Source organism: Kitasatospora sp. NPDC002551 (assembly GCF_040296005.1).
Taxonomy (GTDB): Bacteria; Actinomycetota; Actinomycetes; order Streptomycetales; family Streptomycetaceae; genus Kitasatospora.
Window position 1 is genome coordinate 57,672 of record NZ_JBEOWI010000023.1, and the last position, 55,804, is coordinate 113,475.

General features: G+C 75.5%; 54 protein-coding genes and 1 pseudogene (2 of these 55 only partly in view). 25 read left to right on the forward strand and 30 right to left on the reverse strand.

Features of this window, described 5'->3' with window-relative positions; genetic code table 11:
- On the reverse strand, window positions 1–264 hold the beginning of the coding sequence (locus ABT093_RS20435) for a serine hydrolase domain-containing protein (protein ID WP_350566166.1). The gene continues 1,215 nt to the left of window position 1, outside the view; only the first 264 of its 1,479 coding nucleotides appear in the window; the start codon lies at window positions 262–264; its stop codon lies off the left edge, out of view.
- 313 nt (window positions 265–577) lie between these two features.
- Between ABT093_RS20435 and ABT093_RS20440 the strand changes: the two genes are divergently transcribed.
- The 5 genes from ABT093_RS20440 to ABT093_RS20460 all read left to right on the forward strand — a co-directional run bounded on the left by ABT093_RS20440 (window position 578) and on the right by ABT093_RS20460 (window position 6,300).
- Window positions 578–1,471 carry an ATP-binding cassette domain-containing protein gene (locus tag ABT093_RS20440; RefSeq protein ID WP_350566286.1) on the forward strand — a complete coding sequence of 298 codons (894 nt, stop codon included), beginning with the start codon at window positions 578–580 and terminating at the stop codon, window positions 1,469–1,471.
- Window positions 1,468–2,124, forward strand: a complete 657-nt coding sequence (locus ABT093_RS20445) for a hypothetical protein (RefSeq protein ID WP_350566168.1) — start codon at window positions 1,468–1,470, stop codon at window positions 2,122–2,124. The genes ABT093_RS20440 and ABT093_RS20445 overlap by 4 nt, the downstream gene beginning before the upstream one ends.
- Before the next feature lie 342 nt (window positions 2,125–2,466).
- The gene (gene tdh, locus ABT093_RS20450) at window positions 2,467–3,495 is read left to right on the forward strand and encodes an L-threonine 3-dehydrogenase (RefSeq protein WP_350566170.1); all 1,029 of its coding nucleotides are present in this window, start codon (window positions 2,467–2,469) and stop codon (window positions 3,493–3,495) included.
- Window positions 3,496–3,539: 44 nt separating this feature from the next.
- Complete coding sequence (locus ABT093_RS20455) at window positions 3,540–4,733, forward strand: glycine C-acetyltransferase (protein WP_350566172.1); 1,194 nt, start codon at window positions 3,540–3,542, stop codon at window positions 4,731–4,733.
- 646 nt (window positions 4,734–5,379) lie between these two features.
- Complete coding sequence (locus ABT093_RS20460; protein WP_350566174.1) at window positions 5,380–6,300, forward strand: LysR family transcriptional regulator; 921 nt, start codon at window positions 5,380–5,382, stop codon at window positions 6,298–6,300.
- A 16-nt stretch (window positions 6,301–6,316) separates the two neighbouring features.
- Here ABT093_RS20460 and ABT093_RS20465 read toward each other — a convergent pair whose 3' ends face one another.
- On the reverse strand, window positions 6,317–6,841 hold the full coding sequence (locus ABT093_RS20465; protein ID WP_350566176.1) for a hypothetical protein: 525 nt from the start codon (window positions 6,839–6,841) through the stop codon (window positions 6,317–6,319).
- Window positions 6,842–7,037: 196 nt separating this feature from the next.
- On the opposite strand from ABT093_RS20465, the gene ABT093_RS20470 reads away from it, so the two are divergent.
- A complete protein-coding gene (locus tag ABT093_RS20470; protein ID WP_350566178.1) occupies window positions 7,038–7,559 on the forward strand; it encodes a helix-turn-helix domain-containing protein in 522 nt (173 codons plus the stop codon).
- A gap of 1 nt (window position 7,560) precedes the next feature.
- On the forward strand, window positions 7,561–7,905 hold the full coding sequence (locus ABT093_RS20475) for a hypothetical protein (RefSeq protein ID WP_350566180.1): 345 nt from the start codon (window positions 7,561–7,563) through the stop codon (window positions 7,903–7,905).
- Between the two features lie 301 nt (window positions 7,906–8,206).
- Here ABT093_RS20475 and ABT093_RS20480 read toward each other — a convergent pair whose 3' ends face one another.
- The 5 genes and pseudogenes from ABT093_RS20480 to ABT093_RS20500 all read right to left on the reverse strand — a co-directional run bounded on the left by ABT093_RS20480 (window position 8,207) and on the right by ABT093_RS20500 (window position 11,976).
- Complete coding sequence (locus ABT093_RS20480; protein WP_350566182.1) at window positions 8,207–8,878, reverse strand: ABC transporter ATP-binding protein; 672 nt, start codon at window positions 8,876–8,878, stop codon at window positions 8,207–8,209.
- A gap of 13 nt (window positions 8,879–8,891) precedes the next feature.
- Window positions 8,892–9,239, reverse strand: a pseudogene (locus tag ABT093_RS20485) (ABC transporter substrate-binding protein); the annotation flags it as partial.
- A gap of 60 nt (window positions 9,240–9,299) precedes the next feature.
- Window positions 9,300–10,340, reverse strand: a complete 1,041-nt coding sequence (locus tag ABT093_RS20490) for an NAD(P)-dependent alcohol dehydrogenase (protein WP_350566184.1) — start codon at window positions 10,338–10,340, stop codon at window positions 9,300–9,302.
- Window positions 10,341–10,426: 86 nt separating this feature from the next.
- A complete protein-coding gene (locus tag ABT093_RS20495; protein WP_350566186.1) occupies window positions 10,427–11,212 on the reverse strand; it encodes an SDR family NAD(P)-dependent oxidoreductase in 786 nt (261 codons plus the stop codon).
- Window positions 11,213–11,268: 56 nt separating this feature from the next.
- Complete coding sequence (locus ABT093_RS20500; RefSeq protein WP_350566187.1) at window positions 11,269–11,976, reverse strand: TetR family transcriptional regulator; 708 nt, start codon at window positions 11,974–11,976, stop codon at window positions 11,269–11,271.
- Between the two features lie 178 nt (window positions 11,977–12,154).
- On the opposite strand from ABT093_RS20500, the gene ABT093_RS20505 reads away from it, so the two are divergent.
- From ABT093_RS20505 to ABT093_RS20515, 3 genes are all read left to right on the forward strand, one after another.
- Window positions 12,155–13,357 (forward strand): MFS transporter, encoded by a 1,203-nt coding sequence (locus tag ABT093_RS20505; protein ID WP_350566189.1) that lies wholly within the window; start codon window positions 12,155–12,157, stop codon window positions 13,355–13,357.
- Window positions 13,358–13,476: 119 nt separating this feature from the next.
- Complete coding sequence (locus tag ABT093_RS20510; RefSeq protein ID WP_350566191.1) at window positions 13,477–14,046, forward strand: hypothetical protein; 570 nt, start codon at window positions 13,477–13,479, stop codon at window positions 14,044–14,046.
- Between the two features lie 106 nt (window positions 14,047–14,152).
- On the forward strand, window positions 14,153–15,100 hold the full coding sequence (locus ABT093_RS20515) for a Gfo/Idh/MocA family protein (protein ID WP_350566193.1): 948 nt from the start codon (window positions 14,153–14,155) through the stop codon (window positions 15,098–15,100).
- An 8-nt stretch (window positions 15,101–15,108) separates the two neighbouring features.
- Here ABT093_RS20515 and ABT093_RS20520 read toward each other — a convergent pair whose 3' ends face one another.
- From ABT093_RS20520 to ABT093_RS20535, 4 genes are all read right to left on the reverse strand, one after another.
- A complete protein-coding gene (locus tag ABT093_RS20520) occupies window positions 15,109–16,047 on the reverse strand; it encodes an NAD-dependent epimerase/dehydratase family protein (protein ID WP_350566195.1) in 939 nt (312 codons plus the stop codon).
- An 80-nt stretch (window positions 16,048–16,127) separates the two neighbouring features.
- Window positions 16,128–16,577: a hypothetical protein gene (locus ABT093_RS20525; RefSeq protein WP_350566197.1), complete on the reverse strand. Its 450-nt coding sequence runs from the start codon at window positions 16,575–16,577 to the stop codon at window positions 16,128–16,130.
- A gap of 256 nt (window positions 16,578–16,833) precedes the next feature.
- Window positions 16,834–18,204 (reverse strand): M14 family metallopeptidase, encoded by a 1,371-nt coding sequence (locus tag ABT093_RS20530; protein WP_350566199.1) that lies wholly within the window; start codon window positions 18,202–18,204, stop codon window positions 16,834–16,836.
- Between the two features lie 128 nt (window positions 18,205–18,332).
- On the reverse strand, window positions 18,333–19,688 hold the full coding sequence (locus ABT093_RS20535) for a BTAD domain-containing putative transcriptional regulator (protein ID WP_350566201.1): 1,356 nt from the start codon (window positions 19,686–19,688) through the stop codon (window positions 18,333–18,335).
- A 130-nt stretch (window positions 19,689–19,818) separates the two neighbouring features.
- Between ABT093_RS20535 and ABT093_RS20540 the strand changes: the two genes are divergently transcribed.
- On the forward strand, window positions 19,819–20,349 hold the full coding sequence (locus ABT093_RS20540; RefSeq protein ID WP_350566203.1) for a hypothetical protein: 531 nt from the start codon (window positions 19,819–19,821) through the stop codon (window positions 20,347–20,349).
- A gap of 104 nt (window positions 20,350–20,453) precedes the next feature.
- On the opposite strand, the gene ABT093_RS20545 is transcribed toward ABT093_RS20540, so the two are convergent.
- Entirely contained in the window at window positions 20,454–21,134 is a 681-nt protein-coding gene (locus ABT093_RS20545) for a Tat pathway signal sequence domain protein (RefSeq protein ID WP_350566204.1), read from the reverse strand.
- 278 nt (window positions 21,135–21,412) lie between these two features.
- Here ABT093_RS20545 and ABT093_RS20550 point away from each other — a divergent pair, with 278 nt between their 5' ends.
- On the forward strand, window positions 21,413–22,690 hold the full coding sequence (locus ABT093_RS20550; RefSeq protein WP_350566206.1) for a YncE family protein: 1,278 nt from the start codon (window positions 21,413–21,415) through the stop codon (window positions 22,688–22,690).
- 23 nt (window positions 22,691–22,713) lie between these two features.
- Here the strand turns inward: ABT093_RS20550 and ABT093_RS20555 are convergent, their stop codons facing one another.
- From ABT093_RS20555 to ddaH, 3 genes are all read right to left on the reverse strand, one after another.
- Window positions 22,714–23,880, reverse strand: coding sequence for an ARPP-2 domain-containing protein (locus ABT093_RS20555; protein WP_350566208.1), 1,167 nt, complete (start codon window positions 23,878–23,880; stop codon window positions 22,714–22,716).
- Window positions 23,877–25,322 carry a hypothetical protein gene (locus tag ABT093_RS20560; protein WP_350566210.1) on the reverse strand — a complete coding sequence of 482 codons (1,446 nt, stop codon included), beginning with the start codon at window positions 25,320–25,322 and terminating at the stop codon, window positions 23,877–23,879. The genes ABT093_RS20555 and ABT093_RS20560 overlap by 4 nt, the downstream gene beginning before the upstream one ends.
- Before the next feature lie 194 nt (window positions 25,323–25,516).
- Window positions 25,517–26,335 (reverse strand): dimethylargininase, encoded by an 819-nt coding sequence (gene ddaH / locus ABT093_RS20565; protein ID WP_350566212.1) that lies wholly within the window; start codon window positions 26,333–26,335, stop codon window positions 25,517–25,519.
- Window positions 26,336–26,574: 239 nt separating this feature from the next.
- Here ddaH and ABT093_RS20570 point away from each other — a divergent pair, with 239 nt between their 5' ends.
- Window positions 26,575–27,222 (forward strand): class I SAM-dependent methyltransferase, encoded by a 648-nt coding sequence (locus ABT093_RS20570; protein WP_350566288.1) that lies wholly within the window; start codon window positions 26,575–26,577, stop codon window positions 27,220–27,222.
- 15 nt (window positions 27,223–27,237) lie between these two features.
- Here the strand turns inward: ABT093_RS20570 and ABT093_RS20575 are convergent, their stop codons facing one another.
- Entirely contained in the window at window positions 27,238–28,239 is a 1,002-nt protein-coding gene (locus ABT093_RS20575) for an aldo/keto reductase (protein ID WP_350566214.1), read from the reverse strand.
- Between the two features lie 201 nt (window positions 28,240–28,440).
- Between ABT093_RS20575 and ABT093_RS20580 the strand changes: the two genes are divergently transcribed.
- On the forward strand, window positions 28,441–28,959 hold the full coding sequence (locus ABT093_RS20580; RefSeq protein WP_350566216.1) for a GNAT family N-acetyltransferase: 519 nt from the start codon (window positions 28,441–28,443) through the stop codon (window positions 28,957–28,959).
- 5 nt (window positions 28,960–28,964) lie between these two features.
- On the opposite strand, the gene ABT093_RS20585 is transcribed toward ABT093_RS20580, so the two are convergent.
- The 5 genes from ABT093_RS20585 to ABT093_RS20605 form a co-directional block, all read right to left on the reverse strand.
- On the reverse strand, window positions 28,965–30,047 hold the full coding sequence (locus ABT093_RS20585) for a hypothetical protein (RefSeq protein ID WP_350566217.1): 1,083 nt from the start codon (window positions 30,045–30,047) through the stop codon (window positions 28,965–28,967).
- Window positions 30,048–30,056: 9 nt separating this feature from the next.
- Entirely contained in the window at window positions 30,057–30,539 is a 483-nt protein-coding gene (locus ABT093_RS20590) for a DUF3291 domain-containing protein (protein WP_350566219.1), read from the reverse strand.
- Window positions 30,540–30,570: 31 nt separating this feature from the next.
- Complete coding sequence (locus ABT093_RS20595) at window positions 30,571–31,236, reverse strand: helix-turn-helix transcriptional regulator (RefSeq protein ID WP_350566221.1); 666 nt, start codon at window positions 31,234–31,236, stop codon at window positions 30,571–30,573.
- 57 nt (window positions 31,237–31,293) lie between these two features.
- A complete protein-coding gene (locus tag ABT093_RS20600) occupies window positions 31,294–32,058 on the reverse strand; it encodes an SOS response-associated peptidase (protein ID WP_350566223.1) in 765 nt (254 codons plus the stop codon).
- A 75-nt stretch (window positions 32,059–32,133) separates the two neighbouring features.
- A complete protein-coding gene (locus tag ABT093_RS20605; RefSeq protein ID WP_350566225.1) occupies window positions 32,134–33,540 on the reverse strand; it encodes an FAD-dependent oxidoreductase in 1,407 nt (468 codons plus the stop codon).
- A 252-nt stretch (window positions 33,541–33,792) separates the two neighbouring features.
- Here ABT093_RS20605 and ABT093_RS20610 point away from each other — a divergent pair, with 252 nt between their 5' ends.
- The 7 genes from ABT093_RS20610 to ABT093_RS20640 all read left to right on the forward strand — a co-directional run bounded on the left by ABT093_RS20610 (window position 33,793) and on the right by ABT093_RS20640 (window position 45,569).
- Window positions 33,793–35,442, forward strand: a complete 1,650-nt coding sequence (locus ABT093_RS20610; RefSeq protein ID WP_502884268.1) for an acyclic terpene utilization AtuA family protein — start codon at window positions 33,793–33,795, stop codon at window positions 35,440–35,442.
- Window positions 35,439–37,037: an acyl-CoA carboxylase subunit beta gene (locus tag ABT093_RS20615; RefSeq protein ID WP_350566228.1), complete on the forward strand. Its 1,599-nt coding sequence runs from the start codon at window positions 35,439–35,441 to the stop codon at window positions 37,035–37,037. Before ABT093_RS20610 ends, ABT093_RS20615 begins: the two co-directional genes overlap by 4 nt.
- 10 nt (window positions 37,038–37,047) lie before the next feature.
- A complete protein-coding gene (locus ABT093_RS20620) occupies window positions 37,048–38,976 on the forward strand; it encodes an ATP-binding protein (protein WP_350566230.1) in 1,929 nt (642 codons plus the stop codon).
- A gap of 112 nt (window positions 38,977–39,088) precedes the next feature.
- A complete protein-coding gene (locus ABT093_RS20625; RefSeq protein WP_350566232.1) occupies window positions 39,089–40,261 on the forward strand; it encodes an acyl-CoA dehydrogenase family protein in 1,173 nt (390 codons plus the stop codon).
- Between the two features lie 324 nt (window positions 40,262–40,585).
- Window positions 40,586–42,172 carry a 4-coumarate--CoA ligase family protein gene (locus tag ABT093_RS20630; RefSeq protein WP_350566290.1) on the forward strand — a complete coding sequence of 529 codons (1,587 nt, stop codon included), beginning with the start codon at window positions 40,586–40,588 and terminating at the stop codon, window positions 42,170–42,172.
- Window positions 42,173–42,339: 167 nt separating this feature from the next.
- Window positions 42,340–42,960: a TetR/AcrR family transcriptional regulator gene (locus ABT093_RS20635; RefSeq protein WP_350566234.1), complete on the forward strand. Its 621-nt coding sequence runs from the start codon at window positions 42,340–42,342 to the stop codon at window positions 42,958–42,960.
- 143 nt (window positions 42,961–43,103) lie between these two features.
- The gene (locus ABT093_RS20640; protein WP_350566236.1) at window positions 43,104–45,569 is read left to right on the forward strand and encodes a SpoIIE family protein phosphatase; all 2,466 of its coding nucleotides are present in this window, start codon (window positions 43,104–43,106) and stop codon (window positions 45,567–45,569) included.
- Window positions 45,570–45,629: 60 nt separating this feature from the next.
- On the opposite strand, the gene ABT093_RS20645 is transcribed toward ABT093_RS20640, so the two are convergent.
- The 9 genes from ABT093_RS20645 to ABT093_RS20685 form a co-directional block, all read right to left on the reverse strand.
- On the reverse strand, window positions 45,630–47,216 hold the full coding sequence (locus ABT093_RS20645; RefSeq protein WP_350566238.1) for an MFS transporter: 1,587 nt from the start codon (window positions 47,214–47,216) through the stop codon (window positions 45,630–45,632).
- 52 nt (window positions 47,217–47,268) lie between these two features.
- A complete protein-coding gene (locus tag ABT093_RS20650) occupies window positions 47,269–47,823 on the reverse strand; it encodes a TetR/AcrR family transcriptional regulator (RefSeq protein WP_350566240.1) in 555 nt (184 codons plus the stop codon).
- A 137-nt stretch (window positions 47,824–47,960) separates the two neighbouring features.
- Entirely contained in the window at window positions 47,961–48,353 is a 393-nt protein-coding gene (locus ABT093_RS20655; RefSeq protein ID WP_350566242.1) for a cell division protein SepF, read from the reverse strand.
- Window positions 48,354–48,708: 355 nt separating this feature from the next.
- Window positions 48,709–49,422: a TVP38/TMEM64 family protein gene (locus tag ABT093_RS20660; protein ID WP_350566244.1), complete on the reverse strand. Its 714-nt coding sequence runs from the start codon at window positions 49,420–49,422 to the stop codon at window positions 48,709–48,711.
- A 117-nt stretch (window positions 49,423–49,539) separates the two neighbouring features.
- Window positions 49,540–49,671, reverse strand: a complete 132-nt coding sequence (locus tag ABT093_RS20665) for a hypothetical protein (RefSeq protein WP_350566246.1) — start codon at window positions 49,669–49,671, stop codon at window positions 49,540–49,542.
- A gap of 15 nt (window positions 49,672–49,686) precedes the next feature.
- The gene (locus ABT093_RS20670; RefSeq protein ID WP_350566248.1) at window positions 49,687–50,205 is read right to left on the reverse strand and encodes an RICIN domain-containing protein; all 519 of its coding nucleotides are present in this window, start codon (window positions 50,203–50,205) and stop codon (window positions 49,687–49,689) included.
- Window positions 50,206–50,276: 71 nt separating this feature from the next.
- Window positions 50,277–50,840, reverse strand: a complete 564-nt coding sequence (locus tag ABT093_RS20675; RefSeq protein WP_350566250.1) for an RICIN domain-containing protein — start codon at window positions 50,838–50,840, stop codon at window positions 50,277–50,279.
- Window positions 50,837–51,634 carry a dienelactone hydrolase family protein gene (locus ABT093_RS20680; RefSeq protein WP_350566252.1) on the reverse strand — a complete coding sequence of 266 codons (798 nt, stop codon included), beginning with the start codon at window positions 51,632–51,634 and terminating at the stop codon, window positions 50,837–50,839. The genes ABT093_RS20675 and ABT093_RS20680 overlap by 4 nt, the downstream gene beginning before the upstream one ends.
- A gap of 94 nt (window positions 51,635–51,728) precedes the next feature.
- The gene (locus ABT093_RS20685; RefSeq protein ID WP_350566254.1) at window positions 51,729–52,988 is read right to left on the reverse strand and encodes an MFS transporter; all 1,260 of its coding nucleotides are present in this window, start codon (window positions 52,986–52,988) and stop codon (window positions 51,729–51,731) included.
- 150 nt (window positions 52,989–53,138) lie between these two features.
- Between ABT093_RS20685 and ABT093_RS20690 the strand changes: the two genes are divergently transcribed.
- From ABT093_RS20690 to ABT093_RS20705, 4 genes are all read left to right on the forward strand, one after another.
- Entirely contained in the window at window positions 53,139–54,347 is a 1,209-nt protein-coding gene (locus ABT093_RS20690) for an ROK family transcriptional regulator (protein ID WP_350566256.1), read from the forward strand.
- Between the two features lie 185 nt (window positions 54,348–54,532).
- Window positions 54,533–54,949 carry a TOBE domain-containing protein gene (locus ABT093_RS20695; protein ID WP_350566258.1) on the forward strand — a complete coding sequence of 139 codons (417 nt, stop codon included), beginning with the start codon at window positions 54,533–54,535 and terminating at the stop codon, window positions 54,947–54,949.
- A gap of 60 nt (window positions 54,950–55,009) precedes the next feature.
- Complete coding sequence (locus tag ABT093_RS20700) at window positions 55,010–55,462, forward strand: hypothetical protein (RefSeq protein ID WP_350566260.1); 453 nt, start codon at window positions 55,010–55,012, stop codon at window positions 55,460–55,462.
- A gap of 47 nt (window positions 55,463–55,509) precedes the next feature.
- Window positions 55,510–55,804, forward strand: the beginning of a protein-coding gene (locus ABT093_RS20705) for a glycerophosphodiester phosphodiesterase (protein WP_350566262.1). Its footprint extends 434 nt past the window's final position; the window shows 295 of its 729 coding nt (coding positions 1–295); its start codon is at window positions 55,510–55,512; the stop codon falls past the right edge of the window.

Consider the following 55,804-nt stretch of genomic DNA (forward strand, 5'->3'; position numbering starts at 1 on the left):
GCTCAGCGGCGTGGCGGTCCCCCCTGGCGAGCGGCTCCCCGTCGGGGAGGGGCTGGGCGACGCGGAGGGGCTCACGGTGGCCGTCGGGCTCAGCGCCGCCGGCTCGGCCGTCACCGCCCCGGCCGCCGCCGGCCCGGACGGCGAACCGCCCGAACAGCCGGCCGAGGCCAGCAGCCCGGCCATCGCCAGCAGCAGCGCCAGGGCCGGCCGGGCCGTCGAAGGCCCGGCGGCGGCGGTGGTTCGGCACATCACACGGTTCGTCATCTTCGGGCGCCTCTCTGGGCCGGACAGGCCCGGAGCAGCGCTCCACGGGCCCGCAAAGGGGGAGCGATCGCCACCGTATGCGCCCCCGCCGGGCCCCGCGCGCCCACCGGCCGCCCGCTGGACCGAACGGACCCACCCGTCAGCCACCCGTCCCAACCCCGCTCGCGCCCCCGCGCCGCACACCCCCGCCCGCCACGGCCCGCCCATTGCCCGCCCCCGCCCCATGACCCGCCCCCGCCCCATGACCCGCCCCCTACCCGCACCCGCGTAAGGTGCGCACCGCCGGGGACGACGGGAGGGGACCACCGAAGTGCTGCACTGCGAAGCCGTCGGCAAACGCTACGGACGAGGACCCTGGATCCTGCGCGAGGTCGACCTGTCCCTCGCCCCCGGCGACGTCCTCGCCGTCCTCGGCGCCAACGGCTCCGGCAAATCCACCCTGCTGCGCATCCTGGCCGGCCTCACCCGCCCCACCACCGGCCGCCTCACCGGCCCCGCCACCACCCGCCGGGCCGCCGTCGGCTACGTCCCCGACCGCTTCACCGCCCACCCGCGCCTCACCGCCGCCGGCTACCTCACCCACCTCGGCCGCATCCGCGGCCTGCCCACCGCCACCGCCCGCCACCGCGCCGGACAACTCCTCGACCGGCTCGCCCTCGTCGGCGGCCCCGACACCGCCCTGCGCACCCTCTCCAAGGGCAACGCCCAGAAGATCGCGCTCGCCCAGGCCCTGCTCGTCCCACCCGACCTGCTGGTGCTCGACGAACCCTGGTCCGGCCTCGACGCCGCCGCGCACGCCGTCCTCGCCGAGCTCATCACCGAGACCGCCGCCGACGGCGGCGCCGTCGTCTTCACCGACCACCGCGAAGCCGTCGCCGGCGCCCACGCCACCACCACCCGCGCGATCGCCGACGGCCGGCTGACCCGGCACGCCGAACCCGCCCCCGGCCCCGGGGCACCACCCGCCGAGATCGTCCTCCGGGAAACCGGCCAAGGTCCCTCATCCGGCCCCGACTGGCAGACCCTGCCCGGCGTCCTCGCCCTCACCCGCCGCGGCCCCGAACTCCACCTGCGCGTCGACCGGACGCACGCCGACGCCGTCCTGCTCACCGCCCTGAACCACCACTGGTCCGTGCACGCCGTCACCCGCCCCGCACCGCCGCCCGCCCCCGCGGCCCCGCCCGCCCCGAGGACCACCAGCCGATGACCGCCCTCGTCCGCTACCAGCTCACCACCCTCCTGCTCTCCCAACGCCACCTCGCCCCGCTGCTCCTGTTCACCGGCCTCGTCACCGTCCTCACCAGCAACGACACCGGCCCGCTCACCGCCGCCCACGGCGCGGCCGCCGCCGCGATGCTGCTCGCCGCCACCTGGCTCACCATGGCCCTCACCGGAATCGAGGACCGGCCCCACCGCGCCCTGCTCACCGCCGCCACCGGAAGCCACCGACGCCTGCTCACCGGCACCGTCCTCACCGCCCTCCTCGCCTGCCTGCCCCTCACCGCCCTCGGCCTCGCCCTGCCGCTGCTCGTCGGCACCCACACCCCCACCACCGCCGACCTGCTCCTCGGCACCGAGACCCAGCTCACCTGCGCCCTCACCGGCACCGCCGTCGGCCTGCTCAGCTCCCGGCCACTGGTCCGCCGCCCGGGCCACGGGCTGCTGCTCGCCCTCGCCCTCCTGCTCGCGCTCACCGTCACCAAGGGCCTGCCCCCGGTCAACCTGCTGCTCACCCGGCTCTCCGCCCACCACCGCGCCGCCGACCTGCTCGCCTCCACCGCCCTGCTGCTCGCACTCGCCGCCGCCCTCCTCGCCGCCGCGACCGCCCTCGCCCACACCGTCGCCGCCCGCCGCGACTGACCCCCGGACGCGGGGCTCGCGCCCACCGGCGCAGCGCCCCGCGCGCCCCGGACACGCCCCGCGCGCTACGCCGTCGGAGTGCCGACCGGCACGCCGCGACGGCCCCCGACGCCCGCTCGGGCACGATCGTTTAGCCGAGCTGTCGCGGCCCTTAAGAATTCCTCGATGGACCGCACCCCCTCCCACCAGGCAGATTTCTGCCTGCCCGGCATGCGGACACCGGAAGCGGTCCCGCAGCCCCCGGCCCCGCCGGGACCCGTCGACCCCCGGGGCCGCCACCCACCGGGCCCCGTCGGCCTGCCCACACCAGGCCGCCCCCACCGTGCGTCAGGAGCCACCGCCGTGAAGGCACTCGTCAAGCAGAACGCCGAACCCGGACTCTGGCTCGTGGACGTCCCCACCCCGGTGATCGGCCCCGGCGAGGTCCTGATCAAGGTGCTGCGCACCGGCATCTGCGGCACCGACCTGCACATCCGCAAGTGGGACGGCTGGGCCCAGCAGACCATCAGGACCCCGCTCGTCCTCGGCCACGAGTTCGTCGGCGAGGTCGCCGAGATCGGCGCCGGCGTCGCCGACATCGCGGTGGGCGACCTGGTCAGCGGCGAGGGCCACCTGGTCTGCGGCAAGTGCCGCAACTGCCTGGCCGGCCGCCGCCACCTGTGCCGCAACACCGTGGGCCTCGGCGTCAACCGCGACGGCGCCTTCGCCGAGTACGTGGCCCTGCCCGCCTCCAACGTCTGGGTCCACCGGGTGCCCGTCGACCTCGACGTCGCCGCGATCTTCGACCCCTTCGGCAACGCCGTGCACACCGCGCTGTCCTTCCCGCTGGTCGGCGAGGACGTCCTGGTCACCGGCGCCGGGCCGATCGGCATCATGGCCGCCGCCGTCGCCAAGCACGCCGGCGCCCGCAACGTGATGATCACCGACGTCTCGCCCTACCGCCTCGACCTCGCCCGCAAGGTCGGCGTCTCGCTGGCGCTCGACGTCTCCGAGCACACCATCGAGGAGGGCCAGCAGAAGCTCGGCCTGCGCGAGGGCTTCGACGTCGGCCTGGAGATGTCCGGCCGCCCCGAGGCGCTCCAGTCGATGATCGCCAACATGACCCACGGCGGCAAGATCGCGATGCTCGGCCTGCCCGCCGAACAGTTCCCGATCGACTGGTCCTCCGTGGTCACCTCCATGCTCACCATCAAGGGCATCTACGGCCGCGAGATGTTCGAGACCTGGTACGCGATGTCCGTGCTGCTGGAGGGCGGCCTCGACCTCAGCCCCGTGATCACCGGCCGCTACCCCGCCGCCGACTTCGAGGCCGCCTTCGACGAGGCGGCGAGCGGCCGCTGCGGCAAGATCATCCTCGACTGGACCGCCTGAGCCCCGCGCTCGCCCGCCCGTTGCCACCCCGCTTAGGAGCAGCTGTGTTCGACACCGTGCGCGACGACCTCGCCGCCACCATCGAGGAGATCCGCGAGGCCGGCCTCTTCAAGCCGGAGCGCGTCATCGGCACCCCGCAGAGCGCCGCCGTCACCGTCACCGCCGGCGGCACCCCCGGCGAGGTGCTCAACTTCTGCGCCAACAACTACCTCGGCCTCGCCGACCACCCCGGGGTGCTCGCCGCCGCCAAGGACGCCCTCGACCGCTGGGGCTACGGCATGGCGTCCGTCCGCTTCATCTGCGGCACCCAGGACGTGCACAAGGAGCTGGAGGAGCGCCTCTCCGCGTTCCTCGGCCAGGAGGACACCATCCTCTACTCCTCGTGCTTCGACGCCAACGGCGGCGTCTTCGAGACCCTGCTCGACGAGCGCGACGCCGTCATCTCCGACGCCCTCAACCACGCGAGCATCATCGACGGCATCCGCCTGTGCAAGGCCCGCCGCCACCGCTACGCCAACCGCGACCTCGCCGACCTCGAGCAGCAGCTCAAGGAGAGCCAGGACGCCCGCCGCCGCCTGATCGTCACCGACGGCGTCTTCTCCATGGACGGCTACGTCGCGCCGCTGCGCGAGATCTGTGACCTCGCCGACCGCTACAACGCCATGGTCATGGTCGACGACTCGCACGCCGTCGGCTTCGTCGGCGCGAACGGGCGCGGCACCCCCGAGCTGCACGGCGTGATGGACCGCGTGGACATCATCACCGGCACGCTGGGCAAGGCGCTCGGCGGCGCCTCCGGCGGCTACGTGGCCGCGCGCCGCGAGATCGTCGCGCTGCTGCGCCAGCGGTCGCGGCCGTACCTGTTCTCGAACTCGCTCGCGCCGGTGATCGCGGCCGCCTCGCTGAAGGTGCTGGACCTGGTCGAGCAGTCGAACGAGCTGCGCGAGCGGCTGGCGGCCAACACGGCGCTGTTCCGCTCGAAGATGACCGAGGCGGGCTTCGAGATCCTGCCCGGCGACCACCCGATCGCCCCGGTGATGATCGGTGACGCCGCCAAGGCCGGCCGCCTCGCCGAGCTGCTGCTGGAGCGCGGCGTCTACGTGATCGGGTTCTCCTACCCGGTCGTGCCGCACGGCAAGGCCCGGATCCGCGTGCAGCTCTCCGCGGCGCACACCACCGAGGACGTCGAGCGCGCGGTGGCGGCCTTCGTCGACGCCCGCGCCGCCCTGGGCGAGTAGCCGCCCGCCCCCCGATCGCCCGTGGCGCGTCCGCTCGGAACCGGACGCGCCACGGGCTCGCCAGCCGCCGTGCGGTGGAGGCCGGACCGGCCCGCCTCCACCGCACGGCACCCAAGACCACCTGCCCCACCCTCCCGCGACGGGTGTGGGAAGTCGGCCCGTCCGACTTCCCACTCCCGTTCGCGGTTTTCCGTGCCCGCTTCTCCTGCCTCACCCGCTGCCCGCCGAGCTCTTTGCAAAGTGCTCGCATACTTTGCAAAGAGCTCTCGGCGGCGCCGTGGAGCCACCTGGCCCCTGCCGCACAGGGGATCTGCCCCCCTCACCTGCTCACTCGCTTTGCAAAGTTCGCACTTTGCAAAGTGCGAGGGCGAACCGGCAGATGCCGGAGTCCGGCCTGCGCGAGAAGCCGCCCGGCCCGCCCGCTGCGGCCCGGCCTGCGCGAGACGCCGCCCGGCCCGCCCGCAGCGGCCCCGGCCGACCGGCCCGCCCTCGACACCCTCGCCCGCCGCGAGGCCCCGCCCCGCCGCCGCGGTCGGCCTCCGGAACAGGAAGTCGGCGGGGCCGACTTCCTACTCCGGTCGCGTCTTCTTCACCGTTTCGTCACCCCCGCCCCGCCGGCCGCACCGGCGCTGGCAGAATTGGGGCTGTGATCGACGCGAGACGGCTGCGGACCCTGCGAGCGGTGGCGGACCACCGGACGGTGACCGCCGCGGCGGCCGCGCTCTACCTCACCCCCTCCGCCGTCTCGCAACAGCTGGCCGCGCTGGAGCAGGAGACCGGCCACCACCTGCTGGCCCGCGAGGGCCGGGGCGTGCGGCTCACCGCCGCCGGGGAGATCCTGCTCGGTCACGCCGACGCCGTGCTCGCCCAGCTCGAACGCGCCGAGGCCGACCTCGCCGCCTACAGCGCGGGCGTGTCGGGCGAGGTCACCGTGGCCTCCTTCGCCACCGGCATCTCGCTGGTCCTCGCCCCCGCGATCGGCCTCCTGGCCGCGCGCGCGCCGGGCGTGCGGCTCAAGGTGCTCGACGCCGAGGGCGACGCCAGCCTGCCGATGGTCCTGGACGGGCGCGCCGACCTCGCGATGGCCGTCGAGTACCGCGGCGCCCCGCGCGCCGACGACGCCCGCCTGACCCGCGTCCCGCTCTACGCGGAACCCTTCGAGGCGGTGCTGCCGCTCGACCACCCGCTGGCCGCCGGCGAGGGCCCGATCGCGGTCGCCGACCTCGCCGACCAGCCGTGGATCGGCCCCTACCCGGGCAACCCCTGCCACGACGTGGTGCTGCTGGCCTGCGAGCACGCCGGCTTCCAGCCGCGCCTGGTGCACTCCTCGGACGACTTCCGCGCCGTCGTCGCCCTCGCCTCCGCCGGGGCGGGCGTGGCGCTGGTGCCGCGCTCGGCGCTGCTCGGCGTCGACCTGGCCCGGGTCGCCGTCCGCCCCGTCGACAGCGCGCTCGCCACCCGCCGCGTCTTCGCCGCCGTCCGGGCCGGTGCCGACGGGCACCCGCTCCTCCGCCCCGTCCTGGACGCGCTGGCCGACGCCGCCCCCGGCACCCCCGCGGGGCCGTGACGGCGGCGGCCGGCCGTCAGACCTCGAAGAGCGGCTCGTAGGGCAGCGAGTCCGGGGTGAAGATCAGCGTGAACGCCTCGCCGGCGCCCGTGACGACCTCGCGCAGCCGCGCCAGGGCCTCGGCCTCGGTGGGCAGTTCCAGGCCGAGTGCGGCGGCCGCCCGGTCCCGCCCGGCCGTCAGGTCGGGCATGTCCTCCAGGTGCCGGGCACGCGCCCGCTCGCTCTCCTCCTCGGAGAACGTGGGGCAGTCCCGCCACCACGGCACGACCAGCAGCAGCCGCAGCAGCTCCGGCAGCCCGACGGCGAGCAGCGCCGCCTGGCCCTCGGAGTCGGCGTACAGGACCGGGCGTTCCTCGCCGCCGTCGCCGCAGAAGTAGAAGCTGCCCCCGGCGCCGTCCCCGGCGAACCCCTCCAGCGCCGCCCCCGACGCGAGGTGGACCTCCTCGACGTGCTCCCCGCAGTCCAGGTCGAAGTCGCCCGGCCACGCCAGGAACCGGGCGGCCTCGTCGTGCTCGGTGATGGCGGTGATCAGTGATGACATGCGGGACACGGTAGCGCCGGGGGCCGACAACGGGCCGGTGCGGTGCGCGTTCTCCGGGCCGCCCGCCCTCTTGCCGGGCTCCGGTGCGGGCGTCAGCATGAGGGCACCGCAGTGATGTGCCGTCGGAGGGGGGATCCTGTCGATGGATGGTGGGGATCCGGTGTGTCCGGCGTGCGGGACGCCCCGTGCGTCAGGGGTGTCGCCGCTGCCGGCGGCGGCCGCGCTGCCGCTGACCGGGGCGCTGACACCGCGCGAACGGGCCGTGCTGCACCTGCTGGGCCTCGGATACGACAACAGGTCGATAGCCTGCGAACTCCATATCAGCGAACGCACCGTCAAACGGTTCGTCACCGCCATTCTGGCGAAACTGGGACTCCGGTCAAGACTGCAGGCCGGACTGCTCGCGCTGATTCTCACGGCGTCCGTCCCCCCGCCGCCGGCCGAGGGCGGTGCCTGGCCCAAGAGTCTCATGGACGGGCCCCCGGGCGGCGGTGATGATGACCGGCTGTCCGAGAAGGAGGGGACCATGACATTCGACGCCCTCGACGCCCTCCGGCAGGCGGGCAATCCGGTCGACCTGCTGACCCTGGAGCAGCGGGACGTGCTGTCCCGGCTCACCGAGGACGAGGTGGCCGTCCTCAATTCCGTCAAACAGCGGCTGGACGCCGTTTCGGACGCCGAGGTGGAAGGGCGTTCCTTCGTCATCAAGTTGGCGTGAGATGACGGTTGGATTCGGGATTCTCGGGCCGCTCCGCGTGCTCGCGAACGGCCGGGAACTCGACGCGGGCCCGCCGGAGGCCGCCGCCGCGACCCGCGTCCTGGCCGCGATGAACCTGCGCTACGGCGCCTTCGACTTCCTGCTCAGCGCGGGCACCCCGGTCTTCCTGGAGGTCAACCCGGACGGCGACTGGCGCTGGGCCGAGCGCCCCACCCACGGCACCCCGGTGACCGCCGCCGTCGCCGCGATGCTCACCACGCTCCACCGCGCGGCGGTCCGCGACCTGCCCGGCGCCGCGCGGTGGCGCCGGTCCGGGCCCGGGCGTGGACGGTGCGGAACGGGGTAGCCGCGTGCGGGAACGCAGCCGTGGACCCGGGAAGGAGCGACCCCGCCGTGGGAACACCGCCGAACGACCCCGTACCGCCCAGCCCCACCCCGCCGCCCGGTCCGGGACCGGCCCCGGGCCCCGGTCCACTGCCCGGTCCGGTGCCCGGCCCCGGCGGGCCGGACCCGGTGCCGCCCGGCCCGCCGCCGCTGCAGCCCGATCCGCCGCCCCCGCCCGCGCCCCGCCCGGAGCCGCGCCCGCACCCGGGACCGCTGCCCGGCCCCGGCCCGGCGCCCGAACCGGTCACCCGCGCCGCGGGTGCTCAGCGCGCCGCCTCGCCGAGATGGGCGGCCCGCACCCGCGGATCGTCCAGCAGCTCGGCCGCCGGGGCGCTCATCACGATCGACCCGGTCTCCAGCACGTAGCCGCGGTCGGCGAGCCTGAGCGCCTGGGCGGCGTTCTGCTCGACCAGCAGCACGGTCGTCCCCTGGGCGTTGATCTCCCGCACGATGTCGAAGATCTGCGCGACGACCAGCGGGGCCAGCCCCATCGACGGCTCGTCCAGCAGCAGCAGGGTGGGCCGCCCCATCAGCGCGCGTCCGATCGCGAGCATCTGCTGCTCGCCGCCGGACAGCGTGCCGGCCTCCTGGGCGCGGCGCTCGGCCAGCACCGGGAACAGGGCGAAGACCCGGTCGAGCTCCGCCCGCGGGGTGCGGCGGAAGCGGTAGGCGCCCATGTCGAGGTTCTCCCGGACGGTCATCGCCGGGAACACCCGCCGCCCCTCGGGCGCGTGCCCGATCCCGAGGCCGGCCACCTCGTGCGGCGGGACGCCGTCCACCCGGACGCCCCGGAAGCGGATCTCGCCGCCGCGGGGCCGCAACAGGCCCGACACCGCCTGCAGGGCGGTGGTCTTCCCGGCCCCGTTGGCGCCCAGCAGGGTGACCACCTCGCCCTCCCGGACCAGGAACTGCCAGAAGTGGTCGGTGAGGCACATGGGACGGCGCGGGTCACTCGGCGACCAGCTTGTCGACCGTGCCGAGCGCGGCGATCCTGCCGTTCCTGACCTCGTAGACGTAGACACCCTTCTCGGTGACCTCGCCGTCGGGCTGGAACCTGATCTCCTTGGTGAGCCCCTGGTGGTCCACGGTGCGCAGGCCTTCGACGACCTTCTGGCGGTCGATGTCGGCGCCGAGCGACGCCATCACCTGGATGAGGGCGTTGGCGGCGTCGTAGCTCTCCGGGGAGTAGGTGCCCGGGGGCTGGTGGGCGAGCGCGGTGTAGTCGTCGACGAACCGCTTGGCCGCCGGGTCGGCGGAGGACGCCGCGGACAGGCACGCACAGGTCATCCGCCAGCCCTCGGCGGCGGCGCCGCGCCGGGGAGCGGTCCCGTCGGCGCGGCGCCGGGGCGCGGGCGGTCAGCCGTGCGGCAGGATGACGGCCCGGCCGTTGACGAGGCCCGCGTGCAGGCGCTCGTAGGCCAGCGGCGCGTCGTCGATGCCGTAGGTCTCCACGTGCACGTCCAGGGTCCCGGCGCGGGCGAGGTCAAGCACCTCGATCAGCTCGTCGCGGGTGCCCCAGTAGGGCGAGGCCACCGAGACCTCGTACGGGAGGCTGCCGAAGCCCACGGGCAGGGTGCCGCCGCCGATGCCGACGATGGTCACGTCGCCCTCGACGGCCGCCATCGCGCCGGCGGCGGCCGTGGTCGGCGGGGCGCCGACGAAGTCCAGCACCACCTGGGCGCCGACCCCGCCGGTGAGTTCGCGCACCGTCGCGGCGGCCGCGGCGTCGGAGAGCACCGTCTCGTGCGCGCCGACGGCGCGGGCCAGGGCGAGCTTCTCCTCCGTCACGTCCAGCGCGACCACCCGGGCGGCGGTCATCGCGCGCAGCAGCTGGATCGCGACGTGGCCGAGCCCGCCGGTGCCGATCACCACGGCGGTGCTGCCGGGCAGCAGCTTGCCCAGCGAGCGCTTGATCGCGTGGTAGGGCGTCAGCCCCGCGTCGGTCAGCGGCACGGCCCGCACCGGGTCGAGGCCGCCCAGCGGCACCAGGTGGCGCGGGTCGTCGACGAGCAGGTACTCGGCCATCGCGCCGGGCGCGCCGAGGCCGGGCGGACGGATGCCGAGCTCGGCCGCGCGCAGGCAGTAGTTCTCCTTGCCCTGCGCGCAGGTGAGGCAGCGTCCGCAGCCCCACGGGCCGTAGACGGCGACGGCCTCGCCCTCGCTCAGGCCGCTCACCCCGGCGCCGAGCGCGGCCACGGTGCCGACGCCCTCGTGCCCGAGGGTGAGCGGCAGCGGGAATCCCAGCCGCTCGGCGGGCATGCTCATCACGGCGATGTCGGAGTGGCAGACCCCGGCGGCGGTGACCTTCAGCAGGACCTGCCCGGGGCCGGGCTCGGGGGTCGGGACGGTGACCACCTCGGGGGCGGCGCCGATCGTGCGGTACTGGACGGCCTTCATGCGGGTACTCCATTCCCTGGTGATCCGTGTGCGCACCTTCGGTGCGCGCGTGCCCCCGTGTCGGAAACGCCGGACGGCCGGCGAGGTCAGCGGGCCGCGTAGGCGCCGTCGACCAGGTGGTAGCTGCCGTGGACGAAGGAGGCCCGGTCGGACAGCAGGAAGGCGGTCAGCTCGGCGACCTCCTCGGCGCGGCCCAGCCGGCCCGCCGGGTGCAGCGCGATCAGCGCCTCGCGGGCGGCCTCGTCGGCGCCGCTCAGCAGCGGGGTGTCGATGAAGCCCGGGCCGACCGCGTTGATCCGCACGCCCTGCGCGGCGTACTCCAGCGCGGCGGTCTTGGTCAGGCCGACGACACCGTGCTTCGCGGCGGCGTACGCGGGCGAGCCGGCGAAGCCGTTGGTGCCCAGGATGGAGGCCATGTTGACCACCGCGCCGCCGCCGGCCGCCAGGATGGCCGGGATCTCGTGGCGCAGCGAGTAGAAGACGCCGTCCAGGTTGGTGGCCAGCACCCGGCGCCACTCCTGCGGGTCGTAGGCGCCGGTCGGCGCGGTCGCGCCCGCGACGCCGGCGTTGTTGACGGCCAGGTGCAGGGCACCGAGGCCGGCCACGGTGGCCTCGACGCCGGCGCGCACCGACTCCGGGTCGGTCACGTCCATCTCGACGGCCAGGGTCCGCGCCCCCTCGGCCTCCAGGGCGGCGGCGGCCTGGCGGGCACCTTCGGCGTGGAAGTCCGCGACGGCGACGGAGGCGCCGCCGGCGGCCAGGCGCCGGGCGACGGCGAGGCCGATGCCGGAGGCGCCGCCGGTGACCAGCGCGACGCGGCCGGTGAACTCCTGCGGGTGGGCGGTGCCGGTGGTGTCGGGGGTGGTGGTCATGGTGGTGCTCCTTCGGTGCGGTCGCGCCGGGGGCGGCGCGGGGTGGTGCGGGTGGTTCAGGCTGCCGCCGGGTCCGGGTCCGGGTCCGGGTCCGGAGTCGGGGTCGGCGGCGGTTCGGCGGTGAGCGCCGCGAAGGCCTGCTCCAGCAGCTCGGGCAGGTCGTCCGCGCCGCCGTCCGCCCCGCCGCCGTCCGGTGCTCCCGGTGCCGGCCGGCGGACCCAGGCGCGGGCGGCGGCCTGCAGCGCCGCGACTCCGAGCCCGATCGCCACCGCCGGGCGCAGGTCGCGCTCGGCGTCCAGCCCCAGCCGTTCGGCGGCGATCCGGATGGACGCCTCCTCGGCGTCCACGCAGATCCGGCGGTAGGCGGCCGTCAGCGAGGGCTCGCGGGCGATCAGCGCGAACAGCTCGCGCATGTCCGGGCGGCGGTGCCAGGCCGGCTCGGCGCCGTCCCGCAGCCAGGCGCGCAGGGCCGCCCGGTAGGCGGTCAGCGGGGTCTCGTCCGCCGGGCGGGCGGCCAGGGCCGCGTTGATCCGGTCGAAGTCCGCCCGCAGGCAGTCCAGCACGGCGTCCTCCCGGGACGGGAAGTACCGGCTGAACGTGCGCCGGGAGACGTCGGCCAGCTCGGTGACGTCCTCCACCGCGACCGCCGCCAGGCCCCGGTCCAGGACCAGCCGCAGCGCGGCGCCGGCCAGCGACTCCCGGGTGCGCCGGGCCTTGCGCCCGCGCCGGCCGCCGGCGGCCGCCTCGTCCTTCTCGATGCTCACGCTCCCCACCGTACACCCGGAAAATGTCTCAATGGGACAGAAGTCCCCCTGGGACATTTCCGTGTCGCCGCGGCCCCCGCCGCAGCGTCGCCGCGCCCCCCGCCGCCCAGGCGGCCATTCGGCGCAGCCCGCCGCCGCCGACCCGGCCCCGGCCCGGAGACCCGCCTACCGTGAACTGATGACCGATCGTCCGACCGGGCGGCCGCCCGCCGCGCGCCGCCGGGCCTACCTCGGGGCCGCCGCCGCCTTCGCCGTCTGCATGGCGGGCACCACCCTGCCCACCCCGCTCTACGGCCTGTACCAGGAGGAGATCGGCTTCTCCGAACTGATGGTCACGGTCGTGTTCGCCGTCTACGCCTTCGGCGTCATCGCCGTCCTGCTGCTCGTCGGCAACGTCTCCGACACCGTCGGACGCCGGCCCGTCCTGCTCTGCGGCCTCGCCTTCGCGGCCTGCAGCGCCGTCGCCTTCCTCGCCGTGGGCGGCCTGCCGATGCTCTGCCTCGGCCGGCTGTTCTCCGGCCTGTCGGCCGGCCTGTTCACCGGCACCGCCACCGCCTACGTGCTGGAACTGGCCCCGCCCGGGCGCCGGGCCCGGGCCGGGTTCGCCGCGACCGCCGCCAACATGGGCGGCCTCGGCTGCGGACCGCTGCTGTCGGGCCTGCTCGCCGAGTACGCGCCGCACCCCCTGGTGCTGCCGTTCGTCGTGCACCTGGTGCTGCTCGCCGGGTCGTTCACCGTCATGTGGTTCCTGCCGGAGACCGTCGAGGGCCCCCGCCCGCTGCGCACCGCCCGCCCGAACCGGCCCTCGCTGCCGCCGGAGGTCCGCGGCGTGTTCGTCCCGGCGGGCCTCGCCGCCTTCGCGGGCTTCTCGCTGCTGGGCGTCTTCACCTCCGTCAGCCCCGCCTTCCTCACGGAGGGACTGGGCGTCCACAACCGCGCGGTCATCGGGCTGATCGTCTTCACGGCCTTCTTCGCCTCCACGCTCGGCCAGCTCCTGGTGCCCCGGCTGGGCACCGCCCGGGCCATCCCGCTGGGGTGCCTGGTGCTGATCGCGGGCCTCGCCCTGCTGGCCGCCTCGCTCGCCTGGGACACCCTGCCGCCGCTGGTCCTCGCGGCCCTGGTGGGCGGGGCCGGCCAGGGCATGGGCCTGCGCGGCGCGGTCGGCGAGATCGCCGCCGTCGCCCCCGCCGAGCACCGCGGCGGCGCGCTCTCCGCCCTCTTCGTCGTCGCCTACTTCGGCATCTCGATCCCGGTCATCGGCATCGGCCTGCTCGCCCAGCCGATCGGCCTGTCCGAGGCGGGCGTGGTCTTCGCCGGCTGCATGGCGGTGCTCGCCGCCGCCTCCGGCCTCTACCTGCTGCGCGCGGGGCGCACCGGGTGATCCCGGGGCGTGCCCGTTTTCGGGGTGGGTCGAAGGGCTTTGCCCGGCCGGATCGCGCGCCGTGAGACTTTCCGAGGCAACAGGCCATTCGGAGAAGTGACCCGAGGAGAGTGTCCGTCATGAGCATCGCGCGTTCCCTCGTCCCCCGCGCCGGCGTCGCGCTGGGCGCCGTCCTGATGGCGACCGGGCTGCTGGGCGCACCCGCCCAGGCCGCCGACGGCGTCCCCGCCCCCGCCGCCGTCACGGCCGCCGCGGCTCCCGGGGCCGCCGCGGCCCCCGCTTCCGACGCCAACCAGACGGTCATCCAGGCCACCGCCGGCCTGAGCCGCGGCCAGAGCTGGTCCTCGCCCGACGGCAGCACCGTCCTGTACCAGCAGTACGACGGGCACGTCGTCCTCTACAAGAACAACGTCGCGATCTGGACCGCCGTGGGCACCTACGGGGTCGGCACCTACTTCTACGTCCAGGACGACGGCAACCTCACCGCCTACGACGCCGCCTGGCGCCCCCTCTGGGAGAGCCGCACCGGCCGCCACCCCGGCGCCTACCTGGCCATCCAGAACGGCGGCAACCTGGTCGTCTACTACGGCAGCACCCCCCTCTGGTGGTCCAACTACCACCCCGGCGGCACCGGCCCGATCGACCCCGACCCCGAGTGCACCCCCACGACCCACCAGCTCTGCCCCTGACCTCCCCTTCCGGGCCGGACGCGGACCGGACGGTCCGCGTCCGGCCCGGTCGCGCCCCGGTCGTAGGGTGAGGGCCGACACCGGCTCACGCACCCGTGGAGATCTGATGAGTTCGACCGCTGTTCCCGAGGCCCCGCTTGTTCCCGAGGCCCCGCTCCCGGTCGGGGTGATCGGGCTCGGTGACATCGCGCAGAAGGCCTACCTGCCGGTCCTCGGCGCGCTGCCCGGCCTGGACCTGCGGCTGATGACCCGCGACGGCGCCAAGCTGGACCGGCTCGGCGAGACGTACCGGATCGCGCCGGAGCGGCGGTTCACCGACCTCGGCCGGCTGGTCGACAGCGGCATCCGGGCGGCCTTCGTGCACGCGGCGACCGACCAGCACGTGCCGATCGTCGAGCAGCTGCTCACGGCGGGCGTCGACGTCTACGTGGACAAGCCGCTCGACTACACCCTCGACGGCGCCCGCCGCCTGGTCGACCTTGCCGACCGCACCGGCAGCTCCCTGGCGGTGGGCTTCAACCGCCGCCACGCCCCCGGTTACGCCCAGGCCCTGGAGCGGCCGCGGGACCTCATCGTGCTGCAGAAGAACCGCGAGGGCCTGCCCGAGACCGCCCGCACCCTCGTCTACGACGACTTCATCCACGTCGTCGACACCCTGCGCTTCCTGGCCCCCGGCGAGATCGAGCACGTCGACGTCCGCGCCCGGGTGCGCGACGGCCTGGTCGACCACGTCGTCCTCACCCTCGCCGGGGACGGCTTCACGGCCCTCGGCATCATGAACCGCCGCTCCGGATCGACGGAGGAGGTCCTGGAGGTCTCCGGCGCCGACTCCAGGCGCGAGGTCCACAACCTCGCCGAGGTGATCGACCACCGCGGCCAGCCCACGGTCCGCCGCCGCGGCGACTGGGTGCCCGTCGCCCGCCAGCGCGGCATCGAACAGGTCGTCCTCGCCTTCCTCACCGCCGTGCGCACCGGCACCCGCGCCGACGCCCACGACGCCCTGCGCACCCACGAACTGTGCGAACTCGTCGTCGAACGCATCGAGGCCGTCTGAGCGCCGTCTCAGGCCAGGGCCCGGCGGTCGCGCCACCAGGTGGCGGTGGTGCGGAGCTGGGTGTCCAGGGGGGTGGGGCGGGTGGTGAAGGTGGTGGTCCAGGCGGTGGTGTCGATGGTGAAGGGACGGTCGAACTGGTAGCGGGTCTCGCGCAGTTCGCGCAGGAGGGGGGAGAAGAAGCCGGCCAGGGCGAGGGCGGCGGGGTGGAGGCGGCGGACGGGGACGGGGGAGACGCCGGCCTCGGCGGCGAGGAGGTCGATCATGCGGCGGATCGGGAGGGCGGGGGCGGTCGGGGCGTGCCAGGCCCGGCCCCAGGCGCGTTCGTCGGTGGCGGCCTCGGCCAGCGCGCGGGCCACGTCGGGGAGGTAGGTCCAGCTGTGCGGGGCGTCCGGGTCGCCGAGCACGGAGACGGGCTTGCCGGCCAGAAGGCGGGGGACGACGCGCGAGGCCAGATGGCCGCCGTCGGTCACGCCGGGGCCGAAGAAGTCGGAGGCGCGGACCTCGACCGCGCGGATCCGGCCCGCCTCGTGCAGCGCCCGGGCCCGCTCCCAGAGCGAGGCGCGCAGCCGCCCCTTCGGCCCGGTGGCGGCGAGCGGGAGGTCCTCGGTGAGCGGGCCGTCCACCGGGCCGTAGCCGTAGAGGTTGCCGAGCATGACGAGCACGGCGCCGGTCGATTCGGCGGCCGCGCAGAGCGAGGCGTGCAGCGGCGGCCAGTCGGTCGTCCAGCGGGGCAGCGGCGGGGCGGCGCAGCTGTGGAGGGCGGCGGCGCCGCGCACGGCCTCGGTCAGCCGCGCGGTGTCGGTGGCGTCCAGCGCCAGGTGCTCGATGCCGGACCCGGCCGGGCGGCCGGACCGGGTGACCACCCGGACCGTGTGGCCCCGGTCGGCCAGCAGGCGGGCGGTGGCCGCTCCGGCGGGCCCGTGTCCGACGATCACATGAAGACTCATCGGCACACCATAGAGGGCGCGGCCCGGCCCGGTGGACGGGCCGGGCCGCGCGGCTGGGACCGGGAGCGGTCTCAGCGGTCTCAGCAGGGGACGACGACCGAGACGGTCGCCGGCGACGGCGGCCAACCGCCGTTGTCCACGCTGAAGTTGGCGGTCACCGTGCTGCCGCAGGTGGCGGTGGTGTTGATCTCGCCGACGTAGATGCCGCCGGAGGGCACCAGGGCGGTCGTGTAGACGGGCGGGCCCGGCGGAAGGCCGGGGGCGGTGCCGGAGATCTTGAAGCCGACGTTCTGGGGGACCCAGGCCGGGTTGGTCGGGTAGGCGTGTCCGTAGAGGCGGACCTGGAGGCCGTTGACGTCGATACAGGCGCGGGTCTGCAGCAGGCCGGGCGCGCCCGGAGTTCCGCAGGTGGTGAAGGGTCCGGGCGGACCGGTGGGGGTGGGGGCGGCGACGGCGGCCGGGGCGGCGGCGGTCAGCGCGGCGAGGACCGCGGCGCCGGCCAGGGTGGCGGCGGTGCGACGACGGTGCATGGGTGGGTTTCCTCCCTGTGGACAGCGCGTCCGACGGCAAGGCCGGACGCTCTGTGACATGTCACATCGTTCTGAGGTCATGGTGGCACCCGAACGGCGGTCCGGTCCGTCCGATGGTCCGAATGACCGGACGACGCCCTTCCGTTGGCCTGATCGAGGTGGCATGCTCCTTGCCCCGCAGGAAAGACGCCGCCCGCCCGGACGCCTGCTGTCCGGACGGGCGGCTCGGTCCCGGCGAACGTGGTCGCCCGGCGGTTCAGTTGGCGATGCCGCAGTACTGCTGCTGCTTGCCGATCGCGCGGTAGACGCAGTCGGCCGTCTCCACCAGCCGCAGCACGGCCTCCCGGTTGCGGCTGGTCTCGCGCCCGATCACCTCGTCGGGCGGGTAGAAGCCGCTGGCGCCGTTCGGCCCGGGGTACATCTCGAAGGTGTAGGCGAAGATCCGCTGCGCGCCCCACAGCCAGTCGTCGATCGACCCGTCGGTGATGTAGAGGTCGCTCGACTGCTCGGGCGTGTAGCCGTTGGTGGCGGCCATCGAACGGCCCAGCGTGGCGAAGGTGTTGTACTCGTCGGCGGTCATGCCGGTGGTGGTGTTGGCGGTGGTCCAGCCGAACGGCCAGAGCACCAGTTCGCTGTAGGTGTGGAAGTCGATCGCCGAGGTGATCTGCTGCTTGCCGCCCACCACCCGGCTGCGGACGAAGTCGGCGACCACCCTGGTCTCCTTGGCGGACTCCGGCGCGCTGCCCCGGTAGGTCTCGCTCCCGGTGGAGCCGGAGGAGCCGCCGCAGCAGCCGAACTTGTAGTCCCAGTTGCGGTTGAGGTCGGTGCCGACGCTGCTGCTGCCCGGGTTGGGCTGGCGGTCCTTGCGCCAGCTGCGGTAGCGGCCGGTGGCGATGTCGTACTCGCCGCCGTCCGGGTTGAGGTCCGGGACGATCCAGATCTCCCGGGTGTCGACCGCGTTCGCGATCCGGCCGTCGGTGGCGTACTTGTCGCCGAACTCGTGCAGCAGGTAGAGCGACATCTCGACGGTGAGGTGCTCGCGGGCGTGCTGGTGCGCGGTGAACAGCACCTCGGGCTCGTTCTCGTCGGTGCCGACGTTGTCGCTGATCTTGACGGCGACGATCGGCCGGCCCTCGTAGGAGGTGCCGATGACCCGCTTGCTCATGATGGCGGGGTGCGCGGCGACGACGGCGTCGATGTCGGCCGCGGCCTCCGCGTGGTTGTGGTAGCCGGAGTCGGCGGACGGGAAGTCGTACAGCGCCGCGCCGACGCCCTCCCGGCCGGGCTCGGCGCCGTACCGGGGGATCGGCAGCGGGGCGGGCGACCAGCCGAGCGCGCGCAGCCGGGCGGCCTCGGCGGGGGTGGCGGTGACGGTGAGCGAGTCGGGCCGGACGGCGTCCACCGAGGCACCGGTGGCGGCGACGGCGGTGCGTTCGGCGACGGTCCGGGGGCCGTCGAGGCGGTACTGCCGGGCGGCCTCGGAGCCGGCCTCGGAGCCGCTCCCGGAGCCGGCGACGGGACCGTCGGCCGGCTGGGCGGTGGCCTGGGAGGTGAGGGGGACGGCGAGGGCGAGGGCCAGCAGGACGGCGGTGGCCGCGGCGGGCTTCCCTCGGCGGGGCAGTCGCATGACTGTCCTCCTGTGGGGGGTCCGTAGGGACGGAACGGTGGAGGAGGTGCGGCGCCGCGAGCACGATGGTCCGTCAATGTCATGCATTCGTCAAGGAGTTGAGCGAAGCGGGCGCGCGGAGTCCGGAATCAGGGCGCAGCGCGCCCGGCCGGCGCCCCGCAGGTCGCCAGACTGCACCAGCGCCGCCGCCCGCCCGCGTCCAGGAACAGCCAGCCGCAGTCCGCGCTCGGGCAGCGCTGGACGGTCAGCCGGCGCGGCTCGGCCAGGAGTTCGGCGGCCGCCCGGGCGGCGGCGTACAGCGGCAGCCGCAGCCCGGCCGACGGCGGCAGCCGCCACCGCGCCAGGCCGTCCTCGCCCCGGGTGAACTCCGCCGCGCGGGTGGCGAGCCGGACCACGGCGGCGACCTCCCCGAAGGCCGCCCCGTCCTGCGGATCGGTCAGGCAGGCGTACAGCGCCGAGCGGAACGCGCGGGCCTCGGCCAGGACGGCCGCCGCCTCGTCCGGGCGCCGCGCGGCCTGCCGGAGCAGCGCCTCGACCAGCGGCTGCTCCGCGAGGTCCTGGTGGCCCGCCCAGACCGCGAGCGTCGAGTAGCCGCGCAGCCAGTCCGACCCGGGCAGCGGGTCCGGGGCGCCCCAGCCGGCGAAGGTGTTGCAGAACTCCAGCGCCGGGTGGCCGCCCGCGCTCCACGGCAGCCACTCCTCGCCCACCCGAACCGCGTACAGCGGCGCCGGCGGCCGGTCCAGCCGCGGGTCGGCGCGCAGGATCCGCTCGTGCAGCGCGGCCAGTTCGGCGCCCGGCTCCACGCCCAGCGTCTCCACCAGCGTCCGCCGGGTGTGCCGGTACAGGGCCAGCGCCTCGCCCTGCCGGCCCGCCCGGTACAGGGCCGTCATCGCGGCGCGCACCAGCCGCTCCCGGGGCGGCAGGCCGTCCAACTCGCCGTCCCGGAGCGGGAGATCGGCGAGCAGCCGGTCGTGGCGGCCCATCGCCAGCAGCAGTTCCGCCCGCTGCTCCAGGGCCGACAGCCGCAGCTGGAGCAGCCGCCCGCCGATCCGCCCGCGCAGCGCCTCGTCGGCGACGTCCGCGAGCAGCGGCCCGCGCCAGAGCGCGAGCGCCCGGTCGTGGCAGCGCAGCCGCTCGGCCGGGTCGCCGGTCGCCGAGGCGCGGGCCGTGAGGTCGAGGAACTCCCGGACGTCCAGGCCGTGGTGGCCGGGCGCGAGGGCGTACCCCTCGTGCCGGGTCTCGATCAGCACGCCGTGCGGGCGCAGCCGGGCGCGCAGCCGGCCGATGTAGGTGTGCACGGTGCCGCGCGCGGAGGCGGGCGGGCTGCCGTGCCAGAGCAGGTCGATCAGCCGCTCGGTGGCGACCACCCGGCCGTCCTCCAGCAGCAGGACGGCCAGCAGGCACCGCTCCTGGCGGCGCGCGCCGGCCAGGACGGGCTCGCCGTGGTGGTCGGCCCCGAACGGGCCGAGCAGTCGGAACTCCATGGCGGGCCACCCTACGGCGGGGCGCCGCGCCGCGCGGGGGCAGCTGACGATCGGCGATGGTGAGAATCCGGTCAGCGGCCGCTGCCAGGCTGGCCGCCGACCAGTCCGACGCACCATCAGGAGACCGACCATGCGCCGCATCCCCCTGCGACTCGCGACCGCCGCCGCTGCCGCCCTCACCGCCCTGGCCGGCGGTCTCGCCGCCGCCCCCGCCGCCGGTGCCGCCGCCCGCGGCGGCTGGGAGCCGTGGCCCTCGCCGTCCTTCGACCTGCCAGCCGGCAGCCGCTGCGACTTCCCGGTGCACCTCGAACCCGTCGTCGACCGCGTCGAGCGCCACGTCCTGTCCGCCGAGCCCGACGGCACCGTCCGCCGCGTCGCCTACCGCGGCGCCCTGGTCATGCGGCTCACCAACACCCTCACCGGCGCCCACCACGACGCCGACGCCGGCGGCCGCTCCCTCGTCGACTACCGCCCCGACGGCTCCCAGACCTGGCGCGCCCACGGCCCGATCCTGCTCGGCTTCGGCACCGGCGCCGGCACCCTCCCCCGCGACCTCTACACCGTCGACGGCGTCTACACCATCGGCATCAGCCCCACCGGCTACCGCACCCTCACCCTCACCCACGGCACCGCCGACCCCCTCTGCGCCAAGATCGCCTGACCGGCCGGCCCTGCGTCCGTGCCCAGGGCCGGTAGGAACACGCACCGGCCCGGGAGCGGTGGGCGGGGGCGCACCGCTCGCGGGCCGGTGGGGTGGGTGGGGGGTCAGTTGACGGTGACCGCCGGGGCGCCGGGCTGGGTGGAGTCGGTGACCGGGCCGTAGGCGGCGGAGAAGTAGCCCTCGCCGGGGCAGAGGGCGGAGCCGCCGCTCTTGACGAAGTGGGCGTTGCGGAAGACCAGGGCGTGCGCGGTGTTGTCGGCGGTGCCGGCGAAGGCGCCGCTGAGCTGGTAGGTGCAGGTGAGGGTGCCGAACCAGCTGTTCAGCACGGCCGAGGCCTGGATCGGTCCGGCCGGGCCGGCGGTGAGGGCGACCGGGAGGCCGGCGGCGTCGCTGACCGCGACGTTGTAGGCGAGGTTGCCGACCGTGAGGCTCTTCACCGAGGTGACGCCGGTGACGTTGGAGGTGCACGAGCCGAAGGTCAGGCCGGTCAGCGAGGCGGTGGCGGTCCCCGGCGCGGCGGGGTTGCCCAGGACCTTGGCGGTGAGCGGCGAGACGCCGCAGAAGACGCCGGTGGAGCCGGTGGTGTCCGAGGAGAAGGTCGCGCGGGTGCCCGCGGCGAGCGGGGCGAGCAGGACGTCCCCGACGGCGACGGCCGTGCCGCCGGCGCCTCCGGTGGTCAGCACCGGCCCGGCGGCGACCGGCGCCGCGGCGGGGGTCGCGGACGCCGGGAGGGCGCCGACGGTCAGCGTCGCGGCGGCCGCGGCCAGGGCAAGACAGGGGTGCATGCGCATGAGGGGGCCTCGTTCTCGGTGGGGGGCGAGCGGGCGGACGTCCCGGAACAGGGGCCGTGGGGGCCGGCGTCCGGGAGTTGACTACGTTGTAGAGCGGTGTCCGCGCACCGTCAAGGAGTGGCACGGCAGTTGTTGACAATTCGTCAGCAACACCTGTCGGGAGTCTTGCCAGGGCCACCGGGTGCTCCCTACCGTCGAGTAGCGCCCACGCCGACCCCCGTCGTCCCGCACCTCGTGCGCCCCGTGGGCCGCGCACGCGCCAAGGAGCCGCGATGTTCCCGAAGTTCCTCCCGCGCCGTCGTCGCCCGCGGGCCCTGGCCGCCGCCGCGGCCGTGCTCGGCCTCGCCCTGCCGGGCTCCGCCGTGGCCGCCGACGGCCCCGGCACCCCGGCCGCTCCCGCCGCCCTGCGGGAGGTGATGTTCGTGGCCAACAACTGGGACGGCACCGCCGACGTCGTCACCGCCCGCGGCGACCTCGCCCGGATCGGCCGGATCGACGTCGTCCCCGACAAGGACCAGCGCCTCGCCGAGATCTACCTCAACCCCGTCAAGCTCGCCTACTTCCTCGGCGTCCGGCTCGGCCCCGGCGAGGGCCACGACCAGTTCGCCGACGACATGTACACCACCCCGGACGGCACCGCCGTGGTCGTCTCCCGCCCCAGCTTCGCCGACGTGGTCTCCCTCGACCTCGCCACCGGCCGGATCAACTGGCGCTTCCCGGTGGCCGGTTACCGCTCCGACCACATGGCGCTCTCGCCCGACGGCACCCGGGTCGCGGTCTCCGCCTCCACCGCGAACACGGTGCACGTGCTCGACATCGCCACCGGCCGCCCCATCGGCTCCTTCGCGACCGGCGACAAGCCCCACGAGAACCTCTTCACCGACGGCGGCCGGCGGATCTGGAACATGTCGATCGGCGAGGTCACCACCGCCCTCGACGCGCCCTGGCTGGACTGGACGAAGGGCGACCGGCGGATCACCGTCGCCGACGCCGACACCTTGCGCACCGTCCGGATCATCGACATGCGCGAGCGCCTCGACGCCTTCGGCCGCCCCGACCTCTCCGACGCGATCCGCCCGGCCGCCTTCACCCCGGACGGCTCGACGCTGTACTTCCAGGTCTCCTTCTTCAACGGCCTCGTGGAGTACGACGCCGCCGCCGACCGGATCACCCGGGTCGCCACCCTGCCCGGGAACCCGGCGACCAGCGAGGACCGCACCACCTGGGTCAACGACTCCCGCCACCACGGCCTGGCCATGAGCCCCGCCGGGGACCGGCTCTGCGTCGCGGGCACCATGGACGACTACGCCACCGTGGTCGACCGGGCCACCCTGCGGGAAGGCCCGCTGGTGCCCGTCGCCAAGCCCTACTGGGCGACGGTCAGCGGCGACGGCCGCTCCTGCGTCGTCTCCGAGAGCGGCGCCGACCGGGTCACCGCGATCGACTTCGCCACCGGGCAGCGCACCTCCTCCGTCGAGGTCGGCGACCACCCGCAGCGCGTCCGCCTCGGCCACGTCCCCGCCGACTGGACCGGGCCCGCCCGCTCCTGAGGGCGACCGGCAGGAAGACGCCCCTACCCGCGCGCCGCCCGGCGGTAGTGGTCCAGGACGTCCTGGCGCAGCAGTTCGCCGAAGCCGGCGCCCTCCAGGCGCAGCGCGAGCTGGGCCTCGGTGAGGTTCAGGGCGCCGGCGGCGGCGGGCAGGTGCCAGTCGTGGGCGGCGAGGCGGTCCAGCAGGTAGCCGCGGCGGACCTGCGCCTCGGAGAGGCGAAAGGTCTTCAGGTAGGCGATCCGCCCGTGCTCGTCGGTGATCGCCTCGCCGATGTGGTTCTCCCGGCGGGGCCGGAAGTCCGGGAGGAAACGGGAGAGGGTGAAGCGGTCCGTGCGGCGCACCACCCGGGCCCGGTAGTCGCTGTCCAGCAGGCCGCCGGCCATGGTGCCGTCGTGGAAGTCCGCCCAGGCGCGCTCCTGGTGGGCGACGGCGGCGCGCAGGTCGGCGGCCGAGCCGATCGGGCCGGCCGCGCGCAGGTCGGCGCGGAAGTCCGGGACGGGGGCGGACAGCGTGGCGTAGTGGTGGATCAGTTCGCCGTAGAGGTCCAGCAGCAGGGTGCGGTGCAGGGCGCGGTAGTCGTCGGGGTGCGGGACGGCGAAGGCCGCGGCGAGGGCGTCGGCGACGTACACCACCAGGCCGCACTGGCCGGGGTACAGCTCGAAGACCCGCAGCGCGTCGGCCAGGCCGCGGACCCGGTCACCGGCGTAGGCCTCCTCGGCACGCGGGGACAGGCCGTGGCGCAGCGCCCGCTCGGACCACTGCTCCCAGGCGAGGGACGGGCCGCCGAAGTGCAGCGCGAGGTAGCCGTCCAGCGCGAGGTGCAGCGGCAGGAAGCGCAGCCGGGTGCGGCCCTCGCGCTTGGCGAGGCGGCGCGGCACCCGGACCCGCACGCGCTCGGGCGGCGCCGCACCGGCGTCGGACGCGTCCAGCCGGGTGCCGTACGCGGCCGCCGGGGTGCCGTCGCGCGTCCAGTCGGCGACGAAGCCGTGCGGGACGTAGGAGCAGTAGTGGGCGCGGCGGCCGACCGGGACGGCGGCGTACTCCTCCTCGTACAGCTCCTGGCGCAGCCGCAGGTCGGCGATCGGCTCGGCGCGGACCAGCGGCACCAGGCGCACGCCGCCCCACACCTGGGCGGGCCGGGTGTCGAGGCCGGTGAGGTCCGGACGGAAGGCGGGCGGGGCGGTGCTCACCGGGCGGTCACCTCCGGGTCGGCGAGGAAGCGTGCGGTGCGGGCCGCCAGGTGCTCCGTCAGCTCCGCGAGGCCGGTGCGGCCCTCGGCGAAGCGGGCGAACTCGACCAGCGCCGGAAGGTCCTCGGCGTCGCGCAGCCCGGCGGTGGGCACCGTCGGGGCGAGCCGGCGGACGTCGAAGCCCTCCGCGTCGTAGACCGGGTTGAGGTGCACGATGCTGGTCCGGCGCTCCGGGTCCAGCCTGGTGCGCCACACCCGCAGCACCTCGGCGGCCAGGCCCGGCGGGGCGTTGTCCCAGCCGTCGGAGACGATCAGCAGGCGCTGCGGCGCGGTGTCGAGCGCGTCCAGGATCCGGCGGCCGAGCGGGGTCGGGCCGGACGGGCGGGCGAGCAGCGCGTCGCTGCGCCCGGAGGTCCACAGTGCGGTGTACTCGCCGGCCAGCGCCTCCAGCAGGAAGTGGCAGGCGAGCGCGGCGGCCAGCGGCCGGCGGCGTTTGACGCCCGAGCCGTACGCGGACCAGCTGTCGTCCAGCACCGCCGTGACCCGGCCCCAGCCGCCCTCGGCGGCCCCGGCCGCGCGGGCGGCCCGGCGCGCCGCGCCGCGCAGGGCGTCGGTCAGCTCCGCGCGGCGGGCGGTGCGGTCGGCGGGCGGCAGCGCGAGCACGTAGGAGGCGAGCCGGGTGAGCGGCATCCGCGCGAGGTCCGCGGCGACGGCGCCCGCGCCGTGCGCCCGGGCGGACTCCTGCAGGCGCAGCCGCTCCAGCGTGGTCAGCCGGGGCGCGATGCGCTCCAGGAAGGCGGCCCGCGGGATCCCGTGCCGCTGCGCGAAGGACTCCGCGACGGTGTAGGGGAGTTCGTAGACGGCGGCCTGCTGGTGGTGGGCGCGCCGCCAGGCGTCCAGCAGCGGCGCCCGGTACTTGGACCGCCGGCGCGGGGCGTACAGGAAGTCCCCGGTCTCCGCCTCGGCGGGCCGCAGGTGGGCGTGGCGCAGCGCCCGCTTGAACCCGGCGCGGTACTTGACGGCGTCGAGCGCCTGATCGGGGCGCGCGGCGAGCCAGTCGCGCAGGATCGCGCGGGTGCGGCGGTTGTTGACCCTGGCGCGGCGCAGCTCGCCGATCAGCCGGTAGACCCGCTGCGGGGGCAGCAGCTCCAGGCGGCGGGCGATCAGCCGGCCCTCGGTGCGCCGCTGCTCCTCGGTGGCCTCGCGGGAGGTCTCCAGCAGGTGCCGGACGATCAGGGCGGCGTTGTGGTCGTTGATGTCCAGGGCGAGCGCGGCGGCGTACGGGCCGCGGTAGTTGACGCGCATGTACGCGTGCAGGAAGTCCAGTGAGAGCTGCTGCTCGGCCGCCGCGCCGTGGAATTCGCGCTGGCCGGTGCCGGTGATCGCGGCGTTGACGAACAGCAGCACGTCCTCGGCGGCGACCAGGTCGCCGTACGTCTCCACCGCCCCGCCCTCCGGTCGCGTCCCGTCATGGAGTGATGCCGGCCGGGGAATGGGGGCGCGAACTGCGAATCATTGCGGTAGGGGCACGTTCCGGAAGTCGCACCGGAGTCCCGCGGCCGGCCGGACGACCCTAACACCGGGCGGCCGGGGAGCACATCCGGTTTCCCGGCGGGCGGCGCCGGGAAAGGGGCAGGTCAGGCGGGTGCGCCGCGCAGCTCCAGGGTGCAGCACTTCACACTGCCGCCCGCCTTGAGCAGCTCGGTGACGTCGATCCCGATCGGCTCGAAGCCCCGCGCGCGAAGCCGCGCCGCCAGCGCCACCGCCGCCTCCGGCAGGACCACCCGGCGGCCGTCCGAGACGGCGTTGAGGCCGAAGACGGCGGCGTCCTCGTCGGTGGCGAGCACGGCGTCGGGGTACAGCGCGGCGAGCGTGCTCCGGCTCTCCGGGGAGAACGCCGCCGGGTAGTACATGATCTCCTCCTCACCGAGCACCGCGAGCGCGGTGTCCAGGTGGTAGTAGCGCGGGTCGACCAGCTCCAGGGTCACCACCGGGCGGCCCAGCACCCGCTGCGCCTCCGCGTGCGCCCGGCGGTCGGTGCGAAAGCCCGTCCCGGCCAGGAGCCGCCCGCCGGCCAGGAGGTAGTCGCCCTCGCCCTCGTTGGTGAACCCGGCCTGCGCCACCGTGCGGTAGCCGCGCGAGCGGAACCACTCCAGGTACGCCGTGGCCTCGTCGGCGCGCTCGCGGTGCCGGAAGCGGGCCACCAGGGCGGTGCCGTCGACGACGGTGGCGCCGTTGGCGGCGAACACCATGTCGGGCAGGCCGGGCAGCGGCTCGATCAGCTCGACGGTGTGGCCCAGCTCCCGGAAAAGCGCGTACAGCTGCTCCCACTGGGCGACGGCGCGCTCGGCGTCGGTCGGCTTCGCCGGCTCCATCCACGGGTTGATCGAGTAGTCGACCGTGAAGTGGGTCGGACGGCACATCAGGTAGTGGCGCGGGCGGGCGGTACGGGACACGGGCGGTCGTCTTCCTTCCGGCGGGGTGGTGCGCAGGGGCGGTGGCGGCGCGGTGGCGCCGGCTGCCCCGAGCGTGCCGGGAGCGGCGATCGCGGACGTGGCCGTGACGTGCACGGACGTCGGACGGCGGCGGTCCAGCGGGGTTCGGCGGCGTTCGGCGCGTTCCGCGGCGCCCCGTCCGGCGCGCGGCACGAGGGCAGGAACGTGCCTGCGCCGGCGCCGCCCCGTGCCTGGGTGCACTGGCCCGGCACGGGAACGCCGTCGAGCCGGGCGAGGGGCGGACCACCGCCTACCTGGCGCAGTGCTGCGACCGCACGGTGGCCGTCGAGCCCAGTGCGGCGATGCGCGAGAAGCTCCGCCTGGCCTGCCCCGAGGCGCTGGTCCTGCCCGAGCCGGTGGACACGGCGCAGCCGCCGGGCCCGGCGGACCTGGTGCGCCTCTCGCACGTGCTGTCCTACGTGCCGCCGACGGACCGGCCGGGCACGGTGCGCCGGGTGCTGGACCGGGTGGCCCCCGGCGGGACGCTGCTGGTGGTGCCGCAGAACCCGGAGAGCCCCTGCATGCGGATGGCCGCGCACTTCACGCGCGTGCGCTACGACCTGCGGCCGCCGGCCGAGCAACTCTCCGCCCAGGACGCCGACCGGGCCGCCGCGCCGTGGACGTTCGCCCTCGAAGCCCTCGACCTGCACTACCGCACCGACCGGCTGGACGAGGCGGTGGACGTCGCCGAGTTCATGATCAACGTGGCCGACCTGGCCACCGTGGACCCGCTGCCCGAACGCGCGGAGCTGGCCTCCTCCGTCGAGCGCCACTTCACCCGGCCGGACGGCGGTTACGCCATCGGGCACACCCGGGACGTGCTGACGGTCCGCCGCGCCGCGCGCTGACGGGACCGGGCGCGGTCAGGCCCAGGGCAGCGCCGAGCGGGTGCGCCAGTACTCCTCGGCCGGCTCGGCCAGTTCCGCGAGGCAGGCCAGGTCGTCGGCGTCCAGGACGCGCCCGGCGGCCTCCAGGTTGGAGGCCAGCTGACCGGTGGTCGCCGCCCCGGAGAGCACCAGGTCCGCCCAGGGCCGCGCGGCGACGGCGGCCAGCGCCAGGGCGTCGCAGGACGCGCCGGTGCGGGCCGCGAGCGCGCGCAGCGCGGCGGTGTCCGGGCCGGTGGCGTTGCGGTCGGCGAGCCGGCCGTTGGCCATGCCCTCCTTGACCACCACCAGCCACCCGGCCTCGTAGGCCTCGGCGAGCGCCGGACCGGCGGAGGGCTCCAGCAGGTTCCAGGTGGACTGCACGGCGGTGAACAGCGGCCGCCCGTCGACCGTCACCGCCAGGGCCGCGCGCACCGCCGAGGCCTGCTCGGGGCCGCTGGTGGACAGGCCCACCCGCACGCCCTCGGCGGCCAGTGCGGCGAGCCGCCCGTGCAGCGCGGGGTCGGTGAGCGCGGGGCTGTCCGGGGTGACCGAGTGCACCAGGTAGATGTCCGGCAGCCCGCCGAGCAGCGCCCGGGTCTGCGCCACCTGGCGGTCGAACACCGTCGTCGAGTGCTCCTTGACCTCGTGCACCGGCACGCCGGTGGCCCGCCAGCCGGCGGTGTAGGTGTAGCCCCACTTGCTGCCGACCGTCACCTCGGCCGCCTGCCGCGGGTGGGCGGCGAGCCATTCGCCGAGGAACTCCTCCGCGCGCCCGTACGAGCGGGCGGTGTCGAAGTAGCGCACGCCGGCCGCGAAGGCGGCGTCGAGCAGGGCGTGGGTGCGCTCGCGCAGGGCGTCGACGGTGCGCTCGGCGGGCAGGTCGAGGTCGCGGCCGAGCGTGATGTAGCCCGGCCGCCCGACGGCCGCGGTGCCCAGGCCGAACCGCGCGATCGACGCTCCGGCGGTGTCGGGGGCCTCGGTGGCGGGGACGGTCGGCATGGCGGGGCTCCTTCGGCGGCACGGGCGGGGTGCGGACGGGGCGGTACGTGCGCCGCCCCTTCCCGCACCCTATCCACCGGGCCACCCCCTGACCTGCGCCGACGCCCGGTCGGCGGGCTGCGGGCGTGCTGTTCGGCGTCCCCCGGCGGTGGCCTATGCTCCTGAACCGCGGAATGATGATCGTCACGGGGAGGCGGGGCCATGAGCTACCGGATCGAACGGATCGGCCTGGAGGACTGGGAGCGGCTTCGGGAGGTGCGGCTCGCGCAGCTGCTCGACACGCCCATGGCCTTCCTGGAGACCCACGAGACGGCGCTCGCCCACGGCGAGGAGGAGTGGCAGGCCCGGGTCCGCCGGGTGAACGAGCCCGGAAGCGTCGGCCTGGTGGCCGTCACCGGGACGCCGGGGGAGTGGGTCGGCACGATGATCGGTCTCACCCCCGAGCCCGGTGCGGCGATGCTGGTCGGCGTCTGGGTCGCCCCGCAGCACCGCGGCCGCGGGCGCGGGGTGACGGACCTGCTGCTGGACGCCGTCGTCGCCTGGGCGCGCGACGAGGCCGGGGCGCGGCGCCTGGCGCTCACCGTGCACGAGGACAACGCCCGGGCCGCCGCCTTCTACCGCCGCCGCGGCTTCGACTTCACCGGTGCCACCAGGCCCTACCCCCTCGACCCGGCCGCCCGCGAACTGGAGATGGCCCTCCCGCTCGACCGATCCGCCTGACACGTTCACATCGGCGCCGCGCTCCAGCGCTCGAGCGTCCCGTTCGCGTCGTCGTACGTCAGCCAGGTGCCGTCCCCGAGCGGACGCGCGTAGCCGTCGACGGGGCGGCCGGGGTAGTCGACGCTCCCGCGTATCTCCAGGGTGCGGGCGTCCAGCAGCCAGTGCCGCCCGTCCGCCGGATCGTCGGCGCAGTCCAGGGTCGAGGCGAGGACGGTGTCGGCGTCGACGAAGCCGCAGTCGTGGTCCCAGCAGGGCGGGTCCTCGTCCTCGCCCTGCTCGGGCTCCCGCCGGGCGAGGACGCTGCCGTCCAGTGCGTGCAGCCGCAGGTCCGAGCCGCCGTGCTCGACCGTCAGGAACCCCGGGTGGCCCGGGTGGACGTCCGCCAGGATGCGGTCAAGGTCCTGGTTGACGCCCCAGCTGCCGAGGTCCGCGCCGTCCCGGCGGGCCCAGTGGAGCAGGACGCCGTCCTGGCCCATGCCGATGGCGAGGCCGATGTGCGCACCGTCCGGGTGGGAGAGCTGGTACGAGCCGGAGGCCTCGCTGTTCCGCAGTGGCAGACGGGCCGCCTCCCCGCCGTCCCGGGAGTCCAGGACGACCCAGTGCTCCCGGCGGTCCTGCGCCGCCGAGCCGGAGGCGACGTGCGCCCAGACCAGCCGGCCGTCGTCGGAGACCAGGCAGGAGCCGTGTTCCCAGCCGGCGCAGACCTCCTGCGCGTCGCCGGTGTGGGGGTGGCCGGACGGGTGTCCCCAGCAGGCGTGCGGGTACTCCCACAGCGTCGTCCCGTCCCGCGCCACCGCCCGCACGGCGCGCTGGCCCGCGAACACCGCGAACTCCCCGTCGGGGCTCACCGACTGGCCGCCGTGCCGCCAGCCGGGCCAGGGCAGCGGGAAGACGGCGGCCGGCGCGCGCTCCCCGGCGAACAGCTCGTCCAGCTCGTGGACCGCCAGCTCGCCCTCCTGCCGCAGGAGCGCGCGGCGCGAGCCGTCCCCCCGGCGTTCGAGCGCGGGGCCGCTGATCAGTGCGGCGCCGCCCGGCAGCTTCACCGAGTCGCGCAGGTGTGCCGTGATCGACATCGCGGTGATCGACATGCGCCGACCCTAGCGGGCGGCACCGACAACGGCCCCGTCCGCCGGGTACGCCGAGGCGAAGGTGAACGCGCGCGGGGAGGGCCCGTTCGCCCGCAGGTCCGCCAGCCGCTCCAGCGCCTCCTCCACGCCCGGCCGGTGCCCGGCGGGCACCCACCAGAGCACCAGGTGCGCCTGGACGTGCCGTTCGAACCACTCGCGGCGCCGGCGCACCACGTCCAGGTGGCCGCTGCGGTAGGTGAAGTCCCACAGGGCTTCCGGGCTCTGCCACACCGACAGGTTGACGATGACGTTCTCGCCGGCCGGGCGCAGCCCGGTGGCGTCGGCGGCCCCGTCCTCGACGAGCCGCCAGACGAAGCCGGGGGCGGCCTCGGCGGCGGCGTTGACCGGGTCCAGCTGTTCGACGAAGGGGGCGATCCGCGGGTCGTCGATCGGGTGGCTGAGCGTGGCGACGTTGAGCTGGGCCAGGTGGGCGGCGGGCGTGGGTGAGGTCATGCCCCATCCCAGCACGGCCCCGTTTTCTATGTCAATCTCCATTGTTTTTAGAAGCCTCGACCACCACGCAGCACTCCCCGGGCCGGGGGTCCATCCGGGCGCGCAGCGGGCCGCCGGCGCCGAGCAGGCCCTCCAGCAGGGCGAGGTTCATGCCGCAGACCAGCGGCGGGAAGTGTTCGGCGACGGCGTGGAACGGGCAGTTGCGCATCCGGACGACCGGCCCCGCGGCGTCCTGCGCCGGGTACGGCTCGTACCCCCGGGCGGCCAGCAGTTCCACCGCCTCGCCCAGGCCGCCGCAGGGCGCCGCCGCTTGGCGCAGGGCCTCGCCCCGGCGGCGCGCGGCCGCGCACAGCCCGGCGTCCAGCCCGGCCTCCTCGGCGGCCTCGGCGAGCAGTTCGGCGGCGGTGCGGTAGTCGCGGGCGGGCAGCGACACCGACCGCTCCGCCCGCGCCCGGGTGTACACCTTGGCCGGGCGGCCCGCCCCCGGCCCCGAACGGCCCGTCAGCCGCCGGCTGCCGGTCTCCAGCAGCCCGGCCTCGGCCAGCCGGTCCAGGTGGTGCGCGGCGAGCGTGCGCGCCACCCCGGTCGCCTCGGCGGCCTCGTTGCGGCCGACCTCGCGGCCCTGGGCCGCCACGTACTCGTACAGGCGGCGGCGCACCGGATCCTGCAGCGCCGCGATCGCGTCGATGTCCTCCATCCGGCCAGTCTAAGAACAACGCGGATGCGCCATAGAGGGTCGGTGGCGGGCGGCGGCTCAGGTGTAGTGGCCCCCGGTGACCTCCGGCAGCGGGTCCTCGACCGGGTCCAGCAGCCGCGGGCCGTCGTTGCGGACGCTGTTGACCGTCGTGGCCACCGGCCGCACCGTCAGCTCGCCGGCCGGGGCGTGCAGCAGGTCGCGCACCTCGCCGGGGTCGCTCGCGGTGGGGTCCAGCCAGGCGTCCACGGCGTCGGCGGCGAGGGTGACCGGCATCCGGTCGTGGATCCGGCCCGCCGCGTCGGTCGCCTCGGTGGTCAGCACGGTGCAGGTGACCAGCCAGGCGGCCGGGTCGTCGTCGTGCTCCACCGCGCGGTCGCGCCAGAACTCGTACAGCCCCGCCATCAGCAGCAGGCCGCCGTCGGGCCGGTGCAGGTAGTACGGCTGCTTGTAGGCCTTGCGCCCCTCGGCCGCCGGGACCGGCCGCCACTCGAAGTACCCGTCCGCGGGCACCACGCAGCGCCGCTCCTTGAACGCCTTGCGGAACGCGGGCTTCTCGTGCGCCGTCTCCACCCGCGCGTTGATCATCCGCGCCCCGGAGCCCGGGTCCTTGGACCAGGACGGCACCAGTCCCCACCGCAGCGACCGCACCTGCCGGGTGAGCTCCCCGGTCTCCCGGTCGACCCGCTCCAGCACGCTCGCCACCCGGTCCGTCGGCGCCACGTTCCAGGACGGCGCCAGCGCCTCCGTCGCGGGCCACACGGAGGCGCGCAGCAGGTCCGCCAGATCGGACGGCGTGGTGGTGGAGACGAAGCGACCGCACATGCGCCCCATCCTGCCCCCGCACCCCACCGCCCGTCACGCGCACCGCCGGATCCGGCGGCCCGCGCCCGCCGACCCTCAGCCGCGGGCCAGGGCGGCGGGGCGGTCGCTCGGGTCCGCGACGAGGGCCTCCCACCGGGCCCGGGTCGGGCCGTCGTGGGCCGGGGCGAAGTCCGGGCGGGCGGCGAGCCAGGCGGTGAGGCGGCGGTCGACCTCCTCGGTGCCGAAGGCCTCGCCGGGGGTGCGCAGGAGGTGGCGGACCTGGGCGCGGGCGCGCATGACGACGGGGTCGTCGAAGGCGCAGGCGGCGAGGGCGGCGGCGCGGCGGTCCGGGGGCGGCGGGTTCTCGGTGAGGCGCTGCTCGTTGGCGCGGTCGGCGGCCACCTGGGCGTCGAACCACGGGCGGAGGGTCCCGGCCGCCCAGACGTGGTACCGGGTGGGGTCCGCGACGATCCGGTCGGCCCGGGTGGCGAGGTACCGGGCGGCGCACAGGCCGAACGAAACGCCGTGGCCCGAGGTGGGGTTGGTGTGGACGAGGCTGTCGCCGGTGTTGACCAGGCCGGTGACGACCGGTCCGTCCGCGTCCGCGAGGGCGGTCCAGCGGTTGTCCAGACCCGCCATCGCCAGGACGGCCGACTGCGGTTCGGGGTCCAGGGCGAGCCAGGCGGCGGTGGCGGGGAAGCTGCGGGCGACGGCCTCGAACACGGTGGGGTCGGCGAGCGCGCCCCGGCTCGGGTCGCCGGTGGAGAGCATCAGGTTCACCGCGACGGTGTCGTTGTCGGACGGGAAGACGCCGGCGAGCGCGAACGGCGAGGAGGAGCCGGGCTTCACCCGCCCGGGGTCGCGCGGGCCGTCGGGCCGCAGGCGGTACCAGCGGCACAGGTAGGCGAGCCCGGTGCGGTGGCTCTCGACGACGGGCGGGCGGCAGCCGGCCGCGACCAGCCAGCCGGGCACCGGCGAGCGGCGGCCGGAGGCGTCGACGACGAGGTCCGCCCGGTGCGTGCGCCCGTCCGCCCGCAGGCCGGTGACCCGGGGCGGGCGGCCCTCCTCGAAGGTGAGGGCGTGCACCCGCCGGCCGCGCCGCACCTCGACGCCGGGCTCCCGCCGGACCGCCGCGGCCAGGGCGGCCTCCAGCACGATGCGGCGGGTGCGCAGCGTCACCAGGTCCTCGTCGCCGGCCCGGCGCGGCGGATGCTCGCCGAACCAGTCGAAGTCGTGGTGCTCCCGGGCCCCGCGGGCCAGCAGATCCGCGTGGACGTCGGGGAGTTCGGCCCGCAGGACGCTGCGCGCGAGCGCGAGGAAGGAGTGCGGCTGGACGGCCTGCGGCACGCGGGGCCGGTCCCAGTCGAAGAAGTCCCGGTGCAGGTCGGCCCCGGCCTCCCGCACCTCCTGCTCGAACACCGTGACCGCGTGGCCCCGCCGCCCGAGCATGAGCGCCGCCCCCAGCCCGCTGATGCCCCCGCCTATCACCGCAACCCGCGCCACAAGCTCTCCTTCGCGTCGTGTTGCGAAACGATCTTACCGCTCGACGATCTTCGGTCGATCGCCCCGCCCGAGAAACAAGCACGCGTGATTGCTTTTTCTCTCACAGGGTGTCAGTCTGCTCACCGTCGGCGAACGTTGGGCCAGCCTCCGGGGGTGGGCGTGTACGGGGAGTCTCAGGCGCGGACGGCGGGCGGTGGGCCGGTGCTGCGGGTCGGGAACGCGTCGGGGTTCTACGGGGACCGCTTCTCGGCGATGCGGGAGATGCTCACCGGCGGGCCGCTGGACGTGCTCACCGGGGACTACCTGGCCGAGCTGACCATGCTCATCCTGGCGCGGGACCGGCTGAGGGACCCCTCGCTCGGGTACGCCAGGACGTTCCTGCGCCAGGCGGAGGAGTGCCTCGGCCTGGCGCTGGAGTGCGGGGTGCGGATCGTGGTCAACGCCGGCGGCCTCAACCCGGCCCGACTCGCCGACGCGGTGCGGGAGTTGGCGAAGAGCCAGGGGCTGGACGCGGCGGTCGGGCACGTCGAGGGCGACGACCTGCTGCCGCGCCGGGAGGAACTCGGCCTGCCAGGGGGGCTGTTGGCCGCCAACGCCTACCTGGGGGCGTTCGGCGTCGCGGAGTGCCTGCGGGCCGGCGCGGACGTGGTGGTCACCGGGCGGATCACCGACGCGGCGCTGGTGGCGGGGCCGGCGATCGCCCGCTTCGGCTGGGGCCCGGGGGATCTGGACGCGCTCGCGGGCGCCGTGGTGGCGGGGCACGTCCTGGAGTGCGGGGCGCAGGCCACCGGCGGCAACTACGCCTTCTTCCGCGAGCACGACGTCACCCGGCCGGGCTTCCCGCTGGCCGAACTGCGCGCGGACGGCTCCAGCGTGATCACCAAGCACCCGGGGACCGGCGGCGCCGTCACCGTCGGCACCGTCACCGCCCAACTCCTCTACGAGACCGGCGGACCGCGCTACCCGGGGCCGGACGTGACGGCCCGCCTGGACACCGTCCGGCTCACGGAGGAGGGGCCGGACCGGGTGCGGATCGACGGGGTGCGCGGCGAGGCGCCGCCGGCCACCCTCAAGGCCGGGCTGAACCGGCTCGGCGGCCACCGCAACGAGGTGGTGTTCGTGCTCACCGGCCTCGACATCGAGGCGAAGGCCGCCCTGGTGCGGCGGCAGTTCGAGGACGCCCTGCCCGCGCACCGCGGGCCCGCCGAACTGCGCTGGACCCTCGCCCGCACCGACCACGCCGACGCCGCCACCGAGGAGGCCGCCTCCGCGCTGCTGCGGCTCACCGCGCGGGACCGCGACCCCGACCGGGTCGGCCGTGAACTCGGCCGGGTCGCCGTGGAGCTGGGCCTGGCCGGGTACCCGGGCTTCCACCTCACCGCGCCGCCGGGGCCGGGCACGCCGTACGGGGTGTTCGAGGCCGTTTCCGTGGACGCGGCGGCCGTCGAGCACACCGCCGTGCTGCCCGACGGCCGCCGGGTGACCGTCCCGCCCGCCCCTGCCACCGCGCCCGCCCCTGCCACCGCACCGCAACCGGAGCCCGTCGACGAGGCCCCCGTCCCCGGCGGCCCCACCCGCCGCGCCCCGCTCGGCCTGGTGGCCGGCGCCCGCAGCGGCGACAAGGGCGGCGACGCCAACCTCGGCGTCTGGGCCCGCGACGAGCCCGCCCGGCGCTGGCTCACCCACACCCTCACCACCGACCTGCTGCGCGAACTCCTCCCGGAGGTGGCGGAGCTGCCGATCACCCGGCACGTCCTGCCGAACCTCCGCGCGGTCAACTTCACCATCACCGGCCTGCTCGGCGAGGGCGTCGCCGCCCAGCACCGCTTCGACCCGCAGGCCAAGGCGCTGGGGGAGTGGCTGCGCTCGCGCCACCTCGACATCCCGGAGGCCCTGCTGTGACCGTCCTGCCCACCCGCCTCGACCCCGGCGGCGCCGAGTACACCGCCCACCGGGAGGCGATGCTCGCCAAGCTCGCCGACCTGGACGCCGAGCACGCCAAGGCGCTGGCCGGCGGCGGCCCCGCCTACGTCGAGCGCCACCGCGGCCGCGGCAAGCTGCTCGCCCGGGAACGGATCGAGCTGCTGGTCGACGAGGACTCGCCGTTCCTGGAGCTCTCCCCGCTCGCCGCCTGGGGCAGCGAGTACCCGGTCGGCGCCGCGCTGGTCACCGGCATCGGCACGGTCGAGGGCGTCGAGTGCGTGATCACCGCCAACGACCCGACCGTGCGCGGCGGCGCGTCCAACCCGTGGACCCTGCGCAAGGCCCTGCGCGCCCACGAGATCGCCCTGGCCAACCGCCTCCCGCTGGTCAACCTGGTCGAGTCCGGCGGCGCCGACCTGCCCAGCCAGAAGGAGATCTTCATCCCCGGCGGCGCGCTGTTCCGCGACCTCACCCGGCTGTCCGCCGCCGGGATCCCCACCGTCGCCGTGGTGTTCGGCAACTCCACGGCCGGCGGCGCCTACGTGCCCGGCATGTCCGACCACACCGTGATGGTCGCCGGACGGGCCAAGGTGTTCCTGGGCGGCCCGCCGCTGGTGCGGATGGCCACCGGCGAGGAGTCCGACGACGAGTCGCTCGGCGGCGCCGAGATGCACGCCCGGGTCTCCGGCCTGGCCGACCACTTCGCGCTGGACGAGCCGGACGCGCTGCGCCTGGCCCGCCGGATCGTCGCCCGCCTGGACCACCGCAAGCCGGGGCCGGGCCCGGACCTCGGCGCCGAGCCGCCGGAGTACGACGAGGAGGAACTGCTCGGCATCGTCCCCGGCGACCTCAAGGTGCCCTTCGACCCGCGCGAGGTGATCGCCCGGATCGTCGACGCCTCCGACTTCGACGAGTTCAAACCCCGCTACGGCGCCAGCCTCGCCACCGGCTGGGCCCGGCTGCACGGCTACCCGGTCGGCATCCTGGCCAACGCGCAGGGCGTGCTGTTCAGCCAGGAGTCCCAGAAGGCCGCCCAGTTCATCCAGCTCGCCAACCAGCGGTCGGTCCCGCTGCTATTCCTGCACAACACCACCGGCTACATGGTCGGCCGGGACTACGAGCAGGGCGGCATCGTCAAGCACGGCGCGATGATGATCAACGCCGTCGCCAACTCCACCGTCCCGCACCTGTCGGTGCTGATGGGCGCCTCCTACGGCGCCGGCCACTACGGCATGTGCGGGCGCGCCTACGAGCCGCGCTTCCTGTTCGCCTGGCCGAGCGCCAAGTCGGCCGTGATGGGCCCGCAGCAGCTCGCCGGGGTGCTGTCCATCGTCGCCCGGCAGTCCGCCGCCGCCAAGGGACGGCCGTACGACGAGGAGGCGGACGCGGCGGTGCGGGCCATGGTGGAGCAGCAGATCGAGGCGGAGTCGCTGCCGGCCTTCCTCTCCGGGCGGCTCTACGACGACGGGGTGATCGACCCGCGCGACACCCGCACCGTGCTCGGGCTCTGCCTGTCCGCGATCCACAACGCGCCGGTCGCGGGCGCCACCGGCTACGGCGTCTTCCGGATGTAGGGGGAACCACGTGATCACCAACCTGCTGGTCGCCAACCGGGGCGAGATCGCCCGCCGGATCTTCCGCACCTGCCGCGGCCTCGGCATCGCCACCACCGCCGTGTACGCGGACCCGGACGCCGACGCGCCGCACGTGCGCGAGGCGGACACCGCCGTGCGGCTGCCCGGCGCCGCGCCCGCCGACACCTACCTGCGCGGCGCGCTGATCGTCGAGGCCGCGCTGGCCGCCGGTGCCGACGCCGTCCACCCGGGCTACGGCTTCCTCTCCGAGGACGCCGCCTTCGCCCGCGCCGTGCGGGCGGCCGGGCTGCGGTGGGTCGGCCCGGAGCCGGAGGCGATCGAGGCGATGGGCTCCAAGACCGCCGCCAAACGCCTGATGGCCGCGGCCGGGGTGCCCGTCCTGGACGCGCTGGACGCGCCCACCGCGGCCGACCTGCCGCTGCTGGTCAAGGCGGCGGCCGGCGGGGGAGGGCGCGGCATGCGCGTGGTGCGCGACCTCGCCGACCTGCCGGCCGCACTCGCCGCCGCCCGCGCCGAGGCGGCGAAGGCCTTCGGCTCCGGCGAGGTGTTCTGCGAGCGCTACCTGCCCACCGGCCGGCACGTCGAGGTGCAGCTGCTCGCGGACGCGCACGGCACGGTCTGGGCGGTCGGCGACCGGGACTGCTCGCTCCAGCGGCGCCACCAGAAGGTCGTCGAGGAGGCGCCCGCGCCCGGACTCGACCCGGCGGTGCGCGCCGCCCTGCACGAGGCCGCGGTGACCGCCGCCAAGGCGATCGGCTACACCGGCGCCGGCACGGCCGAGTTCCTGCTCGGACCGGACGGCCGCTGCTGGTTCCTGGAGATGAACACCCGGCTGCAGGTCGAGCACCCCGTCACCGAGGCGGTCACCGGCCTGGACCTGGTCGCCCTGCAGCTCGCCGTCGCCGAGGGGCAGGCCCTGCCCGGCCCCGCCGCCCCGCCGGTCACCGGCCACGCGATCGAGGCCCGGCTCTACGCCGAGGACCCGGCGCACGACTGGCGGCCCGCCACCGGCACCCTGCACCGGCTCGAACTCACCGTCCCGCACGAGGAGTTCACCGGCCGGGGGGTGCGCCTGGACTCCGGCGTCGCGGACGGCTGCGCGATCACCCCGCACTACGACGCGATGCTCGCCAAGGTGATCGCCTGGGCACCGACCCGGGCCGCCGCCGCCCGGCGGCTGGCCGACGCGCTCGCCCGCGCCCGGATCCACGGGCCCGCCACCGACCGGGAGCTGCTGGTCCGTGCCCTGCGCCACCCGGCGTTCCTCGCCGGCTGGCTGCACACCGGCTTCCTGGCCGAGCACGCCGACGCCCTCACCGCCCCGGACCGGGACGGGGCCGGGCGCGCCGCCCTGGCGGCCGCCCTCGCCGACGCCGCCGCCCGCCGCGGCGCGCTGCCCTCCGGCTGGCGCAACCTGCCCTCCCAGCCGCAGCTCAAGCGCTTCCGGTCGGACGACGGGACCGAGCACGAGGTCCGCTACCGGCTCACCCGCACCGGCCTGCGGGCCGAGGGCCACCCGGACACCGAACTGGTCGAGGCCGCGCCCGGGCTGGTGGTGCTGCGCGAGGGCGGACTGCGGCGCGCCTACCGCGTCGCCCGCTACGGGAACCGGGTGCACGTCGACACCCCGGCCGGCGCCACCGCGCTCACCGCCCTGCCGCGCTTCCCGGAGGCCCGGGTGAGCGCCGACCCCGGCGCGCTGCTCGCCCCCATGCCCGGCACCGTCGTACGGACCACCGCCGCCGTCGGCGACACCGTCACCGCCGGCCGGCCGCTGCTGGTGCTGGAGGCGATGAAGATGGAGCACCGCATCACCGCCCCCGCCGACGGCGTCCTCGTCGAACTCCGCGCCACCCCGGGCCAGCAGGTCGAGACGGGCGCCCTGCTCGCCGTCGTGAAGTCCCCCGAGGACGCCTGACGCCGCCCGACGAGGCCCGACGTCCCGCGAAGAAACCCGACGCCGCCCGACGAGGCCCGACGTCCCCCGAAAGGTCCCAACACCCCCGAAGAGGTCTGAGGAAGGACCGCGCATGTCCGCCATCGGCAGCCAGCTCCTCGAAACCCCCGAACGCCGCGCCCTGCGCGACGCCGTCGCCGCCCTCGGCGCCCGCTACGGCTCCGCCTACTACCTCGCCAGGGCCCGGGCCGGCGAGCCCGCCGACGAGCTCTGGGCCGAGGCCGGCAAGGCCGGCTACCTCGGCGTCAACCTCCCCGCCGAGTACGGCGGGGGCGGCGGCGGGATCGCCGACCTCGCGATCGTGCTGGAGGAACTCGGCACCGCCGGCTGCCCGCTGCTCCTGCTGATCGTCTCCCCGGCGATCTGCGGCACCGTCATCGCCCGCTACGGCACCGAGGAGCAGAAGCGCCACTGGCTGCCCGGCCTCGCCGACGGCAGCCGCCGGATGGCCTTCGGCATCACCGAACCGGACGCCGGCTCCAACTCCCACCGCATCTCCACCGTCGCCCGCCGCGACGGCGCGGACTGGCTGCTGACCGGCCGCAAGGTGTTCGTCTCCGGCATCGACCACTGCGACGCCGTGCTGTTCGTCGCCCGCACCGAGGACGCCCGCACCGGGAAGCTGAAGCCCGCGCTGTTCGTCGTCCCGCGCGACACGCCCGGCTTCGAGTTCCGCCCGATCCCGATGGAACTCGTCGCCCCCGAGAAGCAGTTCCAGGTCTTCCTGGACGACGTCCGGCTGCCCGCCGACGCGCTGGTCGGCGACGAGAACGCCGGACTGCTCCAGCTGTTCGCCGGCCTCAACCCCGAGCGGATCATGACCGCCGCGTTCTCCCTGGGCCTGGCCCGCCAGGCGCTCGGCAAGGCGGTGGAGTACGCGCGCACCCGCACCGTCTGGTCCACCCCGATCGGCGCCCACCAGGGCCTCGCGCACCCGCTCGCCCGGTGCGCGGTGGAGGTCGAACTCGCCCGGCTGATGACCCAGAAGGCCGCCCTGCTGTACGACGCGGGCGAGGACGCCGCGGCGGGGGAGGCGGCCAACATGGCCAAGTACGCGGCGGGGGAGGCCGCCGCCCGCACCGTCGACCAGGCCGTGCAGACCCTGGGCGGCAACGGCCTCACCCAGGAGTACGGGCTCGCCGCGCTGCTCGCCGCCACCCGGGTCGGCCGGGTCGCCCCGGTCAGCCGCGAGATGGTCCTCAACTACGTGGCCCAGCACACCCTCGGCCTGCCGAAGTCCTACTGAGCCGCCGGGCCCGAACCGGCCGGCGGGGCGGCCGGGCCACCGGGTCGGCGGGCCCGCGGCCGGCTCTCGAACGGATCGTCGCACCATCGTTCTGACATCTGACCGGAGCCCCCGGCCGGGCACCCCGCCGACCCGTCCCCACCTCGACATTCGCCGTACTGCGCCACCCCTGCGCCCCGCGCGCTCCGCCAAACGTCCGTCACTGGGGCGCACCGGGCGCCCACTGTCCGTATGCTCCTGTCCCGCACGACGCACGGCCGGTCGCCACGACCTCCAGCCGGCCGTCCCGCCCCGCGCCAACTACCGCACAGGAGGCACGCCTTGGTGTTCCACAGTGAGTTCCCGGACGTCGGCATCGTCGACCTCGCCCTGCACGACGCCGTTCTCGGCGAGGCCGAGCGCCACGGCGACCGGCCCGCCCTCATCGACGGGATCACCGGCGAGACCGTCAGCTACGCGCAACTCGCCCACGCCGTACGGCGGGTGGCCGCCGGCCTCGCCGAGGCGGGGGTCCGCCAGGGCGACGTGGTGGCCCTGTACAGCCCCAACAGCATCCGCTACCCGATGGCCTTCTTCGGCGCCACCCGGGCCGGTGCGACCGTCACCCCGGTCTCCTCCCTCACCACCCACACCGAACTCGCCGGCCAGCTCGCCGACGCCGGGGCCCGCTGGCTGATCACCGTCTCGCCGTTCCTGCCCACCGCGCGCGCCGCCGCCGGGAAGCTCGCCGCCGACGGGCGGCCGCTCGCCGGGATCGTCGTGCTGGACGGCGCCGAGGGCCACCTCTCGCTCGCCGACCTGCTCGCCGCCACCGGCCCCGAGCCCGAGATCGCGCTCGACCCGGCCGAGTCCATCGCCGTGCTGCCCTACTCCAGCGGCACCACCGGCCTGCCCAAGGGCGTGATGCTCACCCACCGCTCGATCGCCACCAACCTCGCCCAGACCGACGCCCTGTTCCGCCCCAAGCCCGGCGAGCGCGTCCTCGCCGTCCTCCCCTTCTTCCACATCTACGGTCTCGCCGCCCTGCTCCACCAGCCGCTGCGCTGCGGCGCCACCGTCGTCGTGCTGCCCCGCTTCGACCTGGAGCAGTTCTGCCGCACCGTCCAGGACCAGCGGGTGCAGTCCGTGCTCGCGGCGCCGCCGATCGTCCTCGCGCTCGCCAAGCACCCCGTCGTCGAGCAGTACGACCTCTCCTCGGTGGAGTACCTGCTGTGCGCCGCCGCCCCGCTGGACGGCGAACTCGCCGAGGCCTGCGCCCGCCGCCTCGGCCTGACGCACATCCTCCAGGGCTACGGCATGACCGAGCTCTCCCCGGTCAGCCACGTGATGGACCCGACGGACCCGGACCCCTCCCCGGGCTCGGTCGGCCGGATGGTGCCCTCCACCGAGCTGCGGGTCACCGCCCTGGACGGCACCGGCGCCGACCTCGGCCCGGGCGAGAGCGGCGAACTGCTGATCCGCGGCCCCCAGGTGATGAAGGGCTACTTCGGCCGCCCCTCCGACACCGCCGCCACCGTCGACGCCGAGGGCTGGCTGCACACCGGCGACATCGGCTTCGTCGACGACCGCGGCTACCTGCACATCGTCGACCGGGTCAAGGAGCTGATCAAGTACAAGGGCTACCAGGTCGCCCCCGCCGAACTGGAGGCCCTGCTGCTCAGCCACCCGCAGATCGCCGACGCCGCCGTGATCGGCGTGCGCGACGCCGAGGGCACCGAGAGCCCCAAGGCCTTCGTGGTCCGCGCCCCCGGCAGCGCGCTCACCGAGCAGGAGGTCGCCGCCTTCGTGGCCGGCCAGGTCGCGCCGTACAAGAAGGTGCGCGCGGTGGAGTTCCTGGACGCCGTCCCGAAGTCCCCGGCCGGCAAGATCCTGCGGCGCGAGCTGCGCGAGCGCGAGGCCGCCGCCCGCTGAGCCGCCCGCCCGCCCGAACCGCCTGCCGGCCCGAACCGCCGGCCGGCCGATCCCACCCGCCCCCCGCCCACCGGTGCGGCCGCCCCCACCGGGCCGCACCACCCCCGCCCCCGTCTGCGAGGATCGACCAGCCGCCAGCCCCGCACGGACAGGAACCGCCGCCGCAGATGACCACCCACCCGGCCGCCCGCACCCCCCGACAGGACCGCAGCCGCGCCACCCGGGCCCGGCTGCTCGCCGCGGCGGTCGACTGCCTCGCCGAACTCGGCTGGAACGGCTCCACCGTCGCCGTCGTCGCCGAACGGGCCGGCGTCTCCCGGGGAGCCGCCCAGCACCACTTCCCGACCCGCGAGGACCTCTTCACCGCGGCCGTCGAACACGTCACCGCCGAACGGCTGGCCGCCGTCCGCGCGCACGCCGACGCGCTGCCCGCCGCCGGCCCGGCCCGCACCGAGGCCGTCGTCGACATGATCGTCCGGCTCTACACCGGCCCGCTGTTCCGCGCCGCCCTGCACCTGTGGGTCGCCGCCGCGACCGAGGAACCGCTGCGCGAACGGATCATCGGTCTGGAGGGCCGCGTCGGCCGCGAGGCCCACCGCGCCGCCGTCGAGTTCCTCGGCGCCGACGAGACCCGCCCCGGCGTGCGCGAAACCGTGCAGGCCACCCTCGACATGGCCCGCGGACTCGGCCTCGCCAACCTGCTCACCGACGACAGCGCCCGACGTTCCGGAGTGATCAGGCAGTGGGCGAGCCTTCTGGAGAGTACGCTGCGCCCGGTAGGCCCATGACGCCCGTACACCTGGACGACCGGTACCCCTCACCAAGGGGTCGCCGGGCGGCCGATGTCCGTGCAGTCTGGAGAAGAACCCCGGCCGCACGGACCACGAGACCGCCCGGCCGGGCACGAGCCGAACCGGGGTGCAGCCTGATCATGCGGAGAGACGAGTGGGACGCCACCAATGCCACCGGCCCCGGAGCCGGCGCCAGCCCCGCACGCCTGGACGGCCATCGCCTCCTCCCGCTCGCCACCGCCCTGCTCCAGGACGACGGGCTGATCCTGCACTGGAGTGAGGACGCCGAGGCGCTGCTCGGCTGGAGCGCCGAACAGGCCGTCGGCACCCACGCGGCCCGGCTGCTCACCGAGGACGCCGAGCGCCCCGAGACCGTCGAGCTCTTCGAGCGCATCCTGGGCGGCAAGGGCTGGTCCGGTGTCCTCCCGCTCCGTCACCGCGACGGCCACACCGTCGAGCTGGAGTTCCGCACCTACCCCGTCGCCGGTCCCGGCGGCACCCTGCTGCTGCTCGCCACCGCCTCCGACACCGCCGCCCTGCACCGGGTCGAGGCCGACCTCGCCGTCCTCGACGGCATCTTCGGCCAGTCCCCGATCGGCATGGCCGTCTACGACACCGAGCTGCGCTACGTCCGGCTCAACGAGTCACTGGCCCGGATGAACGGCCTCCCCGTCGCCGACCACCTCGGCCGGCGGATCAGCAGCATCCTGCCCGGCATCAACAGCACCGAGATAGAACAGATCATGAAGCAGGTGCTGACCACCGGGCGGCCGGTGGTCGACGCCCGCTCGCACGGCCGCGTCCCCGGCGACCCGCGCCGCGACCGCGCCTGGTCCGCCTCCTACTTCCGGCTGGAGGACTCCAGCGGCCGGGTCTTCGGCGTCTGCTCCTCGATCATCGACGTCACCGAGCGCTTCCAGGCCGAGGCCCGGGCCGCCCGCGCCCAGGAGCGCCTCGCCACCATCGCCGAGGCCACCGCCCGGATCGGTACCACCCTCGACCTCCAGCGCACCGCCGAGGAGCTCATCGAGGCCGTCGTCCCCCGGTTCGCCGACTTCGCCACCGTCGACCTGCTGGAAACCGTGCTGCGCGGCTCCGAACCCACCCCCATCCCGGAGGACCGCGGCGTCCAGCTGCGCGCCGTCGCGGTCGGCGAGGCCTACGAAACGGGGCTCACCAGCGCCGTCGACACCGTCGGCGAGGTATCCGAGTACGCGCCCGAACGCAGCTACACCCAGTGCCTGCGCAGCGGGCGCCCGCTGCTGCGCGCCCACGTCGACGCGGAGGTGCTGCGCGGGCTGGTCGCCAGCCCGGACCGGGTCGCCCCCGGCCTCGCCGCCGGCATCCACTCCTACCTGATGCTGCCCGTCACCGCCCGGGGCATGGTCCTCGGCGGCGCCGAGTTCATCCGCATGCGCAACCCCGAGCCGTTCACCGCCGCCGACGTCGCGCTCGCCGAGGAACTCGTCGCCCGCACCGCGCTCGCCATCGACAACGCCCGCCTCTACCGGCGCGAGCGGGAGACGGCGCTCACCCTCCAGCGCAGCCTGCTGCCCCAGGAGATCCACCGCACCCTGGGCCTGGAGATCGCCTACCGCTACCTGCCCTCCAGCGTCACCAGCGAGGTCGGCGGCGACTGGTTCGACGTCGTCCCGCTCTCCTGCGGCCGGGTCGCCCTGGTCGTCGGCGACGTCATGGGCCACGGCATCCGGGCCGCCGCCACCATGGGCCAGCTGCGCACCGTCGCCCGCACCCTGGCCACCCTGGACATGCCGCCCGAGCAGGTGCTCACCCGGCTCGACGAGACCGCCTCCGGCATCGGCGAGGGCCAGTTCGCCACCTGCATCTGCGCCGTCTACGACCCGCTGGAGCGCACCCTCCTGGTCGCCTCGGCGGGCCACCTGCCGCCGGTCTGGGTCGCCCCCGACGGCACGCCCCGGCGGGTCGAGATGCCGCCCGGCGTGCCGCTCGGCGTCGGCGGGGTGGCCTTCGAGTCGGTCGAGTTCGCCCTCCCCGAGGGCGGCATGGTCACGCTCTACACCGACGGCCTGGTCGAACGGCGCGGCCAGGACCTCGACGACGGCATCGACCTGCTCGCCCGCACCCTGGCCGGCCCCGGCCGGACCCTGGAGGAGAGCTGCGACGCCGTGCTCGGCGCGCTGGTCAGCGGCGGCAGCGACGACGACATCGCGATGATCATGGCCCGGGTGCTGCCGCTGCCCGCCGACCGGGTCGCCACCCTCCCGCTCACCGGCGGCGGCCGGCTGCCCGGCAAGGCCCGCCGCTTCACCCGCGCCACGCTCGACGCCTGGGGCCTGGGCGCGCTCTCCGACTACGCCGAGCTGCTGGTCAGCGAACTGGTCACGAACGCCCTGCTGCACGCCGACGCCCCGCGCCGGCTGCGGCTCTTCCGCGACCGGGTGCTCACCGTCGAGGTCGCCGACGCCGGCGGCCAGACGCCCCAGCTGCGCCCGTTCGCCGAGCAGGACGAGGGCGGCCGCGGCATGTTCCTGGTCAGCGAACTCGCCCAGCGCTGGGGCAGCCGGCTGACCCGGGACGGCAAGGTGGTCTGGGCGGAGCTGGAACTGCCCTTCGGCGCCGTCTGACCGGTCCCGAACGCGGCGGTGCCCCGCGCCCCCTCCCGGGACGCGGGGCACCGCCCTCGCTCAGAGCGCCGCCTGCTGCGGCGTCCGCTCCTGGGCCGGCTCCTGCGCCGGCTCCCGGGGCCGCTCCGGCCGACCGGCCCCGCCGTTCGGCTCCCGCAGCAGCCGCCAGGCGAGCACCGCCGCGCCCAGCAGCAGCGCGCCCGCCAGCATCCCGGCCGCGTTCACGCCGTGGACGAACGCCTCCTTGGCGCTCGACAGCAGCGGCCCGGCCAGGGCCTCCGGCAGCCCGTGCGCCGCCTCCACCGCGCCGCCCAGCGACTCGCCCGCCTGCGCGGCCGCCGCCGGGTCCGTCCCGGCCGGGACGGCCAGCCGGTCCGCGTACAGCGCGCCGACCACCGAGCCGACCAGGGCTATGCCGAGCGCGGTGCCCAGCTCGTAGGCCGTCTCGGAGACCGCGGACGCGGCGCCGGCCTTGTCGGCGGGGGCGGCGCCCAGCACCATGTCCGCGCCGAGCGTGTAGACCACGCCCTCGGCCGTGCCGACCAGCAGGAAGGCGCCGGCCAGCACGAGGTAGGTGGTGTCCTGCTGGATCCAGCCGAGCAGGCCGATCCCGGCGCCCATCGTCAGCAGGCCGAGGGTGAGCGCCGTGCGGGCGCCGGTGCGGCGCACCAGCCTGGCGGTGAGCAGACCACCGGCCACCGCGCCGGCGAAGGCCGGCAGCTCGGCCAGGCCCGCCTTCAGCGGCGGGTAGCCGCGGACCAGCTGCAGGTACTGCGAGGTCACGAAGACGATGCCGGACAGGCCGATCAGCGCGATCAGCGAGGCCAGCACGGCGGCCGTGAAGCGCCGGTTGCCGAAGAGCCGGACATCCAGCAGCGGGGTCTCCAGCCGCAGTTGGCGGCGGACGAAGACGACCAGCGCGGCCGCGCCCAGCAGGCCCGTCACCGGTACGTCCCAGCGGGCGACACCGTGCGCCGCGGCCTCCTTGATCGCGTAGACCACGCCGATCACACCGGCCAGCGACAGCAGCACGCTCAGCACGTCCCAGCGGCCCGGCTTCGGGTCCCTGGACTCGGGCAGCAGCCAGGCGCCGAGGACCAGCAGCAGCACCAGCACCGGGATGTTCAGCAGGAACACCGAGCCCCACCAGAAGTGCTCCAGCAGCACGCCGCCGACCACCGGGCCGAGCGCGGCGCCGGCCGACGCCGCGGCGCCCCAGATGCCGATCGCGGTGGCCCGCTCCCGGTCGTCGGGGAAGAGCGTGCGGATCAGCGAGAGGGTGGACGGCATGATGGTCGCCCCGGCCACGCCGAGCAGCACGCGGGCCAGGATCAGCCAGCCGGCGGTCGGCGCGTAGGCGGCGAGCAGCGAGGCGGCGCCGAACGCGGTGGCACCGGCGAGCAGCAGCCGCTTGCGGCCGATCCGGTCGCTGAGCGAGCCCATCGAGACCAGCAGGCCGGCCAGCACGAAGGAGTAGGCGTCACCGATCCACAGCAGCTGGGTGCCGCTGGGGCGCAGGGTCTCGCTGATGGAGGGGATGGCCAGGGACAGGACGGTCGCGTCGACGGCGACCAGGGTGACGGCCAGGACGAGGACGGCGAGGCCGGTCCAGCGCTGGCGGGGCTGGAGGTGGACGGTGCTGCTCATGGGTATCGGTGTCCGGTTTCCGGTCCGAGGTGCGGTGGATGAGGAGTCGGGGTCAGTGCGGGCGCGGGGTCCGCAGGGCGCCGCCGAGGAAGAGCTCGGCGAGCGAGAAGGTCGCGTCGCGCGGGGCCAGCCGGCCGTCCTGGACGGCCCAGCCGATCCCGGCGAGCAGGTCGAAGAAGGCCTCGCTGAGCCAGGCCGCGGAGAGCTCGATGCGGAAGACCCCCTGCTGCTGCCCCCGCAGGAAGAGCGCGTGCAGCCGGGCGATCTGGGCCTCCCAGAGCTCGTTGACCGCCTCGTCGTCGTAGAGCTGGCTCTCGCCGGTCAGGTAGGCGCAGAGCATGGCGTCCGGCACGATCGCGTCGATCAGCCGGCGCAGCGCGGCGTGCGCGTCGCCCTCCTCGACCGCGGTGGTGTCGAGCGCGGAGGCCAGGCGCTGGAGCGCGAGCATGCCGACCTCGCGGATCAGCGCGTCCCGGCCGGGGAAGAGCCGGTGCAGGGTGGCGCGGCTGATGCCCGCGGCGCGGGCGATCTCGTCGAGGTGGGCGGTCGGGCGGCGGGAGAGCACGCCGACGGCGGCTTCGAGCACGGAGTCACGGTCGGTGGCCATGGAGCGAGTGTACATCGAATGAGACATGGATGTCTCATTGTTAATCCGGCTGTCTCGTTCGAGGCATGCCGGTACGGCGCCCGGACAACAGAAAACCGGGGACGGCGGGTGCCGTCCCCGGTTCCGTCGGGCTCGGGTCAGCTCTGGTTGTAGAAGCCGGTGTCGTCCAGCGGGCGGTCGATCACCATCACCTCGACGTCCGCCGGGGTGAGCAGGAACACCCGGCGGGCGATCCGCTCGATGCCGCCGCGGGTGCCGAAGATCAGGCCGGAGGCGAAGTCGACCATCCGCTTGGCCTCCGCCTCCTCCATCTCGGTGAGGTCCATGACCACCGGGGTGCTCGCCCGGATGTGCTCGCCGACCGTGCGGGCCGCCTCGAATCCGGTCGGCCGCAGGGAGACGATCTTCGCCGGGGCGGGGGAGGACGGAACCGTCTCCTGCTCGACCCACTCGTCCTCGTACACCGCGGCCGGGTAGTGCCCGGAGGGCATCAGCCACCCGTTGTGGTGCTCGTCGCGAAGTGCTCCCATGCCGCGCCTCCCTGCCTCTGTTCCGATACAGGTCCCCCGGTGCGCGTGCCCTTTTGACACGTCATCCACTCGTCGGAACTGTCCGAGTATCGCACTGATCACCGGTCTCGTGCCCGCTCGCGCCGTCCGCACGCGTCGCGCCGCGCCGACGGTCCGGGCGGACCCGGGCATCAGAAGCGACGCGGTGCAGGGACGTACGGTTGCGCGCGTAGACGATATCGGTCGCGGTCACCGCGTAATTGACCTTCTGTCAACAATGCGGGAACGATTTCACACGCCACCGACAAACGACCCGCTCGGCCGAGCGGGTGTCGGCGTGTCCCGCGCCCGGCGCGCCGTCGCGGGCTCCCGGCGCTCAGCCCGCCGTCGCGCGCCGTCGCCGCAGGGCCGCCCGCGCCACCGGGACCAGCCCCGCGAGGCAGATCAGCCCGACGAGCCCGGCCGAGACCAGGAAGCCGGCCGAGCCCGGCTCGCGCGCGGTGGCCGCCGCGGTGACGTAGACCGCGGTCACCGGGACCACGCCGAGCGCGGTCGCGAGGATGAACGGCGGGAACCGCACCCCGGACACGGCCGCCCCGTAGGTGGCCGCCTGGAACGGCAGGCCGGGGAAGAGCCGCAGCAGCAGGACGCTGCGGAACCCCTGGTCGGTGAAGCGCCGGTCCAGCGCCAGCAGCATCCGGCCGCGCAGCCGGCGCCGCAGCGCGTCCTGCCCCAGCCACCGGGCCAGCCCGAAGGCCGTCGCCGCCCCGAGCGTCGTGCCCAGCACGGCCAGCAGGAGGCCCTGCTGCACGCCCAGCAGCAGCCCGGCGGCCGCGTTCAGGGCCGGCCGGGGGAAGAAGGCCACCGTGCCGAGCGCGTACACCGCGGTGAACAGCGGGGCGCGCCAGTACCACGGGGTCCCGGCGAACGCGTCGCCGTCGAGCAGGGCGGTCGGGCTCCACAGCAGCAGCGAGCCGGTCGCCGCGCCGAGGATCGCCACCAGCAGGGCGAACCGCGGCCACGGCGAACGCTCCGGCGGGTCGGCCGGGGCCTGGCCGGGCGGAGACGGGGAGGTCACGGGTTCGGGCACGGGCCGAGCCTAACCGGGTGCCCGGTCGGGCCCGGCGGACGGGTGCCGGGCCGGGCGCGGGCGGGGCCGGTCGGATGAGCCAGCGATGGTTGACGCCGCCGGTGGTGGTCCACCGGCCTACCGGCGCGCCGTCGGCGGAGCTGCCCCCGAAGAGGTCTCGGCGGCCGGGACGAGGACGAGGGCGTCCGCGGTGGTGAGCACGGCCGGGGCCGTGCCCAGGCGGCGCAGGGCCGTGCGGTGGGTGTGCATGGTGACCTCCCGGGGTCAGTTCTGGCCGTTCTGCCAGGGCGAGAAGAACCACCACTGGTTGAGCCCGCCGACGTGGCGCCACTGGATCACCGGCGCGCCGGGCGTCGGGTCGGCGCCGCGGACGTCCAGCAGGAGTCCGCTGTTGACGCCGGCCAGGATGTAGATGCCGGCGTGGTGGACCAGGGTGCTGGTCCACTGCTGGTTGGTGCCGCCGTTGCACGGCCAGATGATCGCCTGCACACCCTCCTCGGTGCTGCCGAAGGGGATGTCCAGGCACTTGCCGCTCCCGACGCCGACCAGCTCGTGCGCGTCGGTCCAGTACCACTTCTGGTTGTCGCCGTCGTTGCAGGGCCACTGCTCGACGGGGGCGCCGTCGTCGGTCCGCCGACCGGTGACGTCCAGGCACTGCTGGCTGTCGGAGTGGTTGGCGGTGATGACCGTGAAGGGCCGGTCGGGGCCGGCCTGCGCGGCGGTGGGGGTGAGGAGGCCGAGCGCGCCGGCGGCGGCGAGCGCGGTGAGGGTGCGAAGGGGCATGCGCATGGGGTCCTCCCGGGTGTGCGGTCCCGTGCCGGGACGGCGGGGCGTCCCGGCACGGGCGGGCGGTGTCAGAAGCGCGGCAGGCTGATCTGGGGGTCGAGCCCGATCCAGAGCTGGTTGTCGCCGCCGTTGGCGCCCCAGGTGACGACCGGGGCGCCGTCGGAGGGGTCGTAGCCGTACACGTCGAGGGCCAGCCCGAGTTGGGTGTACACGGTGTTGGGCGAGGGCCGGTTGACCCCGGGAACCGACCAGGTCTGGTTGGCGAGGTTCGAGGGATCGGCGCACGACCACTGGATCGGCTGGGTACCCCACACGGTGCTCGAGTACGGCACGTCCAGGCACTTGCCGCTGTTCTTGTTCTTCAGGAGACCGTAGTTGCTGTTGCTCCACAGCTGGTTGGCGCCGCCGGTGCAGGTCCACTGCCGGACGGGCGCGCGGTCGTCGGTGCGCCAGTCGGCGACCTCCAGGCACTTGCCGGTGGCCACGTTGCGGATCTCGAAGTAGGGGGAGAAGTAGTGGGCCCGCCCGGCGTGGGCGGTACCGGGAGCGGTCAGGACGACCGCCGCGGCGGTGGCGAGGGCGCCGAGGGCGGCGCCGAGGCGGCGTCTGTTGGTGGGGGCGGGATCGGTCACGGGTGTCCTCCCGAAGTGCGACGGATGGTGCGCTCGGACAGGAAGCCGAGGAGCCTGATCCAGGACTCCTCTGCGGCGTCGCGGTGTTGGACCGCCGCGAGTTCGAAATAGTTGTGCGGAGCCTGAGGAAAAGTCATGAACTCGTGTTCACAGTCGGCGCGGGTGAGCGCGGCGTCGAAGGCCTCGACCGCGCTCGGCGGGATGTGCTCGTCGGCACCGCCCCAGAAGGCGAGGATCGGTGCCGTCAGTCCGGCGGCGAGCTGGGTCGGCCCCGGAGCGCCGTTGATGGCGTCGGGGTAGCCGTAGAAGCCGACCGCGCCGGCCAGACCGAAGCGCGGTGCGGCGGCGCGGAAGGCCTGGCGGCCGCCGAAGCAGAAGCCGAGCGCGACGACCTCGGCGGCGCCGAGCGCGCGCAGCCGGTCGAGGCCGGCCGTGAGGTCGGCGTCGAGGCCCTCGGGGGTGAGCGCGAGCAGGTGCGGCAGCAGGTTCGGCAGCTCGCCGAATTCCGGTGCGCGGTTCTGCGGGTCGGCGCCGGCGGTGCGGCCGTAATAGTCCACGGCGAGGGCCGGGAATCCCTGTTCGGCGAGCCGTACGGCGGTCTGCCGGTAGAAATCGGAAAGGCCCTTGTTGTCCGGCAGGACGAGCACGCCGGGCCCGGCCGGGTCGTCCGGGCGGGCCAGGAAGGCGGCGAACGCGGTGCCGTCCGCCGAGGTCAGGGTGAGGGCGGTGGCCTCGGCGAGGGTGTGGGTGGCGGGCGTGAAGACGGGCGGGGCGGCGTCGGCCTGGTAGCACACGGGAAATCCTTCGCGGGTCGCGGAACCGCCGGGCGCGCGGTGTGCGCGCCCGGCGGTCCGAGATGCTAGCGAGAATTCCCCGAGGAATTTTCCATCATATCGACGGCGAATTTCTTTCGAAAGAGTTTTTCGATTCCGGAGTGGTCACGATGTCCGGGCCGGCGCCGTCCGGGCTGCGCTCCTCGGCCCGGCGCAGCGCGCCCGCGCTCAGCAGCAGGGCCACGGAGAGCGCGGTGACCACGCCGAAGGAGGCGGTGAGCGAGGTGGCCTGGGCGAGGCCGCCGATGATCGCGGGGGCGATCAGCCCCGAGGTGTAGGTGACGGTGGCGACGCCGGCGATGGCCTGGCTGGGGTTGCTGCCGATCCGGCCGGCCGCGGCGAAGGCCAGCGGGACCACCACGGCGACGCCGATCCCGATCAGCGCGAACCCGGGGATGGCGACCGAGGGGCGGTCGGCGCAGACCACCAGCAGGCCGCCGGTGGTGGCGATCGCGCCGCTCAGCCGGGCGGCCCGGACGGCGCCCAGCCGGCGGATCGCCGCGTCGCCGGCCAGTCGGCTGACCGCCATGGTGAGCGAGAACGCGGTGTAGGCCGCGGCCGCCACGGTGGGCGAGGCGCCGGTGACGTCGCGCAGGTAGACGCCGCTCCAGTCCATCGAGGCGCCCTCGGCGAACACCGCGCAGAAGCCGACCAGGCCGATCACCAGCGAACTGCGCGGCGGCAGTGCGAAGCGCGGCGGCTCCTCGGCCTGTTCGGGCGCGCGCAGGTCCGGCAGCGCGCCGCAGACGAACTGGGCGAGCGCCACCAGGACGGCGGCGGTCACGGCGACCTGCACCCGCGGGTCGAGGTCCTGGTGCGCGGCCAGGATGGCGACGCCGGCGGCCACCAGCCCGCCCGCGCTCCACATCCCGTGCAGGCCGGACATGACGGAGCGCCCGAGCCGCTGCTCGATCTCCACGCCCTGCGCGTTCATCGCCACGTCCGACATGCCCGCCGTCGCGCCGTAGGCCAGCAGGGCCAGACAGAGCACCGGCAGCGAGGGCGCGAACAGGGGCAGGGCGAAGGCCAGGCAGCAGAGCGACAGCAGGCCGCGCACCGCCGCCCGCCCGCCGTAGCGGTGCACGAAGCGGCCGGCCAGCGGCATCGCGAGGGACGAGCCGACGGCCGGCATCACCAGGGCCAGGCCGAGCTGGCCGGGGGAGAGGTGGAGGTGGTCCTTGATCCACGGGATCCGGCTGACGAAGGTGCCGCCGACGGCGCCGTGCACGGCGAAGACGAGGGCGACGGCGGCATGGGCGCGGCGTGCGGCGCGCCGGCCGCCGAAGGGTGGTGCTGCGGTCAGGCTGGTGGTCATCCGGCTCTTCCCTCCCGGCCGCGCGCGGCGCGGCGGTGCCCTGGGGGTGTGGTGGCTTCGGTGGTGCCCGCCGACGTGGCAGTGCGGCGACGGTTCGATAAATTATCAGGAAGGGACCCTGATAGAAATACTCTGGAAGGATGTTCGGCCATGACCACCGTGCGTACGGCCACGCCGAGCACCGCCCGGGCGATCAACGACCGGTTGGCGCTCAACCTGCTGCTCGACCAGGGACCACTCACCGCGACCGAGCTGCGTGACCTCACCGGCCTCTCCCGGCCCACGGTCGCCGACCTGCTCGACCGGCTCCAGCGGACCGGCCTGGTCGCCGTCGTCGGCGAGCGCGGCGAACAGCGGCGCGGCCCCAACGCCCGGCTCTACGCCCTGGTCGCCTCCCGCGCCCACCTGGGCGCCGTCGACGTCCGCTCCGGCGGCGTCACCCTGGTCGTCGCCGACCTCGCCGGGCAGACCCTGGCCGGCGCCGAACTCGCCGTCGCCGAGCCGCCCACCGACGCCGCCGCCCACCGCGCCGCCGCCGAGCGGATCGTCCGCACCCTGCTCGACACCGCCCGGCGGGCCGGCGTCGAGCACCTGCACACCGTCGCCGTCGGCGCCCCCGGCCTGGTCGACCCCGCCACCGGCCGGCTCCAGTCCACCGGCGAACTGCCCGCCTGGCACGCCGAACTCCTCGCCGCCCTGCGCGAACTGCCCGGCACCGACGTGATCCTGGAGAACGAGGTCAACCTCGCCGGACGCGCCGAGTACCGGATCGGTGCCGCCCGCGGCCGGGACGACTTCGTCCTGATCTGGCTCGGGCACAGCGTCGGCGCCGCCGTCGTCCTGGACGGGAAGCTGCGCCGCGGCGCGGGCGGCGGCACCGGCGAGATCTGCTTCCTGCCCGTGCCCGGCACCACCGCGCTCCCCAGCGCGACCGGCTGCGAGGGCGGCTTCCACGGCCTGGTCGGCAGCGCCGCCGTCTGCGCGCTGGCCCGCGCCCACGGCCTGTCCGCCGGCCCGGCCGACGACGCCCCCGCCGCCGAGGCCGCCGTACGCGCCGCGCTCGACGCGCTCGGCGACGGGCTGCCCGGCGGGCCGTTCCTGGACGAGCTCGCCGAGCGGATCGCCGTCGGCGTCTCGGCCGTCTGCGTGGTCCTCGACCCCGGCTGCGTCGTGCTCGGCGGCGAGATCGGCCGGGCCGGCGGCGTCGAACTCGCCGCCCGGGTCGAACGGCGGCTGGCCGGGCTCTCTCCGCTGCGCACCGAGGTCCGCCCCGGCGAGGCCGGCGGCGGCGCGGTGCTCGGCGGAGCCGTGCTCACCGCCGGCGACGCCGTGCGCCGGGACCTCTTCGGCGAACCCTAGGGTCCGTCGTCGAACCCCCCGCCTGCCGGACGGACGACGGGGTCCGACGACGGACCCCAGGGTCACTGCGCCGCCGTCCGGCCGGTACGGCAGGATGGGCGGCGGGGCCGGGACCGGGCGGGGGCGAACCACGGCCCGACCGTCTCCCCGGCCGATCGTCCGCACCACCGTCAGGAGTCGCATCCATGGGCCAGCCCGGGGCACCGGCCAACCCGTACCGCATCGGCGAGGCCGCGGCGCTGCTCGGCGTGAGCGCCGACACCATGCGGCGCTGGGTGGACGCCGGCCGGATCGCCGCCGAGCGCGACGAGCACGGCCACCGGATCATCGCCGGCGCCGAGCTGGCCGCCTTCGCCCGTGAGCTGGCCCGCCCCGAGACCGCCGCCGCCGAGGGCCGCCCCTCCTCGGCCCGCAACCGCTTCCCGGGCATCGTCACCGAGGTGCTGCTGGGGGACGTCGCCGCCCAGGTGGAGATCCAGGCCGGGCCGTTCCGGGTGGTCTCGCTGATCAGCCGGGAGTCGGCGGAGGAGCTGGAGCTGGTGCCCGGCGCACCCGCCACGGCCGTCATCAAGTCGACCAATGTGATGATCGAACGACGCTGAGCGCCGAGCAGCCGACCAGCCGACCAGCCGACCAGCCGAGCACCGAGGAGAGGACGCCCGATGCCCCACGACCCGCTGCCGTCCACCCAGAGCGCCGTCCTCGCCATCGAGGCGATGGCCGCCCGGCACGGCCGCCCGGTGCGCACCGGCCACGACATCGGGCGGGACCAGACCTTCGCCGGCCTGGTCGGCGCCGACGGCGGCCCCGGCACCGACGAGCTGGCCGCGATACCCCACGAGGCGCTGGTCGAGATCGCCGGGACGCCCGAGATCACCGTCCGCCTCTTCGACCACGACGAGGCCGTGGTCACCGTCGACGCCATCGCCTTCGACGTGCCGCGCGACAGCGTCCCGGCCTTCCTGAACTCCGTCTGGACCGGCCTGGTCCACCTGAAGCAGCGGGTCTTCCCGCCCTCCTGCACCATGATCGTCACCGTGCCGGGCGAGCCGAGCTACCGCGAGGCCGTCACCCTGTACACCCTGACCCCGTGGCTGGCCGGACGGCTGCGCTGACCCCGGCCGCCCGCGCAGACCACCGCTCCGACCCGATGAACGGACCGATGAACGGACCGATGACCGCCTACGCCGCCCGCCGCCCCGTCCTCGCCGTCGCCCACCGCGGCGACCCGTACCGCCACCGCGAGAACACCCTGCCCTCCGTCGAGTCCGCGTTCGCCGCCGGCGCCGACGCCGTCGAGGTGGACGTCCGGCTGACCCGCGACCGGGTCCCGGTCCTGCTGCACGACGCCACCCTCGAACGCCTCTGGGGGGACCCGCGCCCGCTCGCCCGGCTCACCGCCGAGCAGCTCGACGCCCTCGACGACGGCCGCCACCACGTCCCCACCCTCGCCGAGG

Coding starts and splice junctions, on each gene's coding strand:
- ABT093_RS20445 (WP_350566168.1), top strand. CDS start 1,468: ATGACCGCCCTCGTCCGCTACCAGCTCACCACCCTCCTGCTCTCCCAA.
- ABT093_RS20465 (WP_350566176.1), bottom strand. CDS start 6,841: ATGTCATCACTGATCACCGCCATCACCGAGCACGACGAGGCCGCCCGG.
- ABT093_RS20475 (WP_350566180.1), top strand. CDS start 7,561: ATGACGGTTGGATTCGGGATTCTCGGGCCGCTCCGCGTGCTCGCGAAC.
- ABT093_RS20480 (WP_350566182.1), bottom strand. CDS start 8,878: ATGTGCCTCACCGACCACTTCTGGCAGTTCCTGGTCCGGGAGGGCGAG.
- ABT093_RS20490 (WP_350566184.1), bottom strand. CDS start 10,340: ATGAAGGCCGTCCAGTACCGCACGATCGGCGCCGCCCCCGAGGTGGTC.
- ABT093_RS20495 (WP_350566186.1), bottom strand. CDS start 11,212: ATGACCACCACCCCCGACACCACCGGCACCGCCCACCCGCAGGAGTTC.
- ABT093_RS20505 (WP_350566189.1), top strand. CDS start 12,155: ATGACCGATCGTCCGACCGGGCGGCCGCCCGCCGCGCGCCGCCGGGCC.
- ABT093_RS20510 (WP_350566191.1), top strand. CDS start 13,477: ATGAGCATCGCGCGTTCCCTCGTCCCCCGCGCCGGCGTCGCGCTGGGC.
- ABT093_RS20515 (WP_350566193.1), top strand. CDS start 14,153: ATGAGTTCGACCGCTGTTCCCGAGGCCCCGCTTGTTCCCGAGGCCCCG.
- ABT093_RS20520 (WP_350566195.1), bottom strand. CDS start 16,047: ATGAGTCTTCATGTGATCGTCGGACACGGGCCCGCCGGAGCGGCCACC.
- ABT093_RS20525 (WP_350566197.1), bottom strand. CDS start 16,577: ATGCACCGTCGTCGCACCGCCGCCACCCTGGCCGGCGCCGCGGTCCTC.
- ABT093_RS20530 (WP_350566199.1), bottom strand. CDS start 18,204: ATGCGACTGCCCCGCCGAGGGAAGCCCGCCGCGGCCACCGCCGTCCTG.
- ABT093_RS20535 (WP_350566201.1), bottom strand. CDS start 19,688: ATGGAGTTCCGACTGCTCGGCCCGTTCGGGGCCGACCACCACGGCGAG.
- ABT093_RS20540 (WP_350566203.1), top strand. CDS start 19,819: ATGCGCCGCATCCCCCTGCGACTCGCGACCGCCGCCGCTGCCGCCCTC.
- ABT093_RS20545 (WP_350566204.1), bottom strand. CDS start 21,134: ATGCACCCCTGTCTTGCCCTGGCCGCGGCCGCCGCGACGCTGACCGTC.
- ABT093_RS20550 (WP_350566206.1), top strand. CDS start 21,413: ATGTTCCCGAAGTTCCTCCCGCGCCGTCGTCGCCCGCGGGCCCTGGCC.
- ABT093_RS20575 (WP_350566214.1), bottom strand. CDS start 28,239: ATGCCGACCGTCCCCGCCACCGAGGCCCCCGACACCGCCGGAGCGTCG.
- ABT093_RS20580 (WP_350566216.1), top strand. CDS start 28,441: ATGAGCTACCGGATCGAACGGATCGGCCTGGAGGACTGGGAGCGGCTT.
- ABT093_RS20585 (WP_350566217.1), bottom strand. CDS start 30,047: ATGTCGATCACCGCGATGTCGATCACGGCACACCTGCGCGACTCGGTG.
- ABT093_RS20590 (WP_350566219.1), bottom strand. CDS start 30,539: ATGACCTCACCCACGCCCGCCGCCCACCTGGCCCAGCTCAACGTCGCC.
- ABT093_RS20595 (WP_350566221.1), bottom strand. CDS start 31,236: ATGGAGGACATCGACGCGATCGCGGCGCTGCAGGATCCGGTGCGCCGC.
- ABT093_RS20600 (WP_350566223.1), bottom strand. CDS start 32,058: ATGTGCGGTCGCTTCGTCTCCACCACCACGCCGTCCGATCTGGCGGAC.
- ABT093_RS20610 (WP_502884268.1), top strand. CDS start 33,793: ATGCGGGAGATGCTCACCGGCGGGCCGCTGGACGTGCTCACCGGGGAC.
- ABT093_RS20625 (WP_350566232.1), top strand. CDS start 39,089: ATGTCCGCCATCGGCAGCCAGCTCCTCGAAACCCCCGAACGCCGCGCC.
- ABT093_RS20635 (WP_350566234.1), top strand. CDS start 42,340: ATGACCACCCACCCGGCCGCCCGCACCCCCCGACAGGACCGCAGCCGC.
- ABT093_RS20640 (WP_350566236.1), top strand. CDS start 43,104: ATGCGGAGAGACGAGTGGGACGCCACCAATGCCACCGGCCCCGGAGCC.
- ABT093_RS20645 (WP_350566238.1), bottom strand. CDS start 47,216: ATGAGCAGCACCGTCCACCTCCAGCCCCGCCAGCGCTGGACCGGCCTC.
- ABT093_RS20650 (WP_350566240.1), bottom strand. CDS start 47,823: ATGGCCACCGACCGTGACTCCGTGCTCGAAGCCGCCGTCGGCGTGCTC.
- ABT093_RS20655 (WP_350566242.1), bottom strand. CDS start 48,353: ATGGGAGCACTTCGCGACGAGCACCACAACGGGTGGCTGATGCCCTCC.
- ABT093_RS20665 (WP_350566246.1), bottom strand. CDS start 49,671: ATGCACACCCACCGCACGGCCCTGCGCCGCCTGGGCACGGCCCCGGCC.
- ABT093_RS20670 (WP_350566248.1), bottom strand. CDS start 50,205: ATGCCCCTTCGCACCCTCACCGCGCTCGCCGCCGCCGGCGCGCTCGGC.
- ABT093_RS20685 (WP_350566254.1), bottom strand. CDS start 52,988: ATGACCACCAGCCTGACCGCAGCACCACCCTTCGGCGGCCGGCGCGCC.
- ABT093_RS20690 (WP_350566256.1), top strand. CDS start 53,139: ATGACCACCGTGCGTACGGCCACGCCGAGCACCGCCCGGGCGATCAAC.
- ABT093_RS20695 (WP_350566258.1), top strand. CDS start 54,533: ATGGGCCAGCCCGGGGCACCGGCCAACCCGTACCGCATCGGCGAGGCC.
- ABT093_RS20700 (WP_350566260.1), top strand. CDS start 55,010: ATGCCCCACGACCCGCTGCCGTCCACCCAGAGCGCCGTCCTCGCCATC.